Source organism: Pseudomonas sp. NPDC088429 (genome assembly GCF_044753305.1).
GTDB lineage: Bacteria > Pseudomonadota > Gammaproteobacteria > Pseudomonadales > Pseudomonadaceae > Aquipseudomonas > Aquipseudomonas rustica.
In genome coordinates this window covers 278,502-321,010 of record NZ_JBIVMX010000001.1, presented here as the reverse complement: position 1 = coordinate 321,010, position 42,509 = coordinate 278,502, and the positions used below count along the sequence as shown (strand labels likewise).

General features: G+C 59.1%; 43 protein-coding genes (1 of these 43 only partly in view). 19 read left to right on the top strand and 24 right to left on the bottom strand.

Annotated features, from left to right (window positions below; genetic code table 11):
• Positions 1-359, bottom strand: a 359-nt coding sequence (locus ACIP66_RS01610; protein ID WP_400644712.1) for a helix-turn-helix domain-containing protein, incomplete at its 3' end; no start/stop codon positions are given.
• Positions 360-703: 344 nt separating this feature from the next.
• Between ACIP66_RS01610 and ACIP66_RS01605 the strand changes: the two genes are divergently transcribed.
• Complete coding sequence (locus tag ACIP66_RS01605) at positions 704-1,072, top strand: DUF427 domain-containing protein (RefSeq protein ID WP_159815188.1); 369 nt, start codon at positions 704-706, stop codon at positions 1,070-1,072.
• On the opposite strand, the gene ACIP66_RS01600 is transcribed toward ACIP66_RS01605, so the two are convergent.
• The 3 genes from ACIP66_RS01600 to ACIP66_RS01590 form a co-directional block, all read right to left on the bottom strand.
• On the bottom strand, positions 1,069-3,282 hold the full coding sequence (locus ACIP66_RS01600; RefSeq protein WP_400644677.1) for a C1 family peptidase: 2,214 nt from the start codon (positions 3,280-3,282) through the stop codon (positions 1,069-1,071). The genes ACIP66_RS01605 and ACIP66_RS01600 overlap by 4 nt on opposite strands.
• 292 nt (positions 3,283-3,574) lie before the next feature.
• Positions 3,575-5,197 (bottom strand): MFS transporter, encoded by a 1,623-nt coding sequence (locus ACIP66_RS01595; RefSeq protein ID WP_212549214.1) that lies wholly within the window; start codon positions 5,195-5,197, stop codon positions 3,575-3,577.
• A 160-nt stretch (positions 5,198-5,357) separates the two neighbouring features.
• The gene (locus tag ACIP66_RS01590; RefSeq protein WP_400644674.1) at positions 5,358-7,004 is read right to left on the bottom strand and encodes a GMC family oxidoreductase; all 1,647 of its coding nucleotides are present in this window, start codon (positions 7,002-7,004) and stop codon (positions 5,358-5,360) included.
• 133 nt (positions 7,005-7,137) lie between these two features.
• Here ACIP66_RS01590 and ACIP66_RS01585 point away from each other — a divergent pair, with 133 nt between their 5' ends.
• Positions 7,138-8,022 (top strand): LysR family transcriptional regulator, encoded by an 885-nt coding sequence (locus tag ACIP66_RS01585; protein WP_400644672.1) that lies wholly within the window; start codon positions 7,138-7,140, stop codon positions 8,020-8,022.
• 214 nt (positions 8,023-8,236) lie between these two features.
• Here ACIP66_RS01585 and ACIP66_RS01580 read toward each other — a convergent pair whose 3' ends face one another.
• Positions 8,237-10,444: a TonB-dependent siderophore receptor gene (locus tag ACIP66_RS01580; protein ID WP_400644670.1), complete on the bottom strand. Its 2,208-nt coding sequence runs from the start codon at positions 10,442-10,444 to the stop codon at positions 8,237-8,239.
• 194 nt (positions 10,445-10,638) lie between these two features.
• Entirely contained in the window at positions 10,639-11,127 is a 489-nt protein-coding gene (locus ACIP66_RS01575; protein WP_400644667.1) for a GFA family protein, read from the bottom strand.
• Positions 11,128-11,380: 253 nt separating this feature from the next.
• On the opposite strand from ACIP66_RS01575, the gene ACIP66_RS01570 reads away from it, so the two are divergent.
• The 3 genes from ACIP66_RS01570 to ACIP66_RS01560 all read left to right on the top strand — a co-directional run bounded on the left by ACIP66_RS01570 (position 11,381) and on the right by ACIP66_RS01560 (position 14,589).
• Positions 11,381-12,265: a LysR substrate-binding domain-containing protein gene (locus ACIP66_RS01570; RefSeq protein ID WP_159814128.1), complete on the top strand. Its 885-nt coding sequence runs from the start codon at positions 11,381-11,383 to the stop codon at positions 12,263-12,265.
• A 99-nt stretch (positions 12,266-12,364) separates the two neighbouring features.
• Positions 12,365-13,489, top strand: coding sequence for an agmatine deiminase (aguA, locus tag ACIP66_RS01565; protein WP_400644664.1), 1,125 nt, complete (start codon positions 12,365-12,367; stop codon positions 13,487-13,489).
• 2 nt (positions 13,490-13,491) lie between these two features.
• Entirely contained in the window at positions 13,492-14,589 is a 1,098-nt protein-coding gene (locus ACIP66_RS01560; protein WP_159814126.1) for an extracellular solute-binding protein, read from the top strand.
• 121 nt (positions 14,590-14,710) lie between these two features.
• Here the strand turns inward: ACIP66_RS01560 and ACIP66_RS01555 are convergent, their stop codons facing one another.
• The 7 genes from ACIP66_RS01555 to ACIP66_RS01525 form a co-directional block, all read right to left on the bottom strand.
• Positions 14,711-15,073, bottom strand: a complete 363-nt coding sequence (locus ACIP66_RS01555; RefSeq protein ID WP_053121325.1) for a Na+/H+ antiporter subunit G — start codon at positions 15,071-15,073, stop codon at positions 14,711-14,713.
• Entirely contained in the window at positions 15,070-15,348 is a 279-nt protein-coding gene (locus ACIP66_RS01550) for a K+/H+ antiporter subunit F (RefSeq protein WP_003225959.1), read from the bottom strand. The genes ACIP66_RS01555 and ACIP66_RS01550 overlap by 4 nt, the downstream gene beginning before the upstream one ends.
• Positions 15,345-15,833 (bottom strand): Na+/H+ antiporter subunit E, encoded by a 489-nt coding sequence (locus ACIP66_RS01545; RefSeq protein ID WP_053121323.1) that lies wholly within the window; start codon positions 15,831-15,833, stop codon positions 15,345-15,347. The genes ACIP66_RS01550 and ACIP66_RS01545 overlap by 4 nt, the downstream gene beginning before the upstream one ends.
• Positions 15,830-17,509 carry a monovalent cation/H+ antiporter subunit D gene (locus tag ACIP66_RS01540; RefSeq protein WP_400644658.1) on the bottom strand — a complete coding sequence of 560 codons (1,680 nt, stop codon included), beginning with the start codon at positions 17,507-17,509 and terminating at the stop codon, positions 15,830-15,832. The genes ACIP66_RS01545 and ACIP66_RS01540 overlap by 4 nt, the downstream gene beginning before the upstream one ends.
• Positions 17,506-17,850 (bottom strand): Na+/H+ antiporter subunit C, encoded by a 345-nt coding sequence (locus tag ACIP66_RS01535; protein ID WP_007910763.1) that lies wholly within the window; start codon positions 17,848-17,850, stop codon positions 17,506-17,508. Before ACIP66_RS01535 ends, ACIP66_RS01540 begins: the two co-directional genes overlap by 4 nt.
• Positions 17,850-20,768: a monovalent cation/H+ antiporter subunit A gene (locus tag ACIP66_RS01530; protein ID WP_400644655.1), complete on the bottom strand. Its 2,919-nt coding sequence runs from the start codon at positions 20,766-20,768 to the stop codon at positions 17,850-17,852. The genes ACIP66_RS01535 and ACIP66_RS01530 overlap by 1 nt, the downstream gene beginning before the upstream one ends.
• A gap of 222 nt (positions 20,769-20,990) precedes the next feature.
• Positions 20,991-21,932, bottom strand: coding sequence for a DMT family transporter (locus ACIP66_RS01525; RefSeq protein ID WP_400644652.1), 942 nt, complete (start codon positions 21,930-21,932; stop codon positions 20,991-20,993).
• Positions 21,933-22,017: 85 nt separating this feature from the next.
• On the opposite strand from ACIP66_RS01525, the gene ACIP66_RS01520 reads away from it, so the two are divergent.
• A complete protein-coding gene (locus ACIP66_RS01520; RefSeq protein WP_053121314.1) occupies positions 22,018-22,581 on the top strand; it encodes a helix-turn-helix domain-containing protein in 564 nt (187 codons plus the stop codon).
• Positions 22,582-23,973 carry an FAD/NAD(P)-binding protein gene (locus tag ACIP66_RS01515; RefSeq protein WP_400644649.1) on the top strand — a complete coding sequence of 464 codons (1,392 nt, stop codon included), beginning with the start codon at positions 22,582-22,584 and terminating at the stop codon, positions 23,971-23,973. It begins immediately after the preceding gene.
• Between the two features lie 174 nt (positions 23,974-24,147).
• Here the strand turns inward: ACIP66_RS01515 and ppnN are convergent, their stop codons facing one another.
• Entirely contained in the window at positions 24,148-25,521 is a 1,374-nt protein-coding gene (gene ppnN / locus ACIP66_RS01510; RefSeq protein ID WP_053121310.1) for a nucleotide 5'-monophosphate nucleosidase PpnN, read from the bottom strand.
• 223 nt (positions 25,522-25,744) lie between these two features.
• Between ppnN and ACIP66_RS01505 the strand changes: the two genes are divergently transcribed.
• The gene (locus ACIP66_RS01505; protein WP_400644646.1) at positions 25,745-26,272 is read left to right on the top strand and encodes a DUF3087 family protein; all 528 of its coding nucleotides are present in this window, start codon (positions 25,745-25,747) and stop codon (positions 26,270-26,272) included.
• Here the strand turns inward: ACIP66_RS01505 and ACIP66_RS01500 are convergent.
• Both ACIP66_RS01500 and ACIP66_RS01495 read right to left on the bottom strand, forming a co-directional pair.
• Entirely contained in the window at positions 26,269-26,649 is a 381-nt protein-coding gene (locus tag ACIP66_RS01500; RefSeq protein ID WP_159814109.1) for a DUF2784 domain-containing protein, read from the bottom strand. The two genes, ACIP66_RS01505 and ACIP66_RS01500, sit on opposite strands and share 4 nt — an antisense overlap.
• A gap of 52 nt (positions 26,650-26,701) precedes the next feature.
• On the bottom strand, positions 26,702-27,637 hold the full coding sequence (locus ACIP66_RS01495; RefSeq protein WP_400644709.1) for a diguanylate cyclase domain-containing protein: 936 nt from the start codon (positions 27,635-27,637) through the stop codon (positions 26,702-26,704).
• Between the two features lie 194 nt (positions 27,638-27,831).
• On the opposite strand from ACIP66_RS01495, the gene ACIP66_RS01490 reads away from it, so the two are divergent.
• From ACIP66_RS01490 to ACIP66_RS01480, 3 genes are all read left to right on the top strand, one after another.
• Positions 27,832-28,530: an AzlC family ABC transporter permease gene (locus ACIP66_RS01490; protein WP_159814107.1), complete on the top strand. Its 699-nt coding sequence runs from the start codon at positions 27,832-27,834 to the stop codon at positions 28,528-28,530.
• Positions 28,530-28,841, top strand: coding sequence for an AzlD domain-containing protein (locus ACIP66_RS01485; RefSeq protein WP_172680124.1), 312 nt, complete (start codon positions 28,530-28,532; stop codon positions 28,839-28,841). Before ACIP66_RS01490 ends, ACIP66_RS01485 begins: the two co-directional genes overlap by 1 nt.
• Positions 28,842-28,904: 63 nt before the next feature.
• Positions 28,905-29,051 (top strand): hypothetical protein, encoded by a 147-nt coding sequence (locus ACIP66_RS01480; protein WP_400644642.1) that lies wholly within the window; start codon positions 28,905-28,907, stop codon positions 29,049-29,051.
• Positions 29,052-29,093: 42 nt separating this feature from the next.
• On the opposite strand, the gene ACIP66_RS01475 is transcribed toward ACIP66_RS01480, so the two are convergent.
• The 4 genes from ACIP66_RS01475 to ACIP66_RS01460 form a co-directional block, all read right to left on the bottom strand.
• Positions 29,094-29,366 (bottom strand): hypothetical protein, encoded by a 273-nt coding sequence (locus ACIP66_RS01475; RefSeq protein WP_053121300.1) that lies wholly within the window; start codon positions 29,364-29,366, stop codon positions 29,094-29,096.
• Between the two features lie 337 nt (positions 29,367-29,703).
• Positions 29,704-30,384, bottom strand: coding sequence for an SOS response-associated peptidase (locus tag ACIP66_RS01470; RefSeq protein ID WP_212544593.1), 681 nt, complete (start codon positions 30,382-30,384; stop codon positions 29,704-29,706).
• Positions 30,385-30,431: 47 nt separating this feature from the next.
• Complete coding sequence (locus ACIP66_RS01465) at positions 30,432-31,274, bottom strand: ABC transporter permease (RefSeq protein WP_159814103.1); 843 nt, start codon at positions 31,272-31,274, stop codon at positions 30,432-30,434.
• A 61-nt stretch (positions 31,275-31,335) separates the two neighbouring features.
• Entirely contained in the window at positions 31,336-32,322 is a 987-nt protein-coding gene (locus tag ACIP66_RS01460) for an aliphatic sulfonate ABC transporter substrate-binding protein (RefSeq protein WP_400644638.1), read from the bottom strand.
• 296 nt (positions 32,323-32,618) lie between these two features.
• Between ACIP66_RS01460 and ACIP66_RS01455 the strand changes: the two genes are divergently transcribed.
• The 3 genes from ACIP66_RS01455 (at position 32,619) to ACIP66_RS01445 (ending at position 34,945) form a co-directional block, all read left to right on the top strand.
• A complete protein-coding gene (locus tag ACIP66_RS01455) occupies positions 32,619-33,566 on the top strand; it encodes an ABC transporter substrate-binding protein (protein WP_400644635.1) in 948 nt (315 codons plus the stop codon).
• A gap of 131 nt (positions 33,567-33,697) precedes the next feature.
• The gene (locus tag ACIP66_RS01450; RefSeq protein ID WP_400644632.1) at positions 33,698-34,597 is read left to right on the top strand and encodes a polysaccharide deacetylase family protein; all 900 of its coding nucleotides are present in this window, start codon (positions 33,698-33,700) and stop codon (positions 34,595-34,597) included.
• A gap of 108 nt (positions 34,598-34,705) precedes the next feature.
• Positions 34,706-34,945, top strand: coding sequence for a DUF1652 domain-containing protein (locus ACIP66_RS01445; protein WP_053121289.1), 240 nt, complete (start codon positions 34,706-34,708; stop codon positions 34,943-34,945).
• A 4-nt stretch (positions 34,946-34,949) separates the two neighbouring features.
• Here ACIP66_RS01445 and ACIP66_RS01440 read toward each other — a convergent pair whose 3' ends face one another.
• Positions 34,950-35,312: an NUDIX hydrolase gene (locus ACIP66_RS01440; protein WP_053121286.1), complete on the bottom strand. Its 363-nt coding sequence runs from the start codon at positions 35,310-35,312 to the stop codon at positions 34,950-34,952.
• A gap of 210 nt (positions 35,313-35,522) precedes the next feature.
• Between ACIP66_RS01440 and ACIP66_RS01435 the strand changes: the two genes are divergently transcribed.
• Positions 35,523-35,720, top strand: a complete 198-nt coding sequence (locus tag ACIP66_RS01435) for a DUF2188 domain-containing protein (protein WP_400644627.1) — start codon at positions 35,523-35,525, stop codon at positions 35,718-35,720.
• Positions 35,721-35,829: 109 nt separating this feature from the next.
• Here the strand turns inward: ACIP66_RS01435 and ACIP66_RS01430 are convergent, their stop codons facing one another.
• Positions 35,830-36,069, bottom strand: a complete 240-nt coding sequence (locus ACIP66_RS01430) for a hypothetical protein (protein WP_053121283.1) — start codon at positions 36,067-36,069, stop codon at positions 35,830-35,832.
• Positions 36,070-36,255: 186 nt separating this feature from the next.
• On the opposite strand from ACIP66_RS01430, the gene ACIP66_RS01425 reads away from it, so the two are divergent.
• Positions 36,256-36,591: a hypothetical protein gene (locus ACIP66_RS01425; protein ID WP_400644624.1), complete on the top strand. Its 336-nt coding sequence runs from the start codon at positions 36,256-36,258 to the stop codon at positions 36,589-36,591.
• A 62-nt stretch (positions 36,592-36,653) separates the two neighbouring features.
• Here the strand turns inward: ACIP66_RS01425 and ACIP66_RS01420 are convergent, their stop codons facing one another.
• Complete coding sequence (locus tag ACIP66_RS01420; protein ID WP_159814087.1) at positions 36,654-37,202, bottom strand: Rrf2 family transcriptional regulator; 549 nt, start codon at positions 37,200-37,202, stop codon at positions 36,654-36,656.
• Positions 37,203-37,495: 293 nt separating this feature from the next.
• Between ACIP66_RS01420 and ACIP66_RS01415 the strand changes: the two genes are divergently transcribed.
• Positions 37,496-38,701: an NAD(P)/FAD-dependent oxidoreductase gene (locus ACIP66_RS01415; RefSeq protein ID WP_400644621.1), complete on the top strand. Its 1,206-nt coding sequence runs from the start codon at positions 37,496-37,498 to the stop codon at positions 38,699-38,701.
• A gap of 166 nt (positions 38,702-38,867) precedes the next feature.
• Entirely contained in the window at positions 38,868-39,473 is a 606-nt protein-coding gene (locus ACIP66_RS01410) for a DUF6338 family protein (RefSeq protein ID WP_400644619.1), read from the top strand.
• 279 nt (positions 39,474-39,752) lie between these two features.
• On the opposite strand, the gene ACIP66_RS01405 is transcribed toward ACIP66_RS01410, so the two are convergent.
• Entirely contained in the window at positions 39,753-40,637 is an 885-nt protein-coding gene (locus tag ACIP66_RS01405; protein ID WP_053121272.1) for a LysR substrate-binding domain-containing protein, read from the bottom strand.
• A gap of 158 nt (positions 40,638-40,795) precedes the next feature.
• Between ACIP66_RS01405 and ACIP66_RS01400 the strand changes: the two genes are divergently transcribed.
• A protein-coding gene (locus tag ACIP66_RS01400; RefSeq protein WP_400644616.1) for an FAD-binding and (Fe-S)-binding domain-containing protein crosses the window boundary here: on the top strand, positions 40,796-42,509 show its 5' portion. The gene runs 1,307 nt beyond the window's last position; the window shows 1,714 of its 3,021 coding nt (coding positions 1-1,714); its start codon is at positions 40,796-40,798; its stop codon lies off the right edge, out of view.

Genomic DNA, 42,509 nt, shown 5'->3' with positions numbered 1-42,509 from the left:
AAACCAGCTTTCTTCAGCCACTCCCCGGCGGTACTCGCCGCCGGCCATTGGATATGCGAATCGGAAACGCGCAGGCGATCAATGATCTGTTTGGGTCCCCGATCGGGATGTTCGTTTTTCTTGGCCAGCAACTTGGCGATGATTTCGTCGGGCGTTTGATGAGGACAGTTCAACGGCTTGCGCGATTGCTCTTTCAAGCCATCTACGCCCAACGCTGCGTATCGTTCCAGCCACTTGTCGATGGTTGGACGGCTGACGCCATAGCGCCGGCTTAATTGGCTCTTGGTGTAACTGCCGCCAAGCCAGTCGCTGACTAACTTCACTCGTTGATCCATTGGGGACTCTTGATTCCAGGGCATGGTCAGCACCTCCTGACCATGATTGATACCTGTAAACCATGTCCCCGGTCTCAAACGTAAAGGATGTACCCGGTCTTTACCCACCCTAGCCCTCTCCCAAAGGGAGAGGGGACTGATTGGGGGATATTGGGGAAGTACACCGACTTGAATGATCGGTAGGGAATCCATAATCGACACAGCACATCCAGGTCGGCGCATGACGCCAGACACCTCGGTCTGCTCCCTCTACCCCTGGGAGAGGGCTGGGGTGAGGGGCTCTTGCCGTTCGGCTGTCCACCCCCCGCAAACACATCACTTGGGCTATACCTGAACCGGTCTCTTCGCAGTCCTCAGGAGAAACCCCCATGAAAACCTCCGGCCCCAGCCCTGTCATCAACCTCGAACAACTCGTCGGTTGTCTGCTGGTGAAATTCCACGGCATCCAGGTCGCCGCTTCCTCACACGTGCTGATCCTCAACGAAGCCAATTACCCGCCGGTCTATTACGTCCCCCGCGAAGACATCGACGAAAAGTATTTCGCCCGCACCGACCACACCAGTTATTGCCCGTACAAGGGCGACGCCAGTTATTTCAGTCTGCAAATCCCCGGACACGAAGGCGCCAACGCCGTGTGGACGTACGAAAACCCCAAAGTCTCGGTCGCGCCGATCCGCGATTACGTAGCGTTCTACCCCGATCAAGTGAAGTTCGAAGTGATCAAGGCCGAGCCCTAGTAGTTCAGGTCGATAAACGGCTGATCCAGTTTCGCATCGGGGCCGAGCCGCAGAATCGTCTTCAGCGTGGTGGTCATCGCGTTCAAGTCATTATCAAAACCACCGTGCGAGGTGTCTGCTTTGGTGCCCGGCCCATAGGTCATTTTCACGTCGTTGTAGAGGTGCAGGGTTTTCGCCGACTCTGCACTCAAGCCGTTGCCGGTCAGGGCAAAACCTGTGGGGATTTTGTTGCCCCAGTAGAAGTTGTTCCATTGCACGGTCATGTCCTGCGCGGCGATGTTCCACTCGCACAAATCAGGTTTGCTGAAGTCCTGATACGCGCCGTCGAGACTCTTGGCCATGCCGAGCAACGGCATGCGCTGCAATTCTTCATAGGAGCGCGACACCAGATAGAGCAGCGACTTGTGATAGACACCGATGACGTTGTCATCCTGCTCGCGGTTGTCCGACATCATGTGCAGGTGGAAGTCCTTGCGCTTGAGGCCGCCGCCCTCGATGACTTTGCGGAAGGTCGAGTTGGCGAAGTCGAGCGTGCAGGCTGGCGCGAGCAGCGTTGAAGTCGCAATCGTCAGGCCTCTCGCCCAGAGCAACTGGATCAGGTGGCCATTAATCAGCGAGCCGGCGGAGTGGCCGATCAGGTGCAATTCGATCTTGTCGGCGCCGACATCCGCCGTGAGTTTTTTCAGATTGTCGGCCGTTTCAATCAGCCCGCGCGGGGTGAAGCCGGCCACCGACGCGGCTTCGGCGTTCTGCTTCATCTGGCTCCACTGATCGCCACCGAGTTTTTTCGTGGCCATTTCCACCGTGCGATCCAGACCTTCGGTGGCTTTGTCCTTGATCACTTTGAACACGTCGCCCAAGCCACCTGAATCTGGAAACAGGCCGGGCAGGGCATCTTTGACGATGTCGGTCAGCGTCTCCAGCACCCCGGTGCGCCAAGTGATGAACAGCGGATAGACGCCGTTTTCGAGGAAGTACGGCGCCATCGCGCAAATGCGTTTGATCGAATCCTGCTCCGAGTTGAGCCCGCCGTGGGCGTAGATTGCGATGCGCAGAATTTTCGGTTTTTGCCCGGCGGGGAGTTTGTCGAACCAGGCCTTGGGCGATTCGCGGACGATGCGCGCAACAGCGGCGCGCACGTTTTCCACATCGGTCAAGCGTGGGCCGATGCTGCCGTTGTTTTCCATGACGATGGTCAGCCCGTAAGCCTGATCGTTGGTCAGTGCGGCCGGGCCTTTGCGGGCGGCTGTCGGTGCTTCAGCGGAGAACAGCGAGACGCCTTCACGCTTGGCGCTGGAGGTCGGCAAGGCATCACGGAACACCGATTCTCCCTGCGCTTTATCGAGCCGCGCATTGCGCGAAATCGCCCCGTGTCTGATCGGCACACCGAGGCCCACGGCCCAGGCATCGGTGCCGTTGGCCAGCCAGTCCTCGTAGGTGAGAATCGCAAAACCCGAGTAACCCCAATCGGTCGACCAGGAGTTCTGCACGATAAATCCATCGTGGGTGTAGCCGATCAGCGCGAAGGCGTGGCCGCCCTGAGGCTTGGCGTTCCATTTGATCACCGGCAATTGCGCCGTGCTCTGGAAGGCTTTGGTGTTGGCCTTGGGTTTGAGTGCCCAACCGGAATGCACATTGGCCGACACGTACAGCGCGCCGGTTTCGTAGAGCGCCGCCATCATCGACGTGATGTCGTCTTTTTCCACACGGTAATAAACCCCGAGCGGGCGAGTGACGGCGTCTTCCGCCCAGTTCGGCGCGGGGGCTTCAAAGTCCGGCACCGAGCCGTCGGCGGCGACGGTGTAGGGCCACAGACTTTTCTCGCAGACGCCGTGCTTGTGCCAGCCCTTGAGCGCGCCACGGCAACTGGAACCGGCGTAATCCTCGCCAGGCCATTCGTCGTAGAGCTTGGCCAAATGGTAGAGCTGGCGCGGGCTGGTTTTCACCGAATCGCGATCGCGGCGCCACAGCAAATAGTTGATCACGGCGGACAGGCCGAACCCGGTGCAGGCGCCTTCCTTGCCTTGGTACAGCACCATTTCGCGACCGAGATAATCGGCCAGTTGGCTGCTGACTTCAGCGTCTGCCGGGAACGAGGCGGGCAGTGATTGCACGCGCGCGGTGAAGATCCGGTCGCGCAGGTCGAGGCGATCAGGACGGGCGTCGAGGGTGATGGTGGTTTGCGCGAGGGCGAAGCGGGAGGCGGGCATGATGGAGTGCTCGATTCGACCCCACGTCACCAACGCAGTCCTGCGCCGCAGGGATTAAAAAGGGTGAGGGTTATCGTAGACGAGATTTGGCGGGTGGGCGCGAAACGCGATGGCCGAGCTGAGCCCCTGTGGTGAGGGGATTTATCCCCGATGGGTTGCGAAGCAGACCCAATGCCTTCAACTCGGTGTGTCAGGTACACCTTGGTTGCAGGTTTTGGGGGCGCTTCGCAACCCAGCGGGGATAAATCCCCTCGCCACAGGTTTTCTTTCTATTGGGAAATAATGGGTGGAGTTAGTTTTTATCGAGGTCGATGTTTTTGGTCTCACGTAAAAAGATCATCCCCACCACCAGGCTCACGCCGGTAATCAACACCGGGTACCACAGCCCATAAAAAATATCCCCGGTGTACACCACCAACGCAAACGACACCGTTGGCAGAAAACCGCCGAACCAGCCATTGCCGATGTGATAAGGCAGCGACATCGAGGTGTAGCGGATGCGCGTCGGGAACAGTTCAACCATCAGCGCCGCCAGCGGCCCGTAGCACATGGCCGAAATAATGATCAGCGCCACGATCAGCGCGACAATCATCGGCTTGTTGATCTGTTGCGCATCGGCCTGTTGCGGGTAGCCGGCGAGGGTGATCGCGCCGCGCAAAGCGGCTTCGTCGTAGCCGTCGAGCTTCACGTCACCGACGCTGATTTGTATCGCACTGCCAGCCGGCGCAGCGACGCTGGAGTAGGGCAGGCCTTGCTTGACCAGGAAGGTTTTCGCCTTGTCGCACGGACTGTCGAATTTCGCCTTGCCGACCGGATCGAACTGGAAAGTGCAGGTCGCCGGATCCGCCATCACCGTGATCGGCGCCTGACGGCTGGCCTGATCGATGGCCGGGTTGGCGTAGTGCGCCAGCGATTTGAAGATCGGGAAGTACAGCGCCGTCGCCAGCAGCAGGCCGAGCATCAGCACCGGTTTGCGTCCGACCTTGTCCGACAGCCAGCCGAAAATGATGAAGAACGGTGCACCGATCACCACGCTGATAATCAGCAAGGTGTTGGCCACCGCCGGATCCATTTTCAGGAACTGAGTGAGGAAGAACAGCACGTAAAACTGCGCTGCGTAGAAGGTCACCGCTTGCCCGGCGTTGATGCTGAACAGCGCGATCAGCACGACTTTGAGGTTTTCCCATTTACCAAAGGATTCGCGGATCGGCGCCTTGGAGGTTTTGCCTTCTTCTTTCATTTTCAGATAGGCCGGCGACTCGTGCAGGCTCAGGCGAATCCAGGTGGAAATGCCCAGCAGCACGATCGACAGCAGGAACGGAATGCGCCAGCCCCACACTTCAAACTGATCGCCAGTGAAGTAGCGGCAACCGAGCACGACGAGCAACGACAGCAACAGGCCGAGGGTCGCGGTGGACTGAATCCAGCTGGTGTGGAAACCGCGTTTGCCGATCGGCGCGTGTTCCGCCACGTAGGTCGCCGCGCCGCCGTATTCACCGCCGAGCGCCAGGCCCTGAAGCATGCGCAGCACCACCAGAATGATCGGCGCGGCGATGCCGATGCTGGCGTAGGTCGGCAGCAGGCCGACGCAGAACGTCGCCACGCCCATCAGAATGATCGTCGCGAGGAAGGTGTATTTACGCCCGATCATGTCCCCCAACCGCCCGAACACCAGCGCCCCGAACGGCCGCACGATAAAGCCTGCGGCGAAAGCCATCAGCGCAAAGATGAACGCCGTGGTGTCGTTGACCCCGGCGAAAAACTGCTTGCTGATCACCGCCGCGAGGGCGCCGTAGAGGAAGAAGTCATACCACTCGAACACCGTCCCCAGTGATGAAGCGAAGATGACTTTTTGTGTGTCGTTGCTGGTTGTGGCGCTGCTCGCAGCGGCCAGCGGATGAGCGTGTTCTGACATATCGGTATCCCTCACAGTGATTGTTTTTGTTGTTCCACTGATGCTCGATGTCCATGAATCAAACGCATATCCCTGTAGGAGCTGCCGCAGGCTGCGATCTTTTGATCTTGGTTTTGATTTCAAAAATTCAAAGTCAAAAGATCGCAGCCTTCGGCAGCTCCTACAGGGTTTGGGCCAGTTCCGGTTTTGCGGTGCTGCTCTTGGTGGTTGGGTTGAGAATGAGTTGTGCGGCTTTCTCGGCAATCATCAGCGTAGGCGAACAGGTGTTGCCCGAGGTGATGCGCGTCATGATCGAGGCGTCGGCGATGCGCAAACCGGGCACGCCGTGAACGCGTAGTTGCGCATCGACCACCGCGTCACCGTCATTGCCCATCCGACAGGTGCCGACCGGGTGGAAAATCGTCGTGCCAATCGTCGCCGCTGCCTGATGCAATTCTTCTTCACTTTGCAAACTCGCACCCGGCAAATACTCGACCGGTTTGAACGCTTGCAGGGCCGGGGCGCTGACGATCCGCCGGGTCAGACGAATCGCATCCGCCGCCACACGCAAATCCTCTGGATGACTAAGGTAGTTGGGTTGAATCAGTGGCGCTTCCTGCGGATCCGTTGAACGAATTTCAATTCGCCCACGACTCTGCGGACGCAGATCGCAGACAGAAGCAGTAAACGCGGGAAAGCTGTGCAACGGCTCGCCAAAGCGCTCCAGCGACAACGGTTGCACGTGATATTCCAGATTCGCCGAGGTCTGCTCCGGCCCCGAACGCGCAAACGCGCCCAACTGACTCGGCGCCATCGACAGCGGCCCACTGCGGTCATACAAATAACGCAGACCCATGCCCATCTTGCCCAACACACTGCCGGCGATCTGATTCAGGGTGCGCGCGTTTTCCAGCTTGTAGATCAGCCGCAGTTGCAGGTGATCCTGCAGATTGCCGCCGACGCCCGGCAACTCATGAATCACGCCGATACCAAGGCGTTCAAGCAGCGGTCGCGGGCCAATTCCGGAGCGCTGCAAAATGCTCGGTGAACCGACCGAACCGGCGCACAACACGATCTCTTTGCGCGCCTTGAACTGTTTGACCTGACCTTCATGCCGCGCACTGACTTTTGAGGCGCGACCGTTCTCCAGCAGGACACGATCCACCTCAACCCCAGTCAGCACCGTCAGGTTCGCCCGGTCGCGTACCGGTTTCAGAAACGCCTTCGCCGCGTTCCAGCGCACGCCGGATTTCTGATTGACCTGAAAGTAGCCGCAACCCTCGTTGTCGCCCTGATTGAAGTCATCGATGCTGGCGATGCCGCTCTGTTCCGCCGCACTGCGAAACGCATCGAGAATCGGCCACGACAAGCGCTGTTGTTCGACCCGCCATTCGCCCTTGGCACCGTGAAAATCAGCGGCGCCGGCAAAGTGGTTTTCGCTCTGTTTGAACAGCGGCAGCACGTCGTTCCAGGCCCAGCCCGGATTGCCCTCGGCCGCCCAGCCGTCGTAGTCGTTGGCCTGGCCGCGCATGTAAATCATGCCGTTGATCGACGAGCAGCCGCCCAGCACTTTGCCGCGCGGATAGCTCAGCGCGCGGCCATTGAGGCCGGCTTGTTGTTCGGTTTTGAAGCACCAGTCGGTGCGCGGATTACCGATGCAGAACAGGTAACCCACAGGAATGTGAATCCACGCATAGTTGTCGCGTCCGCCGGCTTCGAGCAGCAACACGCGCTGCTGCGGATCAGCCGACAGCCGATTGGCCAGCAAGCACCCGGCGGGGCCGGCGCCGACCACGATGTAGTCGAATTCATCGAGGGAAGTCTGCATTCCCTGACCTCACTTATTGTTTTTGTTGTCGGACACTCTAGTTGTTAGCTTTCGTCAAAAGAATGTTAGTTTTTGCGCAGCCGCTGTGCGTTTTTAAACAGCCTCACTAGACAATAGCCGACAAGGACACAGCATGTTCGACTGGAACGACCTGCGGTTTTTTCTCGAACTGCAACGCAGCGGCCGCCTGCTCACCGCCGCCCGGCGCCTCAACACCACCCACGCCACCGTCGCCCGCCACATCGAAGCCATCGAAAAAAGCCTCGGCACTGCTTTGTTTGTCCAGCATGCGCAGGGCTATGAGATGACCCCGGCGGGGGAGGCGCTGCTCAAGCATGCGGAGGCGATGGAGAACGTCGCGTTGCTGGCGCAGGAAGAAATCACTCAATCGACGGCGCCGCTGGGCAAGATTCGCGTGGGCGTCACCGAAGGGCTGGGCATCAAATTCCTCGCCAGCCGCATGATCGGCTTGTTCGAGCGCTATCCGGGACTGGAAGTGGAATTGGTCGCCGTGCCGCGATTTGTCAGCATTCTCAATCGCGAAGCGGAGATCAGTATTCATCTGGAACGGCCGGCGGCGGACATGCTGGTCACACGCAAACTCACCGATTATCGATTGGCGCTCTATGCCAGCCAAAGCTACCTCGACAAAGCGCCGCCGCTGCAAAGCCGTGAAGATTTGGGCCGGCATGCGTGGATCGGTTATGTCGACGATTTGCTGTTCAGCCAGGAACTGATGTTCCTCAACAGCTTCTGCCGCAGCCCTCGGGTGGTGTTTCACAGCACCAGCGTGATTGCCCAGCAGGAAGCGGCGCGGTCGGGGTTGGGGATTGCGGTGTTGCCTTGCTACATGGCGGCGTCGGATCCTGATCTTGTGCCGTTACTGCCGGATGAGAGCATCGAGCGCAGCTACTGGATCAGCACACGGCGGGAACTGCACAAGTCGGTGCGGCTGCGGGTGGTTTGGGACTATGTGGTGGGGTTGTGTGAAGCCGAACAGCACCTGCTGCGCGGCTAGCCTGACACACTAAAATCCCCCCTGTGGGAGCGAGCTTGCTCGCGAAGGCGTCAGCCCAGTCAAAACAACTGTGACTGACCCACCGCTATCGCGAGCAGGCTCACTCCTACATGGGTTATCTGTCGTGTCCAAATATTGTAGGCACCACCAAACCTTGTAGGAGTGAGCCTGCTCGCGATGAGGCCAGCCCTGAAAAAACCAATTCAGCGCTGGATCAAAAATCCCATTTCGTCGTCAGCATCACATTGCGCGGCTCGCCGTAGAACGTGGTGTCGAAGTTGCCCAGCCCCGTCAGGTACTGTTTGTCGAACACGTTGTTGGCATTCACCGTGAAGCTCAGGTTTTCGTTGTACTGATAACGCGTCATCAGGTCGACGAGGGTGTAGCCACCTTGCTTGATCCGCGTGTAATCGCCGGCCGGGGCGCTGTAGATGTTGCCGTAGAACGCGCTCTGCCAGCTCACGCCGCCACCGACGGTAACCTTGTCCAGCGCACCGGACAGTCGATAGGTGGTGAAGGTGCGCACCACATGCTCAGGTTTAGTGGTCGACAGTGGGTACCCGTAAATGCGCTGCTCATCGGCATCGCGGGTGCGCGCGTAGGTGTAGCCGGCGGAGACGTTCCAGCCCTCGGCCAGTTCGCCGGCCAGTTCCAGTTCCACGCCTTGGGTGGTCGCGCCGTCGATGGATTTGTAGATGCCTTCGTTGGTCACCGGGTTGGTGCCGATCGATTCGGCGACGCCGTCCTGTTCGATGCGGAAGAACGCCAGCGCGGCATTCAATCGACCGTCGAAATACGCCGCTTTCAAGCCTGCCTCATAGCTGTCGCCTTCGACCGGGGCGAGGGTCGAACCGTTGATGTCCTTGTAGGTCTGCGGCTGGTAGATGCTGGTGTAACTGGCGTACAGCGAGTAGGTGTCGTTGAGGTCGTAGAGCAGCCCGGCGTAAGGCGTGACCACACCGTGTTCCTTGTAACTGGCGTGGGTATCGTCCAGCCCGGCGCCGGGGATGTAGCCGTAATCTTCGTTGTACTTGAAGGTGCTCAAGCGGCTGCCGAGAATCACCGACAGGTCGTCCGTCGGGTGTAGGCGCGTGGCCAGGTACACGCCGTTCTGGCTTTGGGTGCGCTCGTATTTACCGTTCTTCGGGAATTGCTGTTTCGGCAGTTCACCGTTCCAGTCGTAAATGCTCCCCGGTACTTGCGAGAAGGCGCTGGTGTCGTAGGTCGAACCGGTCTGGCGCGAGTGCGCGGTCATCACGCCGGCAATCAGCTCATGCTCGCGACCGCCCAAGGTGAACGGGCCGGAGACGTTGACGTCGGCGGTGTTCTGCACGCGATGGCCTTCCCAGCGGCCCCAATACAAGAACATGCCCTCGCCGGTGGCGCGATCAGGATTGCCACCGCTGGCCGAGGCGAGTTGCGTATCGTGATCGGTAGTTTTCTGGTCGAGGCTGACCTTGAATTTCCAGTCATTCGCCAGAGCCTGCTCCAGCGAGGCGAAGTAGGTGATGTTGTCGAAATCGCGGCGGCTCCAGTCAGCACCGGAGTTGAAATGACGCGGGAATTCGGTGCGGCCGCCATCGCTGAAGTACACCGGGTTGCCAGTCCAGGAACTGCCGCGCGGCGTGGTGCTGGATTTGTCGATGCCGAAGGTCAGCAGGGTGTCGTCGCTCAGGTCGGCTTCGAGGATGCCGTAGAACAGGTCTTTCTTCTGGCTGTAGTGATCGAGGTAGGAATTCTTGTCCGAATAGGCACCGACAAAACGCCCGCGCACGTTGCCCGAATCGGTCAGCGACCCGGAGATATCGCCGACGGTGCGATAGGCATCCCACGAACCGACGGTGCCGCTAATTGACGCTTTGAATTCCTTGGTCGGCTTCTTGCGGATCAGATTGACGGTGGCCGATGGATCGCCGTTACCGGTCATGAGGCCGGTCGCGCCTTTGATCACTTCGACGCGATCAACGCTCGCGGCGTCGTCACCGTTGTTCGGGTTTTCGCCGTACACGCCGTCGTACGGAATGTTCACGCCGTCGTACTGGAAATTAGTGATAGCGAAGCCGCGCGCGGAAAACTCAGTGCGGTCGCTGTCGTACTTTTGCGTGGAAATGCCGGGGGTGTTGCGCAGTGCATCACCGACACTTTGCACGCCGCGATCGTCCATTTGCTGGCGGGTGATGACCGTGACCGATTGCGGTGTTTCGCGAATCGACAGCGGCAAGCCGGTGGCCGACGACGTCGCGCCGGTGGTGTAGGAATGGGTGTCTTCGGTGACCGCACCGAGGCCTTGCGCGGAAATATTGGTGGCGCCCAGTTGCAGGGCTTCATCGGTTTTAGCGACGGTTTCAGCGGCATGCGCGTGAAGGCTCAGCAGGGCCAGCGCCAACGGGCACAAGGCAAAACGAAAACGGACGTGCGACATGGAGATCCCTTTGCATCGAATCGATCGGTAGTTGAAGTGCTTCTGAGGGGTTAACCGAACGAGAACGGCAAAGGGGAACTGCGTACATAAAATTAATGCCCCCTGTGTAGGAGCTGCCGAAGGCTGCGATCTTTTGATCTTTAAAATCAAGATCAAAAGATCGCAGCCTTCGGCAGCTCCTACACAGGGTGTGGTTAGCAGGTTATGTTGAGGCGTTCATGCCACTGCGCAATGGATTCTTCGGGGTAGACGTCGAACTGCTTGTCCTTGGCTTTGGCGTCGACTTCGACCCACGGCGCCTTCGAGCCGAGCATCAAGTGCGTGTGTTCCGGCGGTACCGGCAACGCGGTGTCGATGGCCGAGGCGAACGGGTGGATCAGCTCCGGCCACTCCGGGCTGAACAGCCACAAACCGCTGCCGCACAATGCGCAGAAATGCCGTTCGGCGCTGCTGCGGTGAGCGCGTTTTTCGCCTGGGTCTTTCATCTTTGCGTGGTAAATCGTGATGTTCTTGCGACCCTGCACCTTGAGCGTGGTCGCGTCGCCGCCAAGGTTGATCGCGTAACCGCCGCCGCCCTGGGTTTTGCGGCAGATCGAGCAGTAGCAGCGTTGATACGGATAGGGGTGGGCGCTGGTCAGGCTGAACGTGACCGCGCCGCAGTGGCAGGAGCCTTCGAGGTGCATGATGGGGGCCTCCGGTTGGCTGGGATGGTTCGGGTTAGCCTAGAAGAGTTGTGGTGAATGTGCCGCCGCCTTCGCGAGCAAGCCCGCTCCCACATTTTGAAATGCATGCCCCTGTAGGAGCTGCCGCAGGCTGCGATCTTTTGACTTTGGTTGGTCAAACAAGACCAAAAGATCGTAGCCTGCGGCAGCTCCTACTGGACTGGCGCAGTCCGGCCGGTCAGCATGTCCGCCTAAAAACAGGGATCAACAACCCATGCGACGACTCCCCTCACTGGCCGCGCTGCGAACCTTCGAATGCGCCGCTCGTCACGCGCATTTCGGTCGCGCTGCTGCCGAACTGTGCGTCACCGACAGCGCCGTCAGCCACCAGATCCGCCAGCTCGAAGAACAACTCGGCGTCTCTCTGTTCATCCGCGAAGGCCGGCAAATCCGCCCGACCATCGCCGCTGGCCGCCTGATGCAAAGCCTGCAGCAAGCTTTCGAATTGATCGGCGACGCCTGCGATGAATTGCGCGATCCATCCTCGCTGGCCGTGCTGCGCCTGGCCGTGACCGCCGAACTTGCGCAAAAGTGGCTGATGAGCCGCCTCACCGATTTCTACGCGCGCTACCCGCACATCACGTTGCACCTCTACGAACAACCAATCGACGCCAGCGGCCCCGGCGAAGACATCGACCTCGCCATCACCTACGGCACCGGCCCGGTCGACAGCAGCGCTTACTTCGTTCGACCGTTGCCGGCGCTGCAGTTCTTCCCGGTGTGCAGCCCCGGCCTGTTCAACCAAGGCACGCTGAAGACGCCCAAGGATCTGGCCCGCCACTGTTTGCTGCACGATGATCAGGACGGTAAGACCTGGACCGCGTGGCTCACCAGCCATGCCGGCGATCAGCGTCCGCAGCGTCAGTTGTATTTCGCTCACGCGGGTTTGGCGCTGGAAGCCGCGGCGCAAGGGCAGGGCGTGGCGATGGGCGACAACCTCACCGCGCAGGAAGATTTGCAGAGCGGGCGGCTGGTGCGGCCATTTACCTCCAGCATGACTGCGCTCGGCCAATACGCGCTGGTCTGCGAACGGGTGCGCATGGAGCGTCCGGCGGTGGCGCAGATGCTTGAATGGTTCAACGATCAGCTCGCTGATTGATGAGTTGAATTCAACTGTTCCGCAATATTCATCGTTGGCGGGCCCTCCGCCAACGCCCGTACCGTGTGGTCATTCCCATCGCGAAGACGAGGTTTGACCATGGCACGTTTGCTCGACTCCACCCCTAAACACGACGGCTTCCGTCTGCCCGGCGAATTCGAAAGCAAGTCCGGCTGCTGGCTCGGCTGGCCGGAGCGCACTGACGTCTGGCGCAACGGTGCCAAGCCTGCGCAGAAAGTCTGGGTGCAGATCGTTACCGCCATCTCCCACAGCGAACCGGTCACCGTTTGCGCCTCCGCTGCACAATTCGCCACGGCCCGTCGCCAGTTGCCGCCGCAAGTGCGCGTGGTCGAGATGACCTGCAACGACACCTGGTTCCGCGACAGCGGCCCGTGCTTTGTGGTCAATGATCAGAGTGGCGAAGTGCGCGGCGTCGATTTCGAATTCAACGCTTACGGCGGCCTCGACGGCGGTCTCTATTACCCGTGGGACAAAGACGATCAGATCGCCAGCAAAATCCTCGAAATCGAACGTTTCGACCGTTACCGCGCACCGTTGATCGCTGAACTTGGCGGCATCCAGAGCGACGGTCAGGGCAGCATCCTCACCACCGAACAGTGCCTGCTCAACCGCAATCGCAATCAGCATCTGGGCAAAGAGGAAGTCACCCACCGACTCACCGATTACCTCGGCGCCGAACAAGTGATCTGGCTGCCACGCGGCTGCAAGTTCGACGAAACCGACGGTCATGTCGACGATCTCGCCTGCTTCATTCGGCCCGGTGAAGTGGTGCTGCAATGGACCGACAATCGCGACGATCCGCAATGGGAAATCTATCAAGAGGCCTACGACATTCTGCGCAGCACCCGCGACAGCCGTGGCCGTGAACTGATCGTGCATAAACTGCCGCAACCGGACGTGCTCGAATGGACCGCCGAAGAAGCCGAAGGACTGGATCAGCAGGACAGCACCCACACCCGTCAGGCCGGTACGAAAATCTGCGCGTCGTACATCAACTATTACGCCGGCAACAGCTCGATCGTGGTGCCGCTGTTTGGTGATCGTCAGGACAAAGTCGCGATGGCGACGCTGGCCGAACTGTTCCCGCAGCACAAGATCGTCGGCATTGAAAACTCCCGGGAAATTCTGCTTGGCGGCGGCAACGTGGCGTGCATCACCATGCCGCAGTACGCCTGCACCCCTGACCATAAGAAGGGAGCGTGACCATGCGCCTGCACAAACTGACTCAAGCGTTATTGCTGGTGCTTGCACCCTTGTGTGTGCAGGCTGCCGACACCGCCAAACCGGTGGTTAATTTGTACATCTGGGGCGAGTATCTGGCCCCGGATACCTTGAAGAATTTCGAGGCAAAAACCGGCATTCATGTGGTTGCCGATCATTTCGATTCGCTGGAAACCGTCGAAACCAAACTGCTCACCGGGCGCAGTGGCTACGACTTGGTGCTCACCGCTGGGCAGCATCTGTCGCGGGCCATCGAAAGCGGTGCGATCCAGCCACTGGACAAGGCGCGGGTGCCACACTTTGCCGGCGTCGGGGAAGAGTTCCGTCAGCACATGGCGGTGTTCGATCCGGGCAATCGTTACGCGGGGATCTACGCGTGGGGCACCACGGGCGTGGGCTATCAGGAGGAGGCGGTCAAAAAGCGTTTGCCCGATGCGCCAAAGGACAGTTGGGCGATGCTGTTCGATCCGGCGGTGGTGTCGAAATTCGCCGACTGCGGGGTGAGCCTGCTCAATGATCCGAATGAAGTGTTTGCGGCGGTCATGAAATACATGGGCCTGGACATCAACCGGCAGAACCTAGATGACCTGAAACTCGCCGAGCAGCAACTGGCGAAGATTCGTCCGTATATTCGCTACTTCGACAATGACCTTAACATCAGCGATCTCGCCAACGGCAACACTTGCGTGGCGATGTCGTGGAACGGCAACGTGGCGATTGCCGCTGGGCAAGCGGAGGCGGCGAACAAGCCGTTCAAGCTCAGTTACCGGATTCCGAAAGAAGGCACCTTGATCTGGTTTGACGCGATGGTCATTCCCAAGGATGCACCGCATCCCGAGGCCGGGCTGGCGTTGATGGATTATCTGATGACGCCTGAGGTGATGGCGCCAATTACTGACACCATCCATTACGCCAATGCGATCACGGCGGCGGATGGTTTGGTGGATGCATCGATTCGCAATGATCCGGGGACGTATCCCTCGGCAGAAGTGCGGGCTACGTTGTATAGCAAGAATGACAATGGCAAGGCGTTCAACCGGGCGTTGATTCGGGCGTTTAGCCGGTTGAAGTCAGGGCTCTGAGATTTGTGTTGGATGTCCCGACGCCTTCGCGAGCAAGCTCTGCTCCTACATCGGAATGCATGCCCCTGTAGGAGCAAAGCTTGCGCGCGAAGGCGCCAGTCCAGACAACCAAAATCCTGAATCAGCTACCACCCTCAGTCCGCCGACTACTCACCTCAGCCGGCACATCATCCCCCGCCATACGCTTGCGAAACAACGCCGCCCGCGCCAGCAATAATGTGGTCACCGGCACCGTGATCGCCAGCAAAATCGGGATCAACCATGCATGCAGCACCGGCCCCGACTTAAGCGCCGAGAAGCAAATGATCGACGCCAGCGCCACACACCAGGCGCCCAACGTCGAAGCCAATGCCGGCGGGTGCATGCGCTGAAAATAATCCTTCATCCGCAGCAATCCGGTCGCACCGATTAGCGCAAACACACCGCTGAGCACCAACAGGATCGCCACCGGAATCTCGACCCACAGAGACAATTCAGCATTCATTCGATCACCTCGCCACGCAGCAGAAATTTCGCCAGGGCAAACGAGCCGACGAAGCCGAACAGCGCGATCAGCAGCGCCGCTTCGAAATACGTGTCACTGGAATAGCGAATACCCAGCGTCAGCATCATCAGCATCGCGACGATGTACAGGTAATCCAGCGCCAGTACCCGATCCTGCGCCGAGGGGCCTTTGAACAGGCGAATCAGCGTCAGCACCATGGCCAGCGAAAACAGGAACAGCGTCAGCAAAATCGCGTTCGACAGTAATGGGCTCATTCGAAGATCTCCATCAACGGCCGCTCGTACGTGGTTTTGAAGTGCTCGATGAAATGCGCCTCATCGTCCAGATCCCAAACGTGCAGCAACAAAATGCTGCGATCCAGCGCCAGTTCCGACCACACCGTGCCGGGCACCACGGTGCAGATTGCCGCGAGCGCAGCCAGACCGTTGGCGTCGCGCAGATCCAGCGGCACTTTGATAAACCCGGAGCGAGGTGGGCGGCGCCCGGCATTGAGTACGCCCCAGGCCACGATCAGGTTGGAAGCCACCACGTCGCGTCCTACCACCAATAGCAGGCGCAGGATCGTCAGCGGACGACGAATGCGCACCTGCTTCGGGCGTAATTTGCGCATCATCAGCGGTGCGCAAAAACCGAGGATCGCACCGATCAGCAGATTGCCCGGGCTGACCGACAGATTCAGCACCAGCCATAGCAGCCACAGCGCCAGCGACAGCAACGGTGCAGGAAAGATACGCTTCATGGCTGCACCTCCAGCATCGCCGCTTTGGCTTCCGGACTTGGTACGGCGCGGGTGCCCAGCACCGCCATCACGTACTGCTGCGGATTGTTCAGCGCATCGGCGGTGGCCTGGGTGAAACGCATCAGCGGCTCAGCCTTAAAGGTGAGGACGATGCTCAAACCCAGCAGCAGGAAAATCGGCGCGCATTCGAGTTTGCGCAGCAGCGGCGAAGGTCGTTCCTCAGGCGTCCAGAAACGCTGAATACCCAAGCGCGAGAACGCCATCAACGAGCCCAGCCCAGAAAGAATCAGCAATGCCAGCAATGCCCATGCGGCCATCGAAATCGGCTCTCCGGCACCCAGTCCCAAGGGATTGAGCAGGGCGCTTATCAGGTTGAGTTTGCCGATGAATCCGGACAGTGGAGGCATGCCGATGATCAGCAGGGCGCAGGCGATGAAGCTCAAGCCGAGAAACGCCATCGTCCACGGGATGACCTGGCCGACCACGGCTTTTTGCTCGTCGTCGAGGTTGATGCCTTTGGGCGGTTGCAAGGATTCTTGCGGGCGCGGCAGCATGTCGCTTTCGTCTTCCAGCGGGATTTCGTTGGCCGAGCGCGAACGTTCGATCAACTCTGCCAGCATGAACAGTGCGCTCAAGGCCAGCGTCGAGCTGACCAGATACAACAGCGCCGCGCCGATCAGGTTCGGCTGAGCGAAACCGACCGCCGACAATAGAATCCCGGCCGACACCAGAATGCTCAGGCTGGCCATGCGCTCCAGACGTTGCGCCGCGACAATCGCCAGCGCGGCGCAGGCGATGGTCACCATGCCGCCGTAGATCAGCCATTCGCCGCCGAAGTACGCCGAAGCACCGGCCTGCCCGGAGAACAGCAGCGTCCACAGACGCAGCAGGGTATAAACGCCGACCTTGGTCATGATCGCGAACATCGCCGCGACCGGCGCACTGGCCGAGGAATAGGCCGGCACCAGCCAGAAGTTCAGCGGCCACATGCCGGCCTTGGCCAGAAACGCGACAGCGAGAATGCCCGCGCCCGCATGCAGCAAGCCACGGTCGGCTTCCGGCACCAGCGGAATTTTCAGCGCCAGATCCGCCATGTTCAGCGTGCCGGTGACGCCGTAAATCAGCGCCGCGCCAATCAGGAACAGCGACGAGGCCAACAGGTTGATAGAGATGTAATGCAGCCCCGACGACACCCGCGCCCGACCCGAGCCGTGCAGCAACAGGCCATAAGACGCGGCGAGCAAGACTTCGAAGAACACGAACAGGTTGAACAGATCCGCCGTGAGGAAGGCGCCGTACAGGCCCATCAACTGAATCTGGAACAGCGCGTGGAAGCTCGAACCGGCGCCGTCCCATCGCGCCATCGCGAAGAGCAGGGCGCTGACGCCGATAATCCCGGTCAGCACCAGCATCAGCGCCGACAGTCGATCGACCACCAGGACAATGCCGAACGGTGCCTGCCAGTTGCCCGGCAGGTACACGCCGATGGAGCCGGGCACGCCGGTGGTTTGCGTCCATTGCAGCAGCATCACCGAAATGAACAGACCGACGAGGCTGGAGAACAGGTTGATTTTCGCCTTCAGCGGCCGGTGCCGTTCGCCGAGCATCAACATGATGGCGGCGGTCAGCAGCGGCAGCAGAATCGGTGCGGCGATCAGGTGAGTCATCGCCATCATTCTTTAGGCTCCCGGCCATCAACGTGGTCGGTGCCGGTCAAGCCGCGCGAAGCGAGCAGAACGACGAGGAACAGCGCGGTCATGGCAAAGCTGATAACGATTGCGGTCAGCACCAGCGCCTGTGGCAGCGGGTCGGTGTAGTGCAGCAAGTCCTGAGTCACGCCGTCCTTGATCACCGGCTCCTTGCCGATAAACAGGCTGCCCATGCTGAAGATGAACAGGTTGACGCCGTAGGACAGCAGGCACAGGCCCATGACCACCTGGAACGTCCGTGGCCGCAGGATCAACCAGACGCCGGACGCCGCGAGGACGCCGATGGCGATTGCGATGACTTCTTCCATCAGACGGCTCCTTTGCTGGCGACGGACTTGGGCAGCGATGCGGTCTTGTGGCCCCGCACCGATTGGTGGGCGAGGGCGGTGAGGATCAACAGCGTTGAACCCACTACTACGCCGTATACGCCGACGTCGAAGAACAGCGCGCTGGCGATATGGTTGTCACCCAGCACCGGCAAGCTGAAATGCCAGGTGTGCGTGGTGAGGAACGGATAGCCGACCAGCATCGCCCCCAAACCGGTGACGGTGGCGAACAGCAATCCGGTGCCCATCCAGCGCAACGGTCGCAGGCTCATTTGCGCCTCGACCCACTGCGTGCCGGCGACCATGTATTGCAGGATGAACGCCACCGACATCACCAGACCGGCGACAAAACCGCCGCCCGGCTGATTGTGCCCGCGCATGAACAGGTAGAACGACACCACCAGCGCAATCGGCAGCAGCAGGCGTACCAGCACCGCCGGCACCATCATGAAACCGAGCGCGGTGTCGCTGGCCGAACGCGGGTTTACCAGATCGGTGACCACGTCGGGTGCCAGCAGGCGTTGCTGAGCCGGCAACTGCATGCTTTCTTTCGGTGGGCGGAAACGGCGCAGCAGGGCGAACACGGTCAGCGCCACGGCGACCAGCACGGTGATTTCACCGAGGGTGTCGAAACCACGGAAATCCACCAGCATCACGTTGACCACGTTGCTGCCACCGCCCTCGGGCATGGCGCGGCTGAGGTAGAACGAGGAAATGTCGTTCGGCGTCTGCCGCGTGAGCATCGCGTAGGACAGCAGCGCCATGCCGCCGCCGACGGCAATCGATAGCAACAAGTCGCGCAGACGACGAATGCGGGCCTTGCGCAGGGTGCTCGGCAACGGCGAAACCTCTTCGATCCGTCGTGGCAGCCAGCGCAGGCCGAGCAGGATCAGCACCGTGGTGACCACTTCAACAGCCAGTTGCGTCAGCGCCAGATCCGGCGCGGAGAACCAGACGAAGGTCACACAGGTCATCAGGCCGCAAACGCTGACCATGGTCAGTGCGGCGAGACGGTGATACTTGGCCTGCCAAGCGGCACCGAGGGCACAGGCGATCGCCAGCAGCCACAGGGTCACGAAGACGATGGAGCCTGGAATCTTCGGCCGGTCGCCCCAGCTCAGCGTGCTGTGCAGCATCGGGATCAGACCGGCGAGCACCGCGGCCAGCACCATCAGGAACAATTGCATCTGCAGACGCTTGGTGCCCAGACGCCGCTCGACGCGACGGGCCATGCGCATCATCACCACCAGGCTGCGTTCGAACAGGCGCTTGCCGTTGAAGCGTCCCACCAGTGGCGGGTATTTGAATCGGCCGAGTTTGAACTGGTTGCGCAGCAGCAGGTACAGAACGATGCCGCCGGACATAGCGATCAGGCTCATGATCATCGGCGCATTCAGGCCATGCCAGATCGCCAGGCTGTATTCCGGCAGCACACCACCGACCACGGGCAGCGCCGCAGCGGCGAGGAGCGGGCCGACGATTTGCGCCGGGAAAATTCCCACCAGCAGGCAAGTGAACACCAGCAACTCAACCGGCGCGCGCATCCAGCGCGGCGGTTCGTGCGGGGTGTGCGGCAGGTCGGTGGCCGGCGGGCCGAAGAACACATCAACGGTGAAGCGCAGTGAGTAAGCGACGCTGAACATGCCGGCGATGGTCGCGACAATCGGCAAGGACATTTCTACCCAGGCCGTGGCATTGATGAACACGGTTTCGGCGAAGAACATCTCTTTCGACAGGAAGCCGTTGAGCAACGGCACGCCCGCCATCGAGGCGCTGGCAACCATGGCCAGGGTCGCGGTGTAGGGAATCAGTTTGATCAGGCCGCTGAGTTTGCGGATGTCACGGGTGCCGCTCTCGTGGTCGATGATGCCCGCGGCCATGAACAGTGAGGCCTTGAACGTGGCGTGGTTGAGGATGTGGAACACCGCCGCGACGGCGGCCAGCGGACTGTTAAGACCCAGCAGCAAGGTGATCAGGCCGAGGTGGCTGATGGTCGAGTAGGCCAGCAATCCCTTGAGGTCATTCTGGAACATCGCGCAATACGCGCCGAGCAGCAGCGTACACGCGCCGGCGCCGCTGACGATGTAGAACCATTCTTCGCTGCCGGACAGCGACGGCCACAGGCGCGCAAGCAGGAACACCCCGGCCTTGACCATGGTCGCCGAGTGCAGATAAGCAGAAACCGGGGTCGGCGCCGCCATCGCGTGGGGCAGCCAGAAGTGGAACGGGAACTGCGCACTTTTGCTGAGTGCGCCGATAAGAATGAGGGGCAGAAGGATAGGGTAGAGGGCATGTGCGCGAATCAGATCGCCGGCGGCCAGGACCTTGTTGAGGTCATAGCTGCCAACGACATGGCCGAGAATCATGACCCCCGCCAGCAGGCATAACCCGCCGGCACCGGTGACCATCAACGCCATGTAGGCGCCACGTCGGGCGTCGGCGCGGTGGTGCCAATAGCCGATCAGCAGGAACGAGAAGAGGCTGGTCAGCTCCCAGAAAAATACGATCTGGATCAGGTTGCCCGAGATCACCAGGCCGAGCATGGCGCCCATGAACGCCAGGAAAAACGCGAAGAAACGCGGCACCGGGTCATCCGGCGACATGTAATAACGGGCATATAAAGAAACAAGTGTGCCGATGCCGAGCACCAGCATCGAGAACAGCCAGGCGAAGCCGTCCATGCGCAGCACGAAGTTCAGACCGAGGCTGGGCAGCCACAGGAATTCTTCGCGGATGACGCCGCCGTGGGCGATTTGCGGGTACAGCATCGCGACCTGGACGGTACCGATCAGAGCGACCAGACCTGCCAACAGGGATTCGGTGTTACGCGCGTTGTGTGGCAGCACCGCTGCCAGACAGCTGCCAATGAATGGCAGAAGCAGTAGAACTATCAGGGACATAGGCTTCTAATCTGCGGAAGTTTGTGAAGCATCATACGTGCCAGCTCCCCGATCACCAAACGCCAGGATGTCTCAGAATCCTACAAAGTAGTCTGAATATTTCGGTTTAGCATTGTTTCGAGGGAATCACAGGGGGTTAAAAGATCGCAGCCTTCGGCAGCTCCTACAGGGGATCATTCCAATGTAGGAGCTGCCGAAGGCTGCGATCTTTTGACCTTGCTCTCAGAGACCGCTTTCACGCTCCAATTCGCGATCATCCTCTTCAGCAGCGACTTTACCCTTGCTCTTCAACTCACTGACAATCACCGCCGCGACAATCAAACCAGCCCCGACCAGCGCAATCGCCGGCAACCGCTCGCCAGCAATTCGCCCGACAATCCCGGCCCACACCGGCTCACCGGCATAGATCAACGTCGCCCGAGTCGGCGAAACGCTCTTCTGCGCCCAGTTCATCGCCACCTGAATTGCCGCACTCGCAGCGCCCAGACCCAACGCGGTCACCAGCAACGTCCAGGAAAAATCCGGAATCAATTCGCCCGTGGGCACCACCAGCAGGAACGACAACACCGACGTTGTCGCCAACTGCACAACCGTCACCCGGCGCACATCCACCTGCCCGGCGTAAGTGCTGATCAAAATAATCTCGGCGGCAATCGCGATGGCGCTGATCAGCGTGGCAATTTCACCCGGACTGAAATTCAGCGAAGCCCCCGACGGCCCCGACAACAACATCAAGCCGGTGAACGCCAGCATGATGCCAATGCTCGGCATCAACCCCGGCCGCCGCCCCAGCACCAGCCATTGCAGCAGCGGCACGAACGGCACGTACAACGCGGTAATGAACGCCGACTGGCTGCTCGGGATCGTTTGTAGCCCGACCGTCTGCAAGCCGTATCCGAGCATGATCGCCACGCCAATAAAGGCGCCGGCTTTAAGCTCGAACAGGGTCAAGTCGCGCAGATGACGCCATGAGAACAACGCAACGATGCACGCTGCCGCGGCAAATCGCAGGCCGACGAAGAACATCGGGCCGCTGACCGTCATTGCGTGCTGCACGAGCAAAAAGGTGCCGCCCCAGATCATGGTAATCAGCACCAGCACGCACTCGGCCTTGCTGAATCTGGAGAAACGGAGGGAAGTGGGGGAGCTGTTCAACGACGTCATGACCTTGCGCACTATAAAAGGCAGGACGCACAATGCGCCCAACGTTGCGCAGTATACTGCCCAACCTCACCGAGTGAGCAATATAGTGCCCAAAGATTCCGCCCCAAGAACGTCCGTCCTTCAACACGTCAGCCACAACGTGAGACGTCTGCGTCACGCTGCCGACATGAGCCAGACGGCGCTGGCCGAGAAATCCGGAGTCAGTCGACGGATGCTGGTAGCGATCGAGGCCGGGGAAAAGAACGTCAGCCTGACCACCCTCGACCGCGTCGCCGCCGCGCTGGAAGTGGCATTCAGCGATCTGATTCAAGCGCCCGATGCGCGCGATCCGAGCCGCATCAACGAACTGGCGTGGGCCGGCACGCTGCCGGGCAGTAAAGCCGTGCTGCTGTCCAAAGCCACCGCCACCCGAGAAGTCGAGCAGTGGGAATGGTGTCTGGCGCCGGGCGAGGTGTATCCGTCGCAACCGGATGCCGAGGGCTGGAGTGAGCAGATTTATGTGTTCGAAGGGTGCCTGACGCTGATGCTCGGCGACGTGCCGCAGCATATTGGTACAGGGGAGTTTTTTATGTTTGCGAGTAATCAGCCGCATACCTATCGCAATGACGGGGATGTGCCGGCGCGGTTTGTGCGCAATGTGGTGATTTGAATGGAATACAGCGCAGACATCCTGATCATCGGCGGTGGCCTCAGCGGTACGATGCTGGCAGTCCAATTGCTGCTGCTACCCGGCCAACGCAAGATCCTGATCATCGAACCCCGCGCCGAACTCGGTCGGGGTGAGGCCTACAGCGCGGTCGAATTGGGCCACACGCTCAACGGCAACGCTGCACGAATGAGCGTTGATCCAGACAACCCTGACGACCTCACACAATGGCTGACCGAGCACATCGCGGCGGGCGGTTGGCCTGAGTCTGCGGAGCAGAATGTGCCAACCAGCGAGCTGTTCCCGCCGCGCGGATTATTCGGCGTCTACGTGCAGCAACGTCTGGCCGAAGCCCGGGCGGTCGGCGCTCGATATGGTTCGGTCGTCGAGCATGTACGCTCAGAAGCTGTTGATCTGCAGGTGCGCGAAGATTGCGTGCAGATCACTTTGAGCGATGGACAGAACCTGCAAGGTTCATTCGCAGTCATCGCTACGGGCATGTTTCCCGCGGCACGCACGCCGCAGACCGAATCCAGTGGGCTCAACGCCGCTGCGCTGGATCCGTGGGACGTCGCGGCCATGCGCCAGCTCGATCCGCAATCCACCGTGCTGATCATTGGCTCCGGCCTGACCATGGTCGATGCGGTGGTTTCGCTGGAGCAGGCTGGTCATCGCGGGCCGATCGAAGTGTTTTCTCGCCATGGCTTGCTGCCGCACGTACGCCGGCAACCGCCACCGTGGGTGGATTTTCTCGCCGAGGATCACAGCATTCGAACACCACGGCAGTTGCTACGCGAGTTGCGCCGCCATTGTCGTGAGGCGATCGCGCAAGGCATCGACTGGCAGGCTCCCCTCGATACTGTTCGGGCACATATCGGACGGTTGTGGAGTCAGGCGACTGACGTGCAGCGGCGACAATTCGTACGGCATGTGCGGCCATGGTGGGAAAGCCATCATCATCGTTCGCCGCCGTTGAGTGCTGAATTGCTGGCGCGGTTGCACGGTGAAGGGCGGCTGCGGATTCAGGCTGCATCGTTTAAAGGGCTAGAGCCGACAACTGATGGTGGCGTGAATATTCGCATCCGCCGTCGTGGCGAGGTTGAGACCACTGTGGTTCACGGTGCAGCGTTGATCAACTCCAGTGGCATCGAGTACGACTGGCGGCGCGTGGCGCGTCCGTTGCCAAAGCAATTGCTCGCGCGTGGATTGGTGCAACCAGGGCCGTTGGCGTTGGGGATTGCGGCAGTGGATGGCGCGGTGATGGATGCGGAAGGGCGTGTAGCCAGTCGACTGTTTGCGATGGGCCCGCCGTTGCGGGGGATGTGGTGGGAGAGTACGGCGGTGACGGATGTGGCGTTGCAGGCGAAGGCTTTGGCGATACGGCTGTTGGGTTGAGGGTGTTTGCGCTGACCTCTTCGCGAGCAAGCCCGCTCCACACTTGGAATGCATTTCAAAATGTGGGAGCGGGCTTGCTCGCGAAGGGGCCGTCCGCTTCAAAAACCTTGTTGAATGAACGACCGATATCGCGAGCAGGCTCACTCCTACAGTGTCAGGCGGTGACCCAAAGGGTTACGCCACCACGCGATAACACGGCACATACGCCGCGCCGCCCGGCAGTTTCATCCGGTGCTGGGCGACGAAGGCTTTGAGCAGTGCGTCGAGTGGTTGCATGATCGCCGCGTCACCACGGATCTGATACGGCCCGTGTTCTTCGATCAAACGAATGCCCTTGTCCTTGACGTTCCCCGCCACAATCCCCGAAAACGCCCGACGCAGATTCGCCGCCAGTTCATGCGGTGGCTGGTCGCGGTGCAGTTTCAGATTCGCCATGTTTTCGTGGGTCGGATCGAACGGACGCTGGAAGCCTTCGTCGATTTTCAACAGCCAGTTGAAGTGGAACGCGTCATTGCGTTCGCGGCGGAACTGCTTCACCGCTTTCAGACCCTGAGTCATCTGCCGCGCCACTTCGGCCGGGTCATCAATGATGATTTCGTAGTGCTGCTTGGCCGCTTCGCCAAGGGTTGCGATAACGAAGGCGTCGAGCTGCTCCAGATACGGTGCGGCGTGTTTCGGCCCGGTGAGAATCACCGGGAACGGCAAGCCTTGGTTGTCCGGGTGCATCAGGATGCCGAGCAGGTAGAGAAATTCTTCCGCCGTACCGGCACCGCCCGGGAAGATGATGATGCCGTGGCCAACACGCACGAATGCTTCCAGACGTTTTTCGATGTCCGGCAGGATCACCAGTTCGTTGACGATCGGGTTCGGCGCTTCGGCGGCGATGATGCCAGGCTCGGTCAAACCAAGATAACGACCGCCATGAATACGCTGTTTGGCGTGGGCAATCGTCGCGCCTTTCATCGGGCCCTTCATCACGCCGGGGCCGCAACCGGTGCAGATATCAAGGCTGCGCAGGCCCAGTTCGTGGCCGACTTTCTTGGTGTATTTGTATTCTTCGGTGTTGATCGAGTGGCCGCCCCAGCACACCACGATTTTCGGCTCGACGCCCGGGCGCAGGGTGCGCGCGTTGCGCAGCAGGTGGAAAACGTAGTCGCTGATGCCTTGCGAAGTGGTCAGGTCGATGCGTTGGCTGTCGAGTTCGTTTTCGGTGTAGACGATGTCGCGCAGGGCGCTGAAGAGCATCTCACGGGTACTGGCGATCATCTCGCCGTCGACGAAGGCGTCGGCCGGAGCGTTCAGCAGCTCCAGTCGTACGCCGCGATCCTGTTGGTGAATGCGGATTTCGAAGTCCTTGTAGGCTTCGAGGATGGTCTTGGCGTTATCAACATGGGCGCCGGTGTTGAGGATGGCCAGGGCGCACTGGCGGAAGAGGGTGTAGGTGCTGCCGGATCCGGCTTCGCTCAGTTGCTGAACTTCACGTTGAGAAAGGGTTTCCAGGCTGCCTTTCGGGCTGACCGAGGCATTGATTACGTGTCGTTGGGTCATGCAATGATCCTTAAAACGATGTCATCTCAAGACTAGGCGATGGCATCCGAATAGTGTGTATCCATGAATGAAGATGGCACGATCTGCGCTGTACCGCCATGTCCCCGTTGGACGCTGAAAAGATGAAAAGGAGCCCCAGCATAGCTAAATCCCTCGTGGAGGCGATAATGCGCCGGCGAGTTTTTTTGTTTGCCCCTTTTGTCGCTCAAGGAAGTCATTTGTGATGTTCGAGATTCAGCCGATGGACGCCGCTACCTTTCGCCAGCAGACCCGGCGCAGCACGATCATCATTGCCGTGCTGTTCCTGGTGCTGGCGATGTTGTTTTCCAGCGTGGCAGTCGCGCTGTTCGGTGAGCCCGGCGGCGATAACCTGCGGTTTAACGTCGGCGGGGTGTTTCTGGCATTTCTGCTGACGGCGGCCCTGCTGCGTGGGCGCTTCTGGAATCAGAGCTGGATGGCCCCGGCGGTGTACAGCTGGCGGCTCAAGCGCAGCCTGATGAGCATCACCAATGTGATGCATCAGGTGACAGCGGCGGTGGAGAAGAACGATCCGACGGCGATGAAAGTGCTGCGCTTCTATCATCTGGGGCTGACGCAGATGCATGAACTGGACGGCAATTCCAGCGATCATGGGCAACTGTGGCGGGAAGTCGAAACGCATAAAGAGCGGATGCAGACGCTGGGGCTCGATACCGAGCAGACGCGGCTGGATCCGGCCTGGCTGGAAAATCTGAAGCAAGCGTCGCGTTAAAGCGCCTGCTTGCTGCGCAGTTTCCATGCGCGGAACAGGCGCCCGTAGACCAAGAGATTGACCGCCAGCACCACGCTGCCCAGCGCCAGTTGAATCTGTGGAGTGAGGCCGGCCGGGTAGATGATCGGCCAGACGTAATGCTCGATAAAACCGCCGGCGTATTCGGTCTGCCCGGCGGCGTGGCGCATCAGGTTTTCCCAGTAGGTCAGCGGGCAGGTCAGGTGCAATACCTCGACCGCCACGCCCCAGGCCGCCGCTGGCAAATGCAGCCACATCACTCGTGGCCACTTGAGCACCAGCAACCCGCCAAACAGCACGAACAAAATAAAGCACAAATGAAATAGCACCAGCCCGTCGGCTGCGATTCGGTAGAGCATGTCGTCTCCCTGACGTGGTTGCGAATGGCGCTATCTTACGCCGCTCGGGTGCTTACACGTCAGTGCGAAAATCGGCGAACTCGGCGCGCATCCGTCCGTTGTGTTTGGCCTGATACAGCAACTTGTCGACCTGTTCGACGAAGTGCAGCGGATCGCTGCCGACGGCGACTTGCGTGGTGCCAACCCCGAGACTCAAGGTGACCAGCGGCGACACCGCCGAATGCTCATGAGCGATCTGTTGCTGGCGGATCAGGTGCAGGCATTTGTGTGCCACCAGGCGAGCCGACTCCGCATCGGTTTCCGGCAGCAGCCAGACGAATTCTTCGCCGCCAATCCGCGCAATAAAGTCCCGTGGCCGATTGGCCGCCAGCGATAACGTATTCGCGACCTGACGCAGGCATTCGTCGCCCTTGATGTGGCCGTAATGATCGTTGTACTGCTTGAAATAATCGATATCGAGGATCAGCAACGACAGCGGCAAACCACTGCGTTGCGCGGTGGCCCATTCGCGTTCGAGCACGGTATCGAACATGCGCCGATTGGCGATCCCGGTGAGACCGTCCTGAAACGAATATTCTTCCAGCTGCTTTTGCAGGCGGATCAGGTGTTCTTCGGTTTTTTTGCGCTCGCTGATGTCGAACATGAACCCCACCAGCGCCTCGACTTCACCGTCCTTGCGCACCACATGCACGACATCGCGGATCCACACGTACTCGCCGTTGCTGGTCAGTGCGCGGTAATCGGCTTCGTGATCGACGCCGGCGCGTGACTGCGAAACACAGAATTCCACCACGTAATCGCGATCGTCCGGGTGCATGCGCTCGACCCAGTCGTTGACCCCGACCCAACTGTTTTGCTGCCAGCCGAGCAAGGTTTCGATCTGCGGGCCGATGTAGCTGAAAGTCATGGTTGCCCAGTCGATTCGCCACGGAATGGCTTTGGTCGATTCGAGCAGGGTCTTGTACACGTCGCTGTCGATGGCGGTCATGGCGGGCACGGTCTCGGAAAAGTCTTCAACGGAAAAATCCAGCGCCAGCATGTTGCTAGCATTGAGGCGTTGCAAGCAGTTGGCCGATGAACGGCTGACTCGGGCCGATTTCCCACAAGTGCGCAAGATTGTTCAAGCCAAAAAGCAGCGTTTGCTGGCACAGTCTTCGGCCGTTTCTCTGGTTGAAGGGCGTTATGTCTGACTCACTTTTACCGCGCAGTGCGTTTCTTCGCGGCGCTGTGGCGATCATGCCGTTATCACTGGCAACGGCGCCTTGGGGGCTGCTGGCCGGCTCCATGGCGATCGAAGCCAATCTCACGCCGCTGCAAGGGCAGGGCTTGTCGAGCATTGTGTTTGCCGGTGCCGCGCAACTGGTGGCGATTGGCATGCTCAAGGGCGGCGCGGGGATTTTCTCGATTCTGCTGACCACGGTTTTGCTGACCTCACAGCATTTGCTTTACGGCATGAGCATGCGTTCGGTGATTTCGCCGTTACCGGGACGCTGGCGGATCGGCCTGGGTTTTTTGCTCACCGATGAGCTGTTTGCCTTGACCAGTCAACACGATCGCCAGCAGTTCAATCGCTGGTATGCGCTGGGTGTGGGCCTGACGTTTTACATCGCCTGGAATCTGTTCACGCTGGCCGGCATCGTCCTCGGCAGCAGCATTCCGGGGCTTGAACATCTGGGCCTGGACTTCTCGATTGCCGCCACTTTCATCGCCCTGATCACACCGGTGGTGCGTAACGTACCGACGGTGGTGTGCGTGGCAGTGTCGCTGTTTTGTTCGGTGCTGTTCAGTTATTGGCAGTGGGGCTCGGCGCTGGTGTTGTCGGGGCTGGCGGGAATGACCGCAGGATTTATCTGCAACAAGCTGTATCGGGAGCGCACATGATGGTTTGGGCAGTGATTTTCGGCATGGGGATTCTGGTGTTCCTCAACCGTTACGTGTTTCTCGAGCCGCGTTTGCCGGTGCGCCTGAGTAGCAACGCGCGGCAGTTTCTCGGTTTTGCCGTACCGGGAATGCTCACCGCGATCTGCGGGCCAATCGTATTCATGCCGGACAAACAATTGAATCTGCAGTGGGACAATCCTTACCTGCTTAGTTCATTGGTGGCTATTGGCCTTGTTCTAGCCACACGCAACACGTTGCTCAGCATGTTGTTAAGCATGGCGTTCTTCTTTTTGTTGCGTTGGTGGTTGTAAGTTGCCTGAGCGAATCTGTTCTACGCTGTAAGGATGACCGTTTACTTGTGACAGGAGGTGGGCATGGCGACTGAGCAAGAACATCCGCAACGGGATGAAGATGACACAAACGAACCGACCGAAGAAGAGATCGAACGCGAGAAGCACAAGGAACAAACGTGGAAACGCGATGAAGGCAGGGACTTGTCGGATCCTGACCGCAAATTTTGATCCAAAAAAAAGCCCCTTGATTCAAGGGGCTTTTTCGTGGTTTTACAGATCTTCCAACTGCGTGAAATCGGGGTGTGAGGCCCGATAGCCCAAGGTTCGGTCGATCCAGGCATTGAGCTCGTTGACCATCACCGGCGGGTGGCCGGGATACCCTTCGAGGGTGGTGCGCAGGATGCGATCAATATTCGGGACATCACGCAGGTTTCGGGTCTTGATGTAGTGGCCGATAAAACAGTCGAGTTCAAAGCGTTCTGTCATCGACAGATAGACACACTCCAGGCCACCGACCTGTTTGATTGCAAAATCGTCGCGCAACTTATTTCTCTGCAAGGCTTGTAAATGTTTTAGTGGATTCCTGATTTATTGACTCTTTGGTCAATTGGTATACCAATCGGAAGGCGGCGCGCATGCTAGCTTTAGCGCTGGAAAATGTATGTATGACGATCGAAATGTCAGACAAGCGGTTAGTTCACTCAAACGACTGTTTTACAGAGCCTGTCTCAAGCGTGAAACAGCCTTTGTAAAGATATGGAATCACCTGTAGGAGCTGCCGAAGGCTGCGATCTTTTGATGTTGTTTTTTACAATCAACATCAAAAGATCGCAGCCTTCGGCAGCTCCTACATCGATAGACGTACGGCTCGGGTAGATGTTTAGGGCTGCGGAATGATCAAACTGGGCCCCTGATTGCGTACGTTGCCGACCGCTTTGCCGACTTTGTGCCATTCGAACGCTTCACTGCTTTCCCCCTCGAACAGCAACATTTGCTCGGCGCGTTCAGCCGGTGTCGCTGGATCCAGCCATTCGCGCACTAAGTCAGCGCGGAATACCACGGGGCGGCGATCATGAATATCGATCATCCCGCCAGCACTGTCGGCGGTGATGATGACGAAACCATCGTCGTCGCGCGCCGGTTTTTCTGGTGTAGGAAATTGCCCGATGGCAGCACAGAAAACCGGCCCATGATCCGCCCGACGAATCAGCCAGGGTTGTCGGGTTTTGTCCTCGGCATCGACCCACTCAAACCAGTTGTCGACCGGCACGATCAGGCGCTGTTTCCAGATGGCCCGGAAGAACGGCCCATGGGCGACTTTCTCGACCCGCGCATTGATCGGCGCGGCGCGATCCTTGGCCCAATGCGGACGCCAGCCCCAGCGCAGGGTATCGGCGTAAATCTGCTGTTCGTGTTGATGAAGAATCGCCAGCGACGTGGTCGGCGCCGCGTTGTAATGCGCCAGCGGCGCATCGCCGACATGATTGATCAGTGCGTCGGGAATGCTCAGCACCGCGACAAAGTCATGGATGCCCCGGTACTGCGAGAGTCTTCCGCACATGGCTGAACCTCCGGTTGGACGCTTTCAGCTTAGATGCTAACGGTCATTCAATCCTTGGCGCCCTGACCGGTGAACGTGTCGCGCCAGTTCAGGCAGCGACGTTCGAGCGCTGCGAGCAAGCCATCGCTGAGTTTGCCAAGCAAGGCCAGCACGATGATCGCCGCCAGCACGATATCGGGACGCGAGGTTTCGCGGCCGTCACTGAGCAAATAACCCAGGCCTTTGGTTGCGGCGATCAGTTCGGCAGCGACAAGAAACATCCACGCCAGACTCATGCCGCTGCGCAGCCCGGTGAACAGGCCGGGCAGGGCGGCGGGCAATAGAATTCGCCGCACCAGTTGCAAGCGACTGAAACCGTAGATACGCCCGACTTCCACCAGTTTGCGGTCGATATTGCGGATCGCCGCGACTACGTTGACGTAGACCGGGAAGAACGCGCCGATGGCGATCAGGACGATTTTCGAGGTCTCGTCGATGCCCAGCCAAAGCAGCAAAAGCGGCACCCAGGCCAGACTCGGAATCGAACGCAACGCGGCGAACATCGGTTCCAGATACGCCTCGGCTTCGCGGCTCAAACCGACCCACGCGGCGAACACCAGCGCCAGGCTCGCACCAATGGCAAAACCTAGCAGCACACGTATCAGGCTCGCGCCGATGTGTTTCCACAGCGCACCTTCGGCAAGGTCGGTAAGCGTCACGGCGATCTCACTGGGCGCCGGCATCTGGTAGGACGGCAGCCAGCCGATGCGTACGATAATTTCCAGCACGACGATGATCAGCAATGGCAACGCGAGGCCTTTCAGACGGCGCTGCCATGCCGGGTTGGAAACGGATTTCTGCCGTCGCGACAGAGCAAGTGGCGCGGGCAGGTCTTTGCTGTGACTGGTCATGATCAGGGCTCCGCTCACGACAAATCCGCGACGGGCGCGGATTCGTGGTGAGTCTGGTCAATTACTGGCGGGCGACGGCTTGCTGCACACCGCTGTCGAGCAATTGATCGATAACTTGATCGACATTGACGCCACGGCGCACCAGTTCTTCCGACACCAGAATCGGCGCGGCAGCCTTGGAGGCGCTGACGTCGTTGGCGGTCAGTTGCGGGCTGCTCAGGTCGGTGCGCGACAGCTGCAGTTTGGCCACGTCCAGCGGCAGGCCGGATTCTTTGGCGAGGAGGGCGGCGAATTCATCAGGATTTTTCAGCGACCATTCGCGCGCCTGCTCGTAGGCTTTGATCACGGTGTCGATGGTTTGCGGATGCTCCTTGGCGTACTGCTCGGTGACGCTGACCACGCCATAGCTATTAAAGGCAGGGTTGCGATAGAGCAAGCGCGAACCGGCCTGAACCTGGCTGGCGGCCATGTGCGGATCGAGGCCGGCCCAGGCGTCGACGTCGCCTTTTTCCAGCGCAGTGCGACCGTCCGGGTGTTGCAGGTGCACCAGTTCAACGTCGTCTTTTTTCAGCCCGGCCTGTTGCAGGCTGCGCAAGGTGAACAGGTATGGATCGGTGCCTTTGGTGGCAGCGATTTTCTTGCCCTTGAGGTCGGCGACAGTCTGGTACGGCGAGTCTTTGCGCACTACCAACGCTGTCCATTCGGCACGGCTGTAGACGTAAACCGATTTGATCGGGCTGCCGTTGGCGCGGCTCAGCACGGCGGCGAGGCTAGCGCTGGAAGCGAAATCGACGCCGCCACTGTTGAGGTATTCCAGTGAACGGTTGCTGCCTTGGCTGAGCACCCAACTGACTTTGGTTTGCGGCAGGGCTTTTTCGAGGAAGCCGAAATGTTTAAGCACCAAGCTGACTGGCGAGTAATAGGCGTAGTCGAGGTGCACTTCGGCCGGCGCGGTCTCGGCGGCGTGGGCAATCGGTTGCAGGCTCAAGAGAATGGCGCTCGCAGCCAGCAGCGTCTTGATTCGAAAGAACGGGAAGAACGGTTTCATGGGGGAACGCTCCGGCAAAGGCACAGATTTCTTATGTCCAAAAAGATATTTTTAGCGAATGCTTCCTGCATGAATGGAATATTGCAGGCTCTATGCCATATCCGTTCTAGCCCGTGTTTATTGGGTTTTTCGCTGGTTTGCTCGTTTTTAACTGTTGCCTGGTGAACAGCATGCCGAGCCACTGTTGCGCCGTGAACAGTTGGAAACGACAGTGATGAGCTTATGCATTAATCGAATTTCAAAACTGAATATTAAGAGCGTTATGGTCTATGCAAATCCCCTTTGCAGGACTCGCCATGAAGCTTTCCCGATTCCTACGCAGTGCGCTGACTGCGGCACTGTTTGCTTCACCACTTTCCTACGCGGCCGAGCCAGTCGTCTTGCATATCGGCGATCAGAATTACTACAACATCCGCGCCTCTATTGAAGCGTCCGGCGTGTTGAAAGATGCGCCGTATACGGTCGACTGGAAACATTTCCAGGCCGCCGCGCCACTGGCCGAAGCCTTGCAGACCGGTTCGCTGGATCTGGGTTTTTTAGGTGATTCAGGCTTTCTGTTTCTGGCAGCCAAGCAGGCGCCGGTGAAGCTGATCGGTGTGTCGCGGCAAAACCCCGACACCATTGCGTTGCTGGTGCCGAAAGATTCCCCGGTGAAAACCATCGCTGATCTGAAGGGTAAAAAAGTCGCCTATTGGCCCGGTGCCTGGAGTCAGCAGTTGACCTTGCGCGCGCTGGAGCAGGGTGGTCTGCCGGAAAACTACGTCGACTTTGTCAAACTGATGCCGATCGATGCAGCCGCCGCGTTGCCGCAGGGCAGCATCGACGCGTTCCCGGTGTGGGAACCGTACATTTCCCAACAGATCGTGTTCTCCGGCGCGCGACCGATCCTGACCGCGAAAAACCTGATGCCGGGGCTCAGTGCCATCGCCGCGTCGACACCGTCGATCGACAGTAAACGTGAAGCCATCGCCGATTTTCTTGGGCGTTTGAAACTGGCGCGGGCGTGGGTCGACAGTCATACCGATGAGTACGCCGACCTCTGGGCGAAGAAGGCCAATCTCGATCAACAGGTTTCGCGGCACTGGTTGCGCCAGGCGCACATGACGGTCGGCCCGGTTGATCAGCAGGCAGCGACGGATCTGCAAAGCACTGCGGACTTCCTGTTCAAGGTCAAGGCACTGCCGACGCCACTGGCCACCGCCGGCATTATCGACACCTCGTTTCAGCAAGCGTTGGCGCACTGAGCAAGCGCCGGAACCAAACCCTGTGTACCTTATCCAACCTCGGCTCGCGGATCGGAGCGCAGGGATGGATAAGGGCGAGGGAGTTTTGCCAATCGACAATATGACGGCAGCGGTCGGGCTCAAGGCAAAACATGACATCGCTATTCAAAATATTCTGTGCGGCGGCCATCGCTTTCGGGCTGGCTGGCTGCATCGCCGCGCCCATCGAATTGACCGCGCAAACCGAAACACAGCTGAAAGCGCAGGCGCCGGTGCGTTTTTTGCTGACCTTCGATGATGGCCCCAGTGCTTCGAGTTTCTGGAATCCGTCGGCGACGGTGCTCGATAGCCTCAAGGACAACCCGATTCAGCCGGGCATCAAAGCAGTGTTCTTCGTGCAGACCCGCGCACCGAGGGCCGGTAACAGTGAGATCGGTCGCGGCATCATGCGTCGCGAACATGATGAAGGTCATATCCTCGCGTTCCACACCGCAACCCACTGGCACACCAATCATCGTTCGCTGAGCCCGCAAGAACTTGAAGAATCGTTGAGCAATGGCACGGCAGACATTGCCGCGATTACCGGTGCGCCGCCGAAACTGCTGCGTCCACCATTCTGGAATTACGACAAGCGCACTTTTGCCGCGTATCAGCAGCATGGCTTGCACGTGTTGTTGACCGATTTAAGCGCCAATGACGGCAAGATCTGGGGCTTCAATGCCAGCCCGAGGCGTCGTGCGAACATGCTGCGGCAGTTGTCGGAAGTGCGCGAGCAGATCGCGCGGGGTGAATTTCCGGTGGTGGACGGCGTGATTCCGGTGGTGGTGACTTTCCATGATCTGAACCGCTACACCGCTCGGCATACGCGCGAATATCTGCAGATCCTGCTCGACAGTGCGGCGGCGACGGGCGTGCCACTGGCGGATCAGCCGTTTTATGTGGATCACGCAGCACTGGAAAAAGCAGCGCTGGCACGCACGGTTCAGCAAAGTGCTCAGCCGGTGCATTTGCCGGGGATCTGGAACTGGATCTGGGATCGTGATGCTGATTAAAGTCGCCCGAAAAATGTGAGGGAGTTGGCATTTTTCGGGGCGGCGGATTTCAAAACGCTCATCTATGCTCTACGGGTCGACCGACTCATCGCCTGCGAGGCGTGCCCCATGCTTGCCATTACGGACATTTGCCGCATTGTCGAATCCGGGTTTCCGGGGTTCACATGCAACTGCATTGCGACGCAGGGACTGCTACAGATCAAGGTGAGTGAGCCGGCCAGCGGCGACATCAAGTTGCAGCTCAATGGCGTTTCCCCGGAACACCTCGTCACCATCCGTGACATTTCCAACTTCATCGGTGAATTGCGCACGGAAATCAGCGCCGGGCGCCGGGCATTCGCCGGTTAAGCCGTCATAAGCGCCGCTGAAACGCCTGAACGATGCGCAACGTCGCGTCGCTGGTTTTCAGATTCTGCACTGCGTTCAGCGGATGCCACATGCAATCGCTGATTTCATTCTGTGGACGTACTTCCTCAATGTTCAGTACCGAGGCCTCGTAGACGTGATGTTGCGTGCGGCCGCTCTGTAGCTCCATCAAGTACAAAACGTCTTCGGCTTCCAGCCCGGTTTCTTCATGCAATTCGCGCACAGCCGCAGCGGCTTTGGTTTCTCCAGGCTCGACTTTGCCGCCGGGCAATGTCCAGCAACATCTGGGTTTGCGAACCAGGAGGATATGGCGATCCTGCTCGCAAATGACGGTGGCGCGTACTTTCATCTGTTACCTGTTTACTGGTTGTCACAAAAACGTAATAAAACTGCAATATTCGAGCCGGGCCTTTGTTTAAAGGTTCCCTGTGGATGTTGAGTATTGTTGTGCATCGAAAGTGCCTGATCGTTGGCTGCCGGGCGGTCGGCCACTCCAGTAAATCAGGGTGTAAGGTTAAAAGCGTGAAGCTGAATAACCGTGTTGCAAAAGGAGGTACCCATGAGCATGCCCATGTTGAACAAGATGCACATGAACGGCTATGACGTACTCAGCGTGAACAACGGCCCTTGGCGGGTTTGCACGCAAGGTGACCGACTGGCGTCATTTGCCAGCAGAGAGGAGGCGCTGGCGTATGCCGCAGCACTTCCTGGCTACAGAAAACGCTCGGTGAAAGCGCAAATTCACAACGTTAGTTGAATTGTGGCGAGGGAGCTCGCTCCCGCCGGACTGCGCAGCAGGCCCTTTTAGGATAAAGAGCGAGGGCCGCTTCGCGACCCAGCGGGAGCAAGCTCCCTCGCCACAAGTGTCAGTGGACTTTGGTCCGGCTGATTGCGCGTGCCTTCACTTCCTTGGCATAAAGTTGCAGTCGCTCTTCGTCGCTTTGCAGCACTTCGCAAGAGCGCAGCACCGTTTGCGCGTCAGCCTCGTTGCCCGATTTGCGCAATTGTTCGGCAATGCGTTTGAGGTCGACCGCTGACCATCTCAGATCCGATGCGACGGCTTGCAGGTCGCGTTGAAGTTCGTGTTCGTATTCATTGAGCCGCATGATCACCTCCAGAACATTCTCGGTAAAAAAGAGTAGTCGTATTTTCGCCGGTGGGGCGGAGCGATGCTGTCATTAAGCTGAGCGGTTGTGAAAATTTGTCGAAAGCGCATCAACGGCGCAATGCCACGATGGATGTGTAACCAGTTACACGTTACATTCGCTTTTTTTCAGATTAGAGAAGCACCCATGCGGATATGGATCGGAAGTTTGACGTTGGCGGTATTGGCAGGTTGCTCCTTGCCGGCGTCACTGGTTCCGGGTGAACCCAATCTCAGCAAGACCAGCGAAAAAACGCCCAAAGACTACGCCGCGTGCATTTTGCCGCTGTGGCAGAAGGACGTTTCCAAGACATCGCAAACGTCGATTTCCAACGGTTATCGCATCACCGCGCCGAGCATCATCACGGCCGACGAGATTCTCGATATCGTCAAATACAAGGACGGCAGCCGCGTTTCGCTGTACCAGGGGCCGCCCTGGGCCAAGTCCGGTTCGTTGCGCAAATCGGTGCGTGACTGCCTGTAACGGCATTTTTGGATGCAAAAAAAGCAGAAACCTCGGTTTCTGCTTTTTTATTGGGCGCTTGGTCAGTCAGTAATGTCGGTCAGCGCGATGGTGCCGACATTGCCTTTCTTCTCGCGGCGATCCTGAATCCAGTCTTCCACTTGCTGGCCGAATTCCGCCGGGGCCTTGCGCCCGACTTTTCTCGCGATATCGAGAATGGTTTGCTGGGCAAGTGCCTCTTCCATGCGCTTTTGCGCGGTCATCATCGCGCCGTGAATCGAGCAGGTGCCTTCGGTGGCCCACTCCGGCGGATTGCCTTCAAACAGGGCGCAACGCCCCCGGATGTCGCGGCATTCGAAAATATTCTTGCGTCCATCGATGGCGTTGACGATGTCGAGCAGGGTGATTTCATCCGCCGGTCGCGCCAGACTGAACCCACCACGCACGCCTTCACTTGCCACCACCAATTTGCCTTTGGCCAGTTTGGTGAAAATCTTCGCCAGATACTCGACTGGCACGCCTTGCAGCTCGGCGAGGTCGCGCACGCTGGCCTCGCGAGAGTCACCACCATTGCCCACCAAAAATGCCAGGCAATGAATGCCGTATTCGACGCCTGCGCTGTAAAGAGACATTTTTATCTCCGACTTAAGTTGTCGTAAATATTATCAGCCTGAGGGAGGCTCGGCAATCTGTCTGCGTGGACTGATTTTGTTCTTTATGTGCTTGAAAGCAGCAAGAATGGCTATTTTTGGCGGATTCTTATCATTCTGCTTGATCAGATTATTCGATCAAAACAATCGAATAATCTGACTTGTTGGTTTTATATCCGACCAATACAGTCGGCGCTATCGGAGTGGCGACGACGGGCCTCCGGCGAAATTCGTTTCACCTTTTTCAACGGCTTGGCTTTTTCTGGAGAAACACAATGAAGCAGCAGATTCTGGTTATCGGCGCAGGTTTTGGCGGTATGTGGTCGGCATTGAGCGCGACACGTCTGGTCGATCTGCATGGACGTGATGATGTTGAAATCAGCGTTCTGGCCCCACAAGCCGAGCTGCGTGTACGTCCGCGTTTCTACGAACCGAATGCTCATCAACTGGCGGCACCGCTGGGTGAACTGTTCGAAGCAGTCGGCGTTCACTTCATCAAAGGCGCCGCGAACACCATCGATGTCGCAGCGAAAACCGTTGGCTACACCGATACGGCCGGGCAGCAACAAGTCTTCCACTTCGACAAACTGGTGCTGGCTTCCGGCAGCGGTCTGGCACAATCGGCCACGCCGGGTGTTGCTCAGCATGCGTTTGACGTTGACCAGATCGAAGCGGCCATGCGTCTGGAAACCCATCTGAAATCCCTCAGAGACCAACCGTCAAGCAAGGCGCGCAATACCGTGGTGGTCGCGGGCGGTGGATTCACCGGCATTGAAACCGCGACTGAAATGCCAGGGCGTCTACGCGAGATTCTCGGCGAGGAAACCGATATCAACGTGATCATCGTTGATCGCGGGCAGAAGATCGGCGCCGCAATGGGTGAAGAAATCAGCCATTCCATCCTTGAGGCGAGTGAAGAGCTGGGCGTTGAATGGCGTCTGGGTGTCTCGGTGCAGTCGGTCGATGCCAATGGCGTGACGCTGTCGGACGGTCAACACATCGCGGCAAAAACCGTGGTCTGGACGACCGGCGTGCGCGCCAGTTCGTTGACCGAGCAGATCCCTGCCGAACGCGATAAACAAGGTCGCCTGCACGTTGATGCGAACCTGAAAGTCATCGGTCAGGACGATATTTTTGCCACCGGCGATGTCGCCTACGCCGCCACCGACCACCTCGGTAATTTCGCGCTGATGACCTGCCAGCACGCTATTTCATTGGGTCGTCATGCTGGCAACAATGTCGCTGCGCAGATTCTCGGTATCGACCCAACGCCGTATAGCCAGCCGAAATACGTGACCTGTCTGGATCTCGGCGCTTGGGGCGCGGTGTACACCGAAGGCTGGGATCGTCAGGTGAAACTGGTCAAACAGGAAGGCAAAACCCTGAAGACGCAGATCAACACCCAGTGGATTTATCCGCCAGCGGCTGATCGTGTGAGTGCGCTTGCGGCGGCGGATCCGATGATTCCTGTGGTTGCGTAATTCTGAGCCTGTAAAAAATCCCGCTTACAAAAGCGGGATTTTTTTTCTGCCGCAAAAGCGCGCAACGAGATGTGACAGTTGGGGGCGGGCGTATTTTCTGCGTCGACTAGGCTTTGGATCGCGGGGCTATGAATGGGCCTGCATGTCTTTCAAGGAGCCTCGGATCATGGATGATCTGGTCAAAGAAGTTATTCCGTTGTTGCAGTATTTGATCCCCGGATTCCTGTCAGCGTGGATTTTCTACTCGCTGACGGCGTTCAAGCGTCCGGATACGTTCGGACAGATTGTGCAGGCGCTGATTTTTACTTTTGTGATTCAAGGGGCTGTGTTGGGGGTTGGATCTGTCTGTTTATGGGTTGGCGCGAAGGGATTTTCTGTAGGGCAATGGGATGCGAGGGCTGAGACGGTGTGGGCTTTTGTCGTGTCGATAACCTTGGGGTTGCTTTCCTGTTATCTGGCAACCAATGACCAATTGCACAGTTGGCTGCGCAGTAGAAACGTCACGAAACAAACTTCCTACCCCAGCGAATGGTTCAGCATTTTTGCCCAGCACCATCGCCTTGTCACCCTGCACTTGACCGATGAAAGGCGCGTTTTTGGCTGGCCGGTGGAGTGGCCGCCGGAATCCAATAGTGGCCAGTTTGTGATGCAAAACCCCTGTTGGCTGGACTCCGATGGAACAGAGGTGCCTTTTGGCGCCGAGTATTTGCTGATAGATTCCGGCAAGGTCAAGTGGGTCGAGTTCGGCCCGAAATTGGAGAGTTCGCTATGACAGCCAGAGCACCGCAACCAATGCCAGAGTGGGTGGCGCGTCGTTATACAAAGGATGGCAAGCCGGTGGCGAATGCGCTGCCCAAGGCGCCTAGTGGCCCGCCGCCGCTGAAGGGGTGACATTCCACTGGCCAATAGCGGTCATGCCGCGAATTGTAGGTTGTCCGGACTGACCTCTTCGCGAGCAAGCTCGGCTCCTACAATGAAATTGTGAGCGCCGCTTACCTCTTGTAGGAGCTGAGCTTGCTCGCGAAGGCGGACTCACTGACAACACATCACCTCAAAGTGTCTCCACCAACCAATCGCGAAACGCCTTCAACGATGGCAGCGTCTCATTACGCGGTGGATACACCAGGTAATAGCTGCGCCGACTGGTAATCGGCTCGCCCAACTGCAGCAATTCACCCTTCAACAGTTCCTCTTCCACCAGAATCCGCGGCACCAGCCCTACGCCAATATTCGCTCGCACCGCCTGAATCAAATGCGAGGTCATTTCAAAACTCGGCCCGATGCGCATGCTGCGGTGCGGCAGGCTGTGATGGCTGAACCATTCCGTCCACGCCTGCGCATTACTGCTGACATTGAGCAGCAGTTGCCCCGCGATGTGCGCTTCGGCGTCATCGCGCTCGGCCTTCGATAACTGCGCGCTCGCAATAACGACCAGTTCTTCGGTGTGCAGGGGCAGGGCGGTCAAGCCCGGCCACTCCCCGCCACCCACACAAATCGCGGCGTCGATTTCGCTGGTATCAAAGTCGATCGCTTCGATGCGCGAATGCAAATGCACGGTCATGCCTGGGTGCGCTGTGTAGAAATCCTTGAGGCGCGGCAACAGCCATTTCGAGCCAAACGTCGGCAACGTCGCCAGGCGCAAACTGTGAATGCCCGAACCGAACGCCATCGCCTGCAACGTCGCGCTGCGAATCTGTCCGAGTGCCTCCGAGAGTTCACGCTGATACATGCGCCCGACATCGGTCAGCACCACTTTGCGGCCCTCACGGCTGAACAGGCGCATGCCGAGCATCTTCTCAAGAATCTGCACCTGACGGCTGACCGCACTCTGTGTCAGCGACAGCTCATGGGCGGCGCGGGTATAGCTTTCGTGGCGCGCTGCTGCCTCAAAGGCCAGCAATAACGACATGGAAGGGGTGAGCGTGCGCGGATTCATTCGTAAAAGTCATCAATAGTGGGTCGAATTTACGGTTGTCCCAGCGTCGGTCAGCAATGAACATGGGCACCATTAGATGGCGGAGCCTGACGCAATCATTCGTTGCGTACAACTGTTCACCGCCACATAGCCTGATTTTGACCGAGATAACCTGACCGATGATTGCCCAGCTGTCCCCCGCCAAAGCCCTGACCACTGATTATCAGCAGTTCCTCAAAGCCCTGAAGGCCAGCGGCTTTCGTGGGAAAATCAGCGCCGATTACGCCAATCGCGTGGTGTTGGCGACCGATAACTCGATCTATCAGCGTCTGCCGCAAGCGGCGGTATTTCCGATGGATGCCGAGGATGTGGCGCGAGTCGCACGACTGATTGCCGAACCGGCGTATCAGCAAGTGGTGATCACCCCGCGTGGCGGCGGCACCGGCACTAACGGCCAATCGCTGACCGATGGCATCGTCGTCGACCTGTCGCGGCACATGAACCGTATTCTGGAAATCAACGTTGAGCAGCGCTGGGTGCGCGTGCAGGCCGGCGTGGTCAAGGATCAGCTCAACGCCGCGCTGAAGTCTGCCGGGCTGTTTTTCGCGCCCGAACTGTCGACCTCCAACCGCGCCACCGTCGGCGGCATGATCAACACCGACGCCAGCGGCCAGGGCAGTTGCACCTACGGCAAGACCCGCGATCATGTGCTCGAACTCGACATGATCCTGCGTGGCGGCGAACGCTTGCACGGCCAGCCGCTGGAAGAAAGCGAGCTTGCAGCGCTGTGTGCCCGCGAAGATCGCGTCGGTGAAGTCTATCGCTGTGCACAACAGATCATTGATGAACAGGGCGATCTGATCCGGGAACGCTTCCCCGATCTCAACCGCTGCCTGACCGGTTACGACCTCGCGCATTTGCGTGAGGCGGACAACCGCTTCAACCTCAACAGCGTGCTTTGCGGCGCGGAAGGCTCGCTGGGTTTTGTCGTCGAGGCGCGGCTCAATGTGCTGCCGATTCCCAAGCACACGATGCTGGTCAACATCCGCTACGCCGGGTTCATGGACGCGCTGCGCGATGCCCGTGCACTGATGGCGCTCAAGCCGTTGTCGATCGAAACGGTCGACTCGAAAGTTCTGCTGCTGGCGATGCAGGACATCGTCTGGCACGGCGTCGCTGAATACTTTCCTGAAAGCGCTGAGCGGCCGACGCTGGGGATCAACCTCGTCGAGTTCTGCGGCGACGATCCCGAAGACCTGCAGCAGCGGGTTGAAAGCTTTATCGAACACTTGACCAGCGACCAGACCGTCGAGCGCTTGGGTCACACCTTGGCGGTCGGTCAGGCCGCGGTGAACAAGGTTTACGGCATGCGCAAACGCGCGGTCGGCCTGCTCGGCAACGTTGCCGGCGAAGCGCGGCCGCAACCGTTTGTCGAGGACACCGCTGTGCCGCCGCAACACCTGGCCGAGTACATCGCCGAGTTGCGCGACCTGCTCGACAGCCACGGTTTGCAGTACGGCATGTTCGGCCACGTCGACGCCGGCGTACTGCACGTGCGGCCAATTCTCGACATGAAGGATCCGCAGCAGGCGGCGCTGGTGCGCCCGGTGTCCGATGGCGTTGCGGCGTTGACCCAGCGTTACGGCGGTCTGCTGTGGGGCGAACACGGCAAAGGTCTGCGCTCGGAATACGCCCCGGCGTTTTTCGGCGAGTTGTATCCGGCGCTGCAAGCCCTGAAAGCGGCGTTCGATCCGTTCAACCAGTTCAACCCCGGCAAGATCGCCACCCCGGCGAATAGCAACGCGGTGTTGCTGAAAATCGATGAAGTCACCCTGCGCGGTGAACTCGATCGGCAGATCGACGAGAAAGTCTGGCAAAGCTACGGCGCGGCCA

Excerpts from the sequence above, each read along its gene's own strand:
- ACIP66_RS01570 (WP_159814128.1), top strand. The coding sequence starts at position 11,381 with ATGCGACGACTCCCCTCACTGGCCGCGCTGCGAACCTTCGAATGCGCC.
- ACIP66_RS01410 (WP_400644619.1), top strand. The coding sequence starts at position 38,868 with ATGGATGATCTGGTCAAAGAAGTTATTCCGTTGTTGCAGTATTTGATC.
- ACIP66_RS01425 (WP_400644624.1), top strand. The coding sequence starts at position 36,256 with ATGCGGATATGGATCGGAAGTTTGACGTTGGCGGTATTGGCAGGTTGC.
- ACIP66_RS01490 (WP_159814107.1), top strand. The coding sequence starts at position 27,832 with ATGTCTGACTCACTTTTACCGCGCAGTGCGTTTCTTCGCGGCGCTGTG.
- ACIP66_RS01495 (WP_400644709.1), bottom strand. The coding sequence starts at position 27,637 with ATGACCGCCATCGACAGCGACGTGTACAAGACCCTGCTCGAATCGACC.
- ACIP66_RS01535 (WP_007910763.1), bottom strand. The coding sequence starts at position 17,850 with ATGGAAGAAGTCATCGCAATCGCCATCGGCGTCCTCGCGGCGTCCGGC.
- ACIP66_RS01585 (WP_400644672.1), top strand. The coding sequence starts at position 7,138 with ATGTTCGACTGGAACGACCTGCGGTTTTTTCTCGAACTGCAACGCAGC.
- ACIP66_RS01525 (WP_400644652.1), bottom strand. The coding sequence starts at position 21,932 with ATGACGTCGTTGAACAGCTCCCCCACTTCCCTCCGTTTCTCCAGATTC.
- ACIP66_RS01600 (WP_400644677.1), bottom strand. The coding sequence starts at position 3,282 with ATGCCCGCCTCCCGCTTCGCCCTCGCGCAAACCACCATCACCCTCGAC.
- ACIP66_RS01460 (WP_400644638.1), bottom strand. The coding sequence starts at position 32,322 with ATGAAACCGTTCTTCCCGTTCTTTCGAATCAAGACGCTGCTGGCTGCG.
- ACIP66_RS01580 (WP_400644670.1), bottom strand. The coding sequence starts at position 10,444 with ATGTCGCACGTCCGTTTTCGTTTTGCCTTGTGCCCGTTGGCGCTGGCC.
- ACIP66_RS01450 (WP_400644632.1), top strand. The coding sequence starts at position 33,698 with ATGACATCGCTATTCAAAATATTCTGTGCGGCGGCCATCGCTTTCGGG.
- ACIP66_RS01480 (WP_400644642.1), top strand. The coding sequence starts at position 28,905 with ATGGCGACTGAGCAAGAACATCCGCAACGGGATGAAGATGACACAAAC.
- ACIP66_RS01560 (WP_159814126.1), top strand. The coding sequence starts at position 13,492 with ATGCGCCTGCACAAACTGACTCAAGCGTTATTGCTGGTGCTTGCACCC.
- ACIP66_RS01545 (WP_053121323.1), bottom strand. The coding sequence starts at position 15,833 with ATGAAGCGTATCTTTCCTGCACCGTTGCTGTCGCTGGCGCTGTGGCTG.
- ppnN (WP_053121310.1), bottom strand. The coding sequence starts at position 25,521 with ATGACCCAACGACACGTAATCAATGCCTCGGTCAGCCCGAAAGGCAGC.
- ACIP66_RS01415 (WP_400644621.1), top strand. The coding sequence starts at position 37,496 with ATGAAGCAGCAGATTCTGGTTATCGGCGCAGGTTTTGGCGGTATGTGG.
- ACIP66_RS01435 (WP_400644627.1), top strand. The coding sequence starts at position 35,523 with ATGAGCATGCCCATGTTGAACAAGATGCACATGAACGGCTATGACGTA.
- ACIP66_RS01540 (WP_400644658.1), bottom strand. The coding sequence starts at position 17,509 with ATGATGGCGATGACTCACCTGATCGCCGCACCGATTCTGCTGCCGCTG.
- ACIP66_RS01470 (WP_212544593.1), bottom strand. The coding sequence starts at position 30,384 with ATGTGCGGAAGACTCTCGCAGTACCGGGGCATCCATGACTTTGTCGCG.
- ACIP66_RS01500 (WP_159814109.1), bottom strand. The coding sequence starts at position 26,649 with ATGCTCTACCGAATCGCAGCCGACGGGCTGGTGCTATTTCATTTGTGC.
- ACIP66_RS01575 (WP_400644667.1), bottom strand. The coding sequence starts at position 11,127 with ATGCACCTCGAAGGCTCCTGCCACTGCGGCGCGGTCACGTTCAGCCTG.
- ACIP66_RS01485 (WP_172680124.1), top strand. The coding sequence starts at position 28,530 with ATGGTTTGGGCAGTGATTTTCGGCATGGGGATTCTGGTGTTCCTCAAC.
- ACIP66_RS01420 (WP_159814087.1), bottom strand. The coding sequence starts at position 37,202 with ATGTCTCTTTACAGCGCAGGCGTCGAATACGGCATTCATTGCCTGGCA.
- ACIP66_RS01440 (WP_053121286.1), bottom strand. The coding sequence starts at position 35,312 with ATGAAAGTACGCGCCACCGTCATTTGCGAGCAGGATCGCCATATCCTC.
- ACIP66_RS01515 (WP_400644649.1), top strand. The coding sequence starts at position 22,582 with ATGGAATACAGCGCAGACATCCTGATCATCGGCGGTGGCCTCAGCGGT.
- ACIP66_RS01430 (WP_053121283.1), bottom strand. The coding sequence starts at position 36,069 with ATGCGGCTCAATGAATACGAACACGAACTTCAACGCGACCTGCAAGCC.
- ACIP66_RS01465 (WP_159814103.1), bottom strand. The coding sequence starts at position 31,274 with ATGACCAGTCACAGCAAAGACCTGCCCGCGCCACTTGCTCTGTCGCGA.
- aguA (WP_400644664.1), top strand. The coding sequence starts at position 12,365 with ATGGCACGTTTGCTCGACTCCACCCCTAAACACGACGGCTTCCGTCTG.
- ACIP66_RS01595 (WP_212549214.1), bottom strand. The coding sequence starts at position 5,197 with ATGTCAGAACACGCTCATCCGCTGGCCGCTGCGAGCAGCGCCACAACC.
- ACIP66_RS01405 (WP_053121272.1), bottom strand. The coding sequence starts at position 40,637 with ATGAATCCGCGCACGCTCACCCCTTCCATGTCGTTATTGCTGGCCTTT.
- ACIP66_RS01530 (WP_400644655.1), bottom strand. The coding sequence starts at position 20,768 with ATGTCCCTGATAGTTCTACTGCTTCTGCCATTCATTGGCAGCTGTCTG.
- ACIP66_RS01555 (WP_053121325.1), bottom strand. The coding sequence starts at position 15,073 with ATGAATGCTGAATTGTCTCTGTGGGTCGAGATTCCGGTGGCGATCCTG.
- ACIP66_RS01590 (WP_400644674.1), bottom strand. The coding sequence starts at position 7,004 with ATGCAGACTTCCCTCGATGAATTCGACTACATCGTGGTCGGCGCCGGC.
- ACIP66_RS01445 (WP_053121289.1), top strand. The coding sequence starts at position 34,706 with ATGCTTGCCATTACGGACATTTGCCGCATTGTCGAATCCGGGTTTCCG.
- ACIP66_RS01505 (WP_400644646.1), top strand. The coding sequence starts at position 25,745 with ATGTTCGAGATTCAGCCGATGGACGCCGCTACCTTTCGCCAGCAGACC.
- ACIP66_RS01605 (WP_159815188.1), top strand. The coding sequence starts at position 704 with ATGAAAACCTCCGGCCCCAGCCCTGTCATCAACCTCGAACAACTCGTC.
- ACIP66_RS01550 (WP_003225959.1), bottom strand. The coding sequence starts at position 15,348 with ATGAGCCCATTACTGTCGAACGCGATTTTGCTGACGCTGTTCCTGTTT.
- ACIP66_RS01455 (WP_400644635.1), top strand. The coding sequence starts at position 32,619 with ATGAAGCTTTCCCGATTCCTACGCAGTGCGCTGACTGCGGCACTGTTT.